56 protein-coding genes and 1 tRNA gene (1 of these 57 running past the window's edge) are annotated in these 54827 nt (G+C 72.2%); 30 read left to right on the top strand and 27 right to left on the bottom strand.

What is annotated here, in order from left to right; translation table 11 throughout:
• A protein-coding gene (locus tag ACTHMF_RS13595; RefSeq protein WP_440318295.1) for an ABC transporter ATP-binding protein crosses the window boundary here: on the bottom strand, positions 1-1547 show its 5' portion. It extends 184 nt beyond the left edge of the window; the window shows 1547 of its 1731 coding nt (coding positions 1-1547); its start codon is at positions 1545-1547; the stop codon falls past the left edge of the window.
• A 262-nt stretch (positions 1548-1809) separates the two neighbouring features.
• Positions 1810-2367: a dihydrofolate reductase family protein gene (locus tag ACTHMF_RS13590; protein WP_440318294.1), complete on the bottom strand. Its 558-nt coding sequence runs from the start codon at positions 2365-2367 to the stop codon at positions 1810-1812.
• Between the two features lie 272 nt (positions 2368-2639).
• Here ACTHMF_RS13590 and ACTHMF_RS13585 point away from each other — a divergent pair, with 272 nt between their 5' ends.
• Positions 2640-3353 (top strand): ribosomal RNA small subunit methyltransferase A, encoded by a 714-nt coding sequence (locus ACTHMF_RS13585; protein ID WP_440318292.1) that lies wholly within the window; start codon positions 2640-2642, stop codon positions 3351-3353.
• Between the two features lie 23 nt (positions 3354-3376).
• On the opposite strand, the gene ACTHMF_RS13580 is transcribed toward ACTHMF_RS13585, so the two are convergent.
• Together ACTHMF_RS13580 and ACTHMF_RS13575 are read right to left on the bottom strand one after the other, a co-directional pair.
• On the bottom strand, positions 3377-4948 hold the full coding sequence (locus ACTHMF_RS13580) for a transporter (RefSeq protein WP_440318290.1): 1572 nt from the start codon (positions 4946-4948) through the stop codon (positions 3377-3379).
• Positions 4930-5697: an ABC transporter ATP-binding protein gene (locus ACTHMF_RS13575; protein WP_440318288.1), complete on the bottom strand. Its 768-nt coding sequence runs from the start codon at positions 5695-5697 to the stop codon at positions 4930-4932. Before ACTHMF_RS13575 ends, ACTHMF_RS13580 begins: the two co-directional genes overlap by 19 nt.
• A gap of 124 nt (positions 5698-5821) precedes the next feature.
• On the opposite strand from ACTHMF_RS13575, the gene ACTHMF_RS13570 reads away from it, so the two are divergent.
• The gene (locus ACTHMF_RS13570; RefSeq protein WP_314149504.1) at positions 5822-6046 is read left to right on the top strand and encodes a hypothetical protein; all 225 of its coding nucleotides are present in this window, start codon (positions 5822-5824) and stop codon (positions 6044-6046) included.
• A 42-nt stretch (positions 6047-6088) separates the two neighbouring features.
• On the opposite strand, the gene ACTHMF_RS13565 is transcribed toward ACTHMF_RS13570, so the two are convergent.
• Positions 6089-6454 (bottom strand): hypothetical protein, encoded by a 366-nt coding sequence (locus tag ACTHMF_RS13565; RefSeq protein WP_440318286.1) that lies wholly within the window; start codon positions 6452-6454, stop codon positions 6089-6091.
• Positions 6455-6794: 340 nt separating this feature from the next.
• Here ACTHMF_RS13565 and ACTHMF_RS13560 point away from each other — a divergent pair, with 340 nt between their 5' ends.
• Positions 6795-7715 (top strand): NADP-dependent oxidoreductase, encoded by a 921-nt coding sequence (locus tag ACTHMF_RS13560; RefSeq protein WP_440318302.1) that lies wholly within the window; start codon positions 6795-6797, stop codon positions 7713-7715.
• Between the two features lie 64 nt (positions 7716-7779).
• Complete coding sequence (locus tag ACTHMF_RS13555) at positions 7780-8403, top strand: flavin reductase family protein (RefSeq protein WP_314149507.1); 624 nt, start codon at positions 7780-7782, stop codon at positions 8401-8403.
• Positions 8404-8455: 52 nt separating this feature from the next.
• Here the strand turns inward: ACTHMF_RS13555 and ACTHMF_RS13550 are convergent.
• Positions 8456-8528: transfer RNA gene (locus ACTHMF_RS13550), tRNA-Arg, on the bottom strand.
• Between the two features lie 92 nt (positions 8529-8620).
• Positions 8621-9400 (bottom strand): dienelactone hydrolase family protein, encoded by a 780-nt coding sequence (locus ACTHMF_RS13545; RefSeq protein ID WP_440318284.1) that lies wholly within the window; start codon positions 9398-9400, stop codon positions 8621-8623.
• Between the two features lie 173 nt (positions 9401-9573).
• Here ACTHMF_RS13545 and ACTHMF_RS13540 point away from each other — a divergent pair, with 173 nt between their 5' ends.
• Entirely contained in the window at positions 9574-9867 is a 294-nt protein-coding gene (locus ACTHMF_RS13540; RefSeq protein ID WP_440318283.1) for a GNAT family N-acetyltransferase, read from the top strand.
• A gap of 68 nt (positions 9868-9935) precedes the next feature.
• Positions 9936-10853, top strand: coding sequence for a zinc-binding dehydrogenase (locus ACTHMF_RS13535; RefSeq protein WP_440318281.1), 918 nt, complete (start codon positions 9936-9938; stop codon positions 10851-10853).
• A gap of 19 nt (positions 10854-10872) precedes the next feature.
• Here the strand turns inward: ACTHMF_RS13535 and ACTHMF_RS13530 are convergent, their stop codons facing one another.
• Together ACTHMF_RS13530 and ACTHMF_RS13525 are read right to left on the bottom strand one after the other, a co-directional pair.
• Positions 10873-11538, bottom strand: a complete 666-nt coding sequence (locus tag ACTHMF_RS13530) for an HAD-IA family hydrolase (RefSeq protein ID WP_440318279.1) — start codon at positions 11536-11538, stop codon at positions 10873-10875.
• A 22-nt stretch (positions 11539-11560) separates the two neighbouring features.
• A complete protein-coding gene (locus tag ACTHMF_RS13525; RefSeq protein ID WP_440318277.1) occupies positions 11561-11776 on the bottom strand; it encodes a hypothetical protein in 216 nt (71 codons plus the stop codon).
• An 86-nt stretch (positions 11777-11862) separates the two neighbouring features.
• On the opposite strand from ACTHMF_RS13525, the gene ACTHMF_RS13520 reads away from it, so the two are divergent.
• The 4 genes from ACTHMF_RS13520 to ACTHMF_RS13505 all read left to right on the top strand — a co-directional run bounded on the left by ACTHMF_RS13520 (position 11863) and on the right by ACTHMF_RS13505 (position 15387).
• Positions 11863-12813: a helix-turn-helix domain-containing protein gene (locus ACTHMF_RS13520; protein ID WP_440318276.1), complete on the top strand. Its 951-nt coding sequence runs from the start codon at positions 11863-11865 to the stop codon at positions 12811-12813.
• A gap of 41 nt (positions 12814-12854) precedes the next feature.
• Positions 12855-13799, top strand: a complete 945-nt coding sequence (locus tag ACTHMF_RS13515) for an NADP-dependent oxidoreductase (RefSeq protein ID WP_440318274.1) — start codon at positions 12855-12857, stop codon at positions 13797-13799.
• A gap of 80 nt (positions 13800-13879) precedes the next feature.
• The gene (locus ACTHMF_RS13510) at positions 13880-14539 is read left to right on the top strand and encodes a TetR/AcrR family transcriptional regulator (RefSeq protein ID WP_440318272.1); all 660 of its coding nucleotides are present in this window, start codon (positions 13880-13882) and stop codon (positions 14537-14539) included.
• Positions 14536-15387, top strand: a complete 852-nt coding sequence (locus ACTHMF_RS13505; protein WP_314149314.1) for a 3-hydroxyacyl-CoA dehydrogenase — start codon at positions 14536-14538, stop codon at positions 15385-15387. The genes ACTHMF_RS13510 and ACTHMF_RS13505 overlap by 4 nt, the downstream gene beginning before the upstream one ends.
• Here the strand turns inward: ACTHMF_RS13505 and ACTHMF_RS13500 are convergent.
• On the bottom strand, positions 15375-15644 hold the full coding sequence (locus tag ACTHMF_RS13500) for a hypothetical protein (protein WP_440318270.1): 270 nt from the start codon (positions 15642-15644) through the stop codon (positions 15375-15377). The two genes, ACTHMF_RS13505 and ACTHMF_RS13500, sit on opposite strands and share 13 nt — an antisense overlap.
• Positions 15645-15792: 148 nt before the next feature.
• The gene (locus ACTHMF_RS13495) at positions 15793-15966 is read right to left on the bottom strand and encodes a CsbD family protein (protein ID WP_314149312.1); all 174 of its coding nucleotides are present in this window, start codon (positions 15964-15966) and stop codon (positions 15793-15795) included.
• Between the two features lie 179 nt (positions 15967-16145).
• Here ACTHMF_RS13495 and ACTHMF_RS13490 point away from each other — a divergent pair, with 179 nt between their 5' ends.
• The gene (locus ACTHMF_RS13490; RefSeq protein WP_440318269.1) at positions 16146-16355 is read left to right on the top strand and encodes a hypothetical protein; all 210 of its coding nucleotides are present in this window, start codon (positions 16146-16148) and stop codon (positions 16353-16355) included.
• Between the two features lie 39 nt (positions 16356-16394).
• Here ACTHMF_RS13490 and ACTHMF_RS13485 read toward each other — a convergent pair whose 3' ends face one another.
• The 3 genes from ACTHMF_RS13485 to ACTHMF_RS13475 form a co-directional block, all read right to left on the bottom strand.
• Complete coding sequence (locus ACTHMF_RS13485) at positions 16395-16790, bottom strand: MarR family winged helix-turn-helix transcriptional regulator (RefSeq protein ID WP_314149310.1); 396 nt, start codon at positions 16788-16790, stop codon at positions 16395-16397.
• Between the two features lie 81 nt (positions 16791-16871).
• Positions 16872-17378, bottom strand: coding sequence for a MarR family winged helix-turn-helix transcriptional regulator (locus ACTHMF_RS13480; protein WP_314149309.1), 507 nt, complete (start codon positions 17376-17378; stop codon positions 16872-16874).
• 18 nt (positions 17379-17396) lie between these two features.
• On the bottom strand, positions 17397-17714 hold the full coding sequence (locus ACTHMF_RS13475; protein ID WP_440318267.1) for a DUF7882 family protein: 318 nt from the start codon (positions 17712-17714) through the stop codon (positions 17397-17399).
• A 133-nt stretch (positions 17715-17847) separates the two neighbouring features.
• On the opposite strand from ACTHMF_RS13475, the gene treY reads away from it, so the two are divergent.
• Positions 17848-20145, top strand: coding sequence for a malto-oligosyltrehalose synthase (gene treY / locus ACTHMF_RS13470; protein ID WP_440318265.1), 2298 nt, complete (start codon positions 17848-17850; stop codon positions 20143-20145).
• Positions 20139-21821 carry a malto-oligosyltrehalose trehalohydrolase gene (gene treZ / locus ACTHMF_RS13465; RefSeq protein WP_440318300.1) on the top strand — a complete coding sequence of 561 codons (1683 nt, stop codon included), beginning with the start codon at positions 20139-20141 and terminating at the stop codon, positions 21819-21821. The genes treY and treZ overlap by 7 nt, the downstream gene beginning before the upstream one ends.
• Before the next feature lie 114 nt (positions 21822-21935).
• Here treZ and ACTHMF_RS13460 read toward each other — a convergent pair whose 3' ends face one another.
• Positions 21936-22325, bottom strand: coding sequence for a DUF6578 domain-containing protein (locus ACTHMF_RS13460; RefSeq protein ID WP_440318263.1), 390 nt, complete (start codon positions 22323-22325; stop codon positions 21936-21938).
• A 173-nt stretch (positions 22326-22498) separates the two neighbouring features.
• On the opposite strand from ACTHMF_RS13460, the gene glgX reads away from it, so the two are divergent.
• Both glgX and ACTHMF_RS13450 read left to right on the top strand, forming a co-directional pair.
• Entirely contained in the window at positions 22499-24553 is a 2055-nt protein-coding gene (gene glgX / locus ACTHMF_RS13455; protein WP_440318262.1) for a glycogen debranching protein GlgX, read from the top strand.
• A complete protein-coding gene (locus tag ACTHMF_RS13450; RefSeq protein WP_440318260.1) occupies positions 24550-25404 on the top strand; it encodes a serine/threonine-protein kinase in 855 nt (284 codons plus the stop codon). Before glgX ends, ACTHMF_RS13450 begins: the two co-directional genes overlap by 4 nt.
• Positions 25405-25428: 24 nt before the next feature.
• Here ACTHMF_RS13450 and ACTHMF_RS13445 read toward each other — a convergent pair whose 3' ends face one another.
• Genes ACTHMF_RS13445 through ACTHMF_RS13435 form a run of 3 tightly spaced genes read right to left on the bottom strand, consistent with a single transcriptional unit; the run spans position 25429 to position 28519 of the window.
• Positions 25429-26208 carry a nitrilase-related carbon-nitrogen hydrolase gene (locus ACTHMF_RS13445; RefSeq protein ID WP_440318258.1) on the bottom strand — a complete coding sequence of 260 codons (780 nt, stop codon included), beginning with the start codon at positions 26206-26208 and terminating at the stop codon, positions 25429-25431.
• 2 nt (positions 26209-26210) lie between these two features.
• Positions 26211-27611: an APC family permease gene (locus ACTHMF_RS13440; RefSeq protein WP_440318256.1), complete on the bottom strand. Its 1401-nt coding sequence runs from the start codon at positions 27609-27611 to the stop codon at positions 26211-26213.
• A gap of 11 nt (positions 27612-27622) precedes the next feature.
• On the bottom strand, positions 27623-28519 hold the full coding sequence (locus ACTHMF_RS13435) for a carbon-nitrogen hydrolase family protein (RefSeq protein WP_440318254.1): 897 nt from the start codon (positions 28517-28519) through the stop codon (positions 27623-27625).
• Between the two features lie 102 nt (positions 28520-28621).
• On the opposite strand from ACTHMF_RS13435, the gene ACTHMF_RS13430 reads away from it, so the two are divergent.
• The gene (locus tag ACTHMF_RS13430) at positions 28622-29416 is read left to right on the top strand and encodes a FadR/GntR family transcriptional regulator (RefSeq protein ID WP_440318253.1); all 795 of its coding nucleotides are present in this window, start codon (positions 28622-28624) and stop codon (positions 29414-29416) included.
• Here the strand turns inward: ACTHMF_RS13430 and acs are convergent.
• A complete protein-coding gene (acs, locus tag ACTHMF_RS13425; RefSeq protein WP_440318251.1) occupies positions 29413-31380 on the bottom strand; it encodes an acetate--CoA ligase in 1968 nt (655 codons plus the stop codon). The two genes, ACTHMF_RS13430 and acs, sit on opposite strands and share 4 nt — an antisense overlap.
• A gap of 87 nt (positions 31381-31467) precedes the next feature.
• The gene (locus ACTHMF_RS13420; RefSeq protein WP_440318249.1) at positions 31468-36027 is read right to left on the bottom strand and encodes an FtsK/SpoIIIE domain-containing protein; all 4560 of its coding nucleotides are present in this window, start codon (positions 36025-36027) and stop codon (positions 31468-31470) included.
• Positions 36028-36161: 134 nt separating this feature from the next.
• Between ACTHMF_RS13420 and ACTHMF_RS13415 the strand changes: the two genes are divergently transcribed.
• The 6 genes from ACTHMF_RS13415 to ACTHMF_RS13390 all read left to right on the top strand — a co-directional run bounded on the left by ACTHMF_RS13415 (position 36162) and on the right by ACTHMF_RS13390 (position 41815).
• On the top strand, positions 36162-36455 hold the full coding sequence (locus tag ACTHMF_RS13415) for a WXG100 family type VII secretion target (RefSeq protein ID WP_440318247.1): 294 nt from the start codon (positions 36162-36164) through the stop codon (positions 36453-36455).
• 23 nt (positions 36456-36478) lie between these two features.
• Entirely contained in the window at positions 36479-36748 is a 270-nt protein-coding gene (locus ACTHMF_RS13410) for a hypothetical protein (RefSeq protein ID WP_440318245.1), read from the top strand.
• Between the two features lie 15 nt (positions 36749-36763).
• On the top strand, positions 36764-38650 hold the full coding sequence (locus tag ACTHMF_RS13405; protein ID WP_440318243.1) for a hypothetical protein: 1887 nt from the start codon (positions 36764-36766) through the stop codon (positions 38648-38650).
• A gap of 92 nt (positions 38651-38742) precedes the next feature.
• Positions 38743-39198, top strand: a complete 456-nt coding sequence (locus ACTHMF_RS13400; protein ID WP_440318241.1) for a hypothetical protein — start codon at positions 38743-38745, stop codon at positions 39196-39198.
• 53 nt (positions 39199-39251) lie between these two features.
• Positions 39252-40262, top strand: a complete 1011-nt coding sequence (locus ACTHMF_RS13395; RefSeq protein WP_314147860.1) for a PHP domain-containing protein — start codon at positions 39252-39254, stop codon at positions 40260-40262.
• 158 nt (positions 40263-40420) lie between these two features.
• Complete coding sequence (locus tag ACTHMF_RS13390; protein ID WP_440318238.1) at positions 40421-41815, top strand: APC family permease; 1395 nt, start codon at positions 40421-40423, stop codon at positions 41813-41815.
• Between the two features lie 28 nt (positions 41816-41843).
• Here the strand turns inward: ACTHMF_RS13390 and ACTHMF_RS13385 are convergent, their stop codons facing one another.
• Positions 41844-42482, bottom strand: a complete 639-nt coding sequence (locus ACTHMF_RS13385) for a hypothetical protein (RefSeq protein WP_440318236.1) — start codon at positions 42480-42482, stop codon at positions 41844-41846.
• A gap of 135 nt (positions 42483-42617) precedes the next feature.
• On the opposite strand from ACTHMF_RS13385, the gene ACTHMF_RS13380 reads away from it, so the two are divergent.
• Complete coding sequence (locus ACTHMF_RS13380; RefSeq protein WP_440318234.1) at positions 42618-43709, top strand: ABC transporter permease; 1092 nt, start codon at positions 42618-42620, stop codon at positions 43707-43709.
• On the opposite strand, the gene ACTHMF_RS13375 is transcribed toward ACTHMF_RS13380, so the two are convergent.
• Positions 43670-44482: a COG4705 family protein gene (locus ACTHMF_RS13375; RefSeq protein ID WP_440318232.1), complete on the bottom strand. Its 813-nt coding sequence runs from the start codon at positions 44480-44482 to the stop codon at positions 43670-43672. The genes ACTHMF_RS13380 and ACTHMF_RS13375 overlap by 40 nt on opposite strands.
• A 69-nt stretch (positions 44483-44551) precedes the next feature.
• On the opposite strand from ACTHMF_RS13375, the gene ACTHMF_RS13370 reads away from it, so the two are divergent.
• Genes ACTHMF_RS13370 through ACTHMF_RS13360 form a run of 3 tightly spaced genes read left to right on the top strand, consistent with a single transcriptional unit; the run spans position 44552 to position 46883 of the window.
• The gene (locus tag ACTHMF_RS13370; protein WP_440318230.1) at positions 44552-45232 is read left to right on the top strand and encodes a phosphatase PAP2 family protein; all 681 of its coding nucleotides are present in this window, start codon (positions 44552-44554) and stop codon (positions 45230-45232) included.
• A gap of 5 nt (positions 45233-45237) precedes the next feature.
• Positions 45238-45903 carry a response regulator transcription factor gene (locus ACTHMF_RS13365; protein WP_440318228.1) on the top strand — a complete coding sequence of 222 codons (666 nt, stop codon included), beginning with the start codon at positions 45238-45240 and terminating at the stop codon, positions 45901-45903.
• Between the two features lie 14 nt (positions 45904-45917).
• Entirely contained in the window at positions 45918-46883 is a 966-nt protein-coding gene (locus tag ACTHMF_RS13360; protein ID WP_440318226.1) for a sensor histidine kinase, read from the top strand.
• 75 nt (positions 46884-46958) lie between these two features.
• On the opposite strand, the gene ACTHMF_RS13355 is transcribed toward ACTHMF_RS13360, so the two are convergent.
• Together ACTHMF_RS13355 and ACTHMF_RS13350 are read right to left on the bottom strand one after the other, a co-directional pair.
• A complete protein-coding gene (locus ACTHMF_RS13355; RefSeq protein WP_314147868.1) occupies positions 46959-47444 on the bottom strand; it encodes a MarR family winged helix-turn-helix transcriptional regulator in 486 nt (161 codons plus the stop codon).
• A 23-nt stretch (positions 47445-47467) separates the two neighbouring features.
• Positions 47468-49189, bottom strand: coding sequence for an MDR family MFS transporter (locus ACTHMF_RS13350; RefSeq protein WP_314147869.1), 1722 nt, complete (start codon positions 49187-49189; stop codon positions 47468-47470).
• 97 nt (positions 49190-49286) lie between these two features.
• On the opposite strand from ACTHMF_RS13350, the gene ACTHMF_RS13345 reads away from it, so the two are divergent.
• Together ACTHMF_RS13345 and ACTHMF_RS13340 are read left to right on the top strand one after the other, a co-directional pair.
• Complete coding sequence (locus ACTHMF_RS13345; RefSeq protein WP_440318223.1) at positions 49287-49970, top strand: TetR/AcrR family transcriptional regulator; 684 nt, start codon at positions 49287-49289, stop codon at positions 49968-49970.
• 19 nt (positions 49971-49989) lie between these two features.
• Positions 49990-50877, top strand: coding sequence for a LysM peptidoglycan-binding domain-containing protein (locus tag ACTHMF_RS13340; RefSeq protein ID WP_314147871.1), 888 nt, complete (start codon positions 49990-49992; stop codon positions 50875-50877).
• 33 nt (positions 50878-50910) lie between these two features.
• On the opposite strand, the gene ACTHMF_RS13335 is transcribed toward ACTHMF_RS13340, so the two are convergent.
• The 3 genes from ACTHMF_RS13335 to bla all read right to left on the bottom strand — a co-directional run bounded on the left by ACTHMF_RS13335 (position 50911) and on the right by bla (position 52873).
• A complete protein-coding gene (locus tag ACTHMF_RS13335) occupies positions 50911-51531 on the bottom strand; it encodes a class I SAM-dependent methyltransferase (RefSeq protein WP_440318221.1) in 621 nt (206 codons plus the stop codon).
• Between the two features lie 28 nt (positions 51532-51559).
• Positions 51560-51805, bottom strand: a complete 246-nt coding sequence (locus ACTHMF_RS13330; protein WP_440318219.1) for a hypothetical protein — start codon at positions 51803-51805, stop codon at positions 51560-51562.
• Between the two features lie 114 nt (positions 51806-51919).
• Positions 51920-52873: a class A beta-lactamase gene (gene bla, locus ACTHMF_RS13325; RefSeq protein WP_440318218.1), complete on the bottom strand. Its 954-nt coding sequence runs from the start codon at positions 52871-52873 to the stop codon at positions 51920-51922.
• A gap of 88 nt (positions 52874-52961) precedes the next feature.
• On the opposite strand from bla, the gene ACTHMF_RS13320 reads away from it, so the two are divergent.
• Together ACTHMF_RS13320 and ACTHMF_RS13315 are read left to right on the top strand one after the other, a co-directional pair.
• Positions 52962-53855 carry a LysR family transcriptional regulator gene (locus tag ACTHMF_RS13320; RefSeq protein ID WP_440318217.1) on the top strand — a complete coding sequence of 298 codons (894 nt, stop codon included), beginning with the start codon at positions 52962-52964 and terminating at the stop codon, positions 53853-53855.
• A complete protein-coding gene (locus ACTHMF_RS13315) occupies positions 53852-54751 on the top strand; it encodes a serine hydrolase (protein WP_440318215.1) in 900 nt (299 codons plus the stop codon). Before ACTHMF_RS13320 ends, ACTHMF_RS13315 begins: the two co-directional genes overlap by 4 nt.
• The last annotated feature ends 76 nt before the right edge of the window (positions 54752-54827 follow it).

The raw sequence follows: 54827 nt of genomic DNA, 5'->3' as shown, positions 1-54827 counted from the left end.
GTGGCGAGCGCCCGTCTCAGCCGGGCGTCGGTCGCGACGTCCAGGGCGGAGAACGAGTCGTCGAAGAGGAACACCTTCGGCCGGGCGACGAGGGCGCGCGCGATGCACAGCCGCTGCCGCTGCCCGCCGGACACGTTCGTCCCGCCCTGAGCGATCCGCTCGTCGAGGCCGTGCTCCTTCGCGCGGACGAAGTCCTCCGCCTGAGCGACGCGCAGTGCGGCCCACAGCTCGTCGTCGGTCGCGTCCGGCCGGCCGAACCGCAGGTTGGTCGCGACCGTCCCGGAGAACAGGTACGGCTTCTGCGGCACCAGGCCGAGCACGCCGGCCAGCTGCGCGCGGCTCAGCCTGTCCACCTCGACGCCGCCGATGCGCACGTGCCCGGACTGCGGCGTGAACAGGTTCGCGATGACCGACACCAGCGTCGTCTTGCCCGACCCGGTGGAGCCGACGATCGCGGTCACCTTGCCCGGCTCGGCCGTGAAGCTCACGTCGCTGAGCACCGGCTTCTCCGCGCCGGGATAGCCGAAGGTGATACCGTCCACCTCGACCCGGCCGTCCGCCGGTGCGGACGCGCCGGACCCGGCCGCGTCGATCGACGGCGTCGCGCTCAGCACCTCGTCGATGCGCTCCGCGCAGACCATCGCGCGCGGGATCATCATGGCCATGAACACGCCCATCATGACCGCCACCAGGATCTGCAGCAGATACTGCAGGAACGCGGTGAGCGCGCCGATCTGGATGTCGCCCGCGTCCACCCGCTGACCGCCGAACCACAGCACGGCGGCGGTGGCGGCGTTCAGGATGAGCATGATCAGCGGGAACATCAGCACGAAGATGTTGCCGACCTTCACGGAGATGCGGGTGAGGGCCGCGTTCGCGTCGTCGTAGCGCGCGGTCTCGAACTTCTCGCGGACGAAGGCGCGGATCACGCGGATGCCGACGATCTGCTCGCGGATCACGCCGTTCACGCCGTCGATCCGCTCCTGCATCACGCGGAACATCGGCAGCAGCAGCCAGACCAGGATGCCGACGACGACGAACAGCACGGCGACGGAGACCCAGATCAGCCAGGACAGCCCGGCGTCCACCTGGACCGCGAGGATGATGCCGGCGATGCACATGATCGGCGTCGACACCATGAAGTTCAGCGTCATCAGCACGAGCATCTGCACCTGCTGCACGTCGTTGGTGTTGCGGGTGATCAGGGTGGGCATGCCCCACCTGGCGAGGTCGAGCGCGGGCAGCGCATCCACCTTGCGGTAGAAGGAGCGGCGGATGTCCCGCCCGACGGACATCGACGCACGCGCGCCGAAATAGGTGGCGGTGATCGCCGCGGCCACCTGCACGAAGCAGACGACCAGCATCGTCCCGCCTGTCGACCAGATGAAGCCGGTGTCGCCCTTCACGACGCCCTTGTCGATGATCTGGGCGTTGAGCGTCGGAAGGTAGAGCGCGGCCATGGTGGCGATCAGCTGCAGGATGACGACGGCCACGACCGCGCCCCAATAGGGACGCACGAAGCGCAGCGCCATTCGAAGAAGAGTCACGATGATTCCTGGGGTTCGCTTTTCACGGATGTGTGTGGGATGCACGGTGCAGTGCCCGGGCGCACACGGAGCAGGAGCAGGCGAGCTCGCGTCGACCGCACCGTCGAACATGTCCCCTTGTCGCCACGGCGCGGCTCTCAGTACCCCCGAGAGCACCAACCGTAGCGCTTTCGGCCGACATTCGGTGCGGTCCATGCGCCCGTATCGACGCTATCCACGCCTGCGGTCAGCTTCTGACCGCATTCGGATGAGGCTGGGGGCGTCAGGCGCGCGTGTAGACGAGGTGCAGCACGCCGTTCGCGTACGCGTCGTACTGGCGCAGCCGCAGCCGGGTCTCCGGCGAGCCCTCCGGGAAGAGCCGGGCGCCCCTCCCGCGCACGAGCGGGTAGACGAAGAGGTGGAGGGTGTCCACGAGCCCGTCGGCGAGTAGCGCGCGCACCAGCGACCCGCTGCCGCTCACGTACACGCCGCCGGAGACCTCGTCCGCGAACGCGCGGATGCGATCCGCGTCGTACGCGCCGAGCGAGCGCGAGTTCCGCCACGTCGCCTCGGCGGCCGCGTCGTCGAGCGTGGAGCTGACGACGGCCTTCGGCGAGTCGTTGAAGAACGGAGCGCCCGGATCGTCCTCGACGGTCCGCACCGACCAGGCCGGGGCGAACATCTCGAAGGTGCGCCTGCCGAGCAGCACGGCGTCGGACGCCCGGGTGATCCGCCCGATGTCCTCGCCCATCTCCTCGTCGAACCCGAACTCCATGGTCCAGCTCGGGTCCTCGAAGACGCCGTCGAGGGAGACGAACTCGTGCACTGCGATGCTGCCCATGCCTGTCAGCATAGGGCGCTGCGGCCGACCGGTCGACAGGCGTCGTCCGGCGCCCCTAGGCTGGTGCGCATGATAGAGCTGTGCGCCTTCGGCCAGCGGACCATCGCGCGGGAGCGCCGCGCCTGACGGCGCGACCCCGCTGACGTCCCGGTTCCCACACCGGTCCCGTTCCGCCGCGCCGTCCCTCCGGTCCCTCGCGTCCGGCCACGGCTCTTCCGCGCGTGTTGCGCGCGCTCCCGTCCCGGGCGCTCCACCGATCGCTGGAGTGCGCCATGCCCCGTCATCCCCTGCCCAGCCGTCCCGGCCGCCACGAGCTGGGCCAGAACTTCCTCGTCCACCGGCCGACCGTCGCCACCGTCCTCGCGCTCGCCCGCGAGACGTCCGGGCCCATCCTGGAGCTCGGGGCGGGCGACGGCGCCCTGACCGTGCCGCTGGCCTCGCTCGGCCGCGAGCTGCTCGCGATCGACGTCGACGGCGCGCGCGTCCGCCGCCTGGCACGCCGGCTGCCGGAGGTGGACGTGCGCGAGCTGGACGCGATGCGCGTCCGGCTGGACCGGCCCGTGGTGGTCGGCAACATCCCGTTCCACCTGACGACCCCGCTCCTGCGCCGGCTGCTCGCCGACGGCCGCTGGCGCGACGCCATCCTGGTGACGCAGTGGGAGGTCGCCCGCAAGCGCGCCGGCGTCGGCGGCGGGACGATGCTCACGGCACAGACGGCGCCCTGGTTCTCGTTCGAGCTGTGCGGCCGCGTCCCCGCCCACGGCTTCCGGCCGGCCCCGAGCGTCGACGGCGGCATCCTGCACGTCCGCCGCCGCGCGCGCCCGTTGCTGCCGCCCGGGCAGCGCGCCGGCTACGAGCACTTCGTGCGCTCGGTCTTCACCGGGCGCGGCGGGGACGCGCTGGCCAGCCGCGTCGGCGGCCGCGGGGCGCGGCCGCGCGACCTCAGCGCGGAGCAGTGGGTGCGGCTGTGGGCGGCGGGGCGGTGAGCCGCGCCACCTCCGCCCCCGGCTCAGGCGTCCTTGCGCAGCTGCAGCAGCAGCTCGGGGGCCCTGGCGTCGAGGATGTTGCCGCCCACGCGCGCGCCGATCGTGAGCAGGATGCCGCCGAGGACGGCGCCGACCGCGAGGCCGAGCCAGCCCCACAGCGCGTCGCCGGTGACGATCGCGACGATCAGCAGCACGATCTCCGGCAGGCAGAGGACCGCGATGACGCCCCAGGCCGCGAAGGTCGGGCCGAGCAGCGAGATGTTGGATCCCGGCCGGGAGCGGAACGGGTTGTCGCCGGGCTCCGGGACCGGGAACACGAAGCGCGCGGAGGTGACCGCGCACACCGCGGCGCCGGTGAGCAGCACGCCGAGGGAGAGCCCGAGCAGGCCGGGGAAGGTCGCCCAGTCCCCGGTGATCACGGCCGAGAGCACCGAGATGAGGACGACGGCGGGCACCCCGAACGTCAGCATCGCGGCCGCCCGGCCCCACCGGTCAGCGCGGCCGGGGACCGCCTTGGCGACGTGCAGCGCGAAGGCCGTCGAGTCGTACGAGACGTCGGCGATCATCCCGATGCCGAGCGAGAACGCGACGATCGGCGCGGCGAGGAAGAACAGCCCGCCGGAGTGGTTGAGGCTCGAGTAGAACCAGAACAGCACCGGCATCAGCGGGATGATCAGCAGCTGTCGCAGGTAGCGCGGGTCGCGGAACCAGTAGGTGAGGCAGCGGGCGGCGATCGCGCCGGCCTGCGTGCCGGGCAGGATGCCGAACAGGCCGAGCTTGCCCTGGGCCCGGGTGCGGGAGTTCGAGCGGACCGGCGTCACGAGCGATCGGGCGAGCCCCCAGCGCCACACCAGCCACAGCACCACGAAGGTCGCGACCGCGACCAGCAGCCGGGCGAGCGCGCCGAGCGGGTCGCCGAGCGCGAACGACGACGGCACGGCCCAGACCGCGCCGAGCGGCGACCAGGACAGGCCGTCGGCCACCGACGGCAGCGCGTCGGCCGAGCTGCGGATGCCGCGGGTCACGCCGATGATGATCGGCCCGGCGAGGATCAGCGGGATGAGCACGAGCAGACCGCTGGCCTCGCGGAACCGGCGGCCGCTGGCGAGACCGCTCGCGACCGACGTCACGGCCCGCGAGATCACGACGCAGGTGGCCGCGCCCAGTGCGCCGGTCAGCAGGGCGACCACCGCGACACCCGGCAGACGCAGCCAGGACACCGATGTCGCGAGCGCCGCGAGGGTCGTCGCCGCGCCGGCGACGCCGACGATGCCGCTCAGCAGCATCCCGATCATCATCGGCCGCAGCGCGATCGGGTAGACGGCGAGGCGTGCGGGATCCAGCGTCTGCTCGACGCCGGACAGCAGCAGCGGGAACACCGCCCAGCCGAGCACCGCGGCCGAGCCGGCGATGACGACGATGGTGCGGGTCAGCTCCACGGGCGCGAAGTTCAGGGCGACCAGACCCCCGAGCACGGCGACCAGGGCGACCAGGCCGTAGAGGCCGCCGAGGATCACGGCGACGAGCTGCGACGTGCTGCGGCGGAACGAGTTGCGCAGGACGAGCAGGCGCAGCCTTACGAGTGTCGCAACCATTCCGGCCCCTCCCCGACCCGGCGGCCGCCGACCAGCTCCACGAACCGGTCCTCCAGGGTCGAACCCGCGCGCACGTCGTCGACCGTTCCCGCCGCGACGACGCGGCCGGCGGTGATGACGGCGACGTGGTCGCACATCCGCTCCACCAGGTCCATCACGTGCGAGGACACGATGACCGTCCCTCCGCTCTGCACGTAGCCGTGCAGGATATCGCGGATGTTCGCGGCGGACACCGGATCGACGGACTCGAACGGCTCGTCGAGCACCAGCACCCGCGGCGCGTGCACCATCGCCGCCGCGAGCGCGACCTTCTTGGTCATGCCCGCGGAGTAGTCGACGACGAGCGTGCCGCCCGCCGACTCCAGGTCGAGCAGGCGGAGCAGGTCGTGCGTGCGCTCGATGGCGGTCGGCCGGTCCATCCCGCTGAGCAGGCCCGCGTACTCCACCAGCTGCTCGCCGGTGAGCCGGTCGAACAGCCGGACACCGTCGGAGAGCACCCCCACCAGTGCCTTCGCGGCGAGCGGGTCCTTCCACATGTCCACGCCGTGGATGAGCACCTGGCCTGCGTCGGGGCGCAGGAGCCCGGTCGCCATGCTGAGCGTCGTGGTCTTGCCTGCTCCGTTCGGGCCGACCAGCCCGTAGAAGCTGCCGGACGGGACGTCGAGGTCGATGCCGTCGACCGCCGCCTTCTCGCCGAAGTGCTTGTGCAGGCCGCGGATGCTGACCGCGAGCGTGTCGTCGTGCGCCATCGAACCCCCTGTGGTGCCTGTTCCGTGCGCCCAGCCTATCGGCAGGCGTTTTCCCGCATAACGTTTCCGACGCCACGCGGTCGGGGGCTGTTCGTCTCGCCGCGAATCGGGTAGGACGGGTGGCATGGAGACCGTCCTCGCCGTTCTCGAACGGGGCGACGTGGCTTTCGAGATCGAGTTCGAGCGAACCACAGAGCCGCCGTTCGAACTGCGCGTGCCCTCCGACATCGGCGGCGCGGCGGTCATCGATGTCTTCGACCTCGCCGACTCGAGCGAGTGGCCGTTCCTGCTGCGCTACACCTTCTCCGAGTGCGTGCCCGTGGTGATCGGCTCCCCCGACGACTTCTGATCCCACGCGCGCTTGCGCTCTATCGGCGCACAGTGGCGGCCGCTAGAACAGGAACATCTGGCCGAGCACGATGACGAGGATCAGGAAAACGACCACGATCCCGCCGATGATCACGAGCGTACGGGCCGACATCCTGGCGATGCCGAAGCCGACGATGAAGGGCAGCGCCAGGCAGCCGAGCGCGACGATCCACCAGAACGCCTGGAACCCGCCCTGCGACGCCGACTCCAGCCGCCCGCCGAACAGCCGCTGCGTCGCGGGGTGCGTCGCGAAGGCGATGCTCGCGGACAGCGGGTACGCGATCAGCACCGCGGTGATCAGCCCGGCGAACGCTCCCCACATCCCCCGGTGAGCGCCGAGGTGCAGCGTCTCCTCGCGGTGCGGTACCTGCTTGCTCTTCGTGCTCATGGCGCAGAGCATAGCCAGCGGCGGCGGCCCTGGGAGCCCCCGACTCGAACGGGGGACAAAACGGGTTGACGGAACGGTCTACTGCGCGCGTACCCTGGAAAGGTCACCGGCGCTGCCGCACGCAGCCAGGGGGCGTATCAGCTCGCGCCGGCGTTTACCCGATGCCCGTGTGGGAGTGGCTGGACCACTCCCATACGGTCGCGTCCGCAGATATCCTGGGACGCATCGGAGTAGATAACGTCCTCCCTCTCGGAGCACGCGCACACGCGGGTCGGATAATCCGCCACTTCTGTCGAACAAGGAGTGTGCGATGAGCGACCACCCGTCCGAGGGACGCCGCATGAGGGCGGCCCTGTTCCGCCGGTTCGGCGGCCCGGAGGTGCTGGAGATCGCCGCGCTGCCGGAGCCGCACGCCGGCCCCGGCGAGGTCCGCATCCGGGTGCGCGCGGCCGGTGTCAACGCCAGCGACTGGAAGAAGCGTCGGGGTCTGATGGACCAGGAGCTCCCGCAGACGCTCGGCCACGAGGCGGCGGGCATCGTCGACGAGGTGGGCGACGGTGTCGCGGGCGTCGCGGTCGGCGACGCGGTGTTCGGCGCCTCGCCGTACGGCGCCGCGCAGGCGGAACTGGCCGTGCTGTCGGACTGGGCCGCGCTCCCGGACGGCCTCGGTTTCGCCGAGGCCGCAGCCGTGCCCACCGCCGCGGAGACCGCGGCGCGCTCGCTGGACCTGCTCGGGGTCGGCACGGGCGACATCCTGCTGGTCAACGGCGCCTCCGGGAGCGTGGGCAGCGCCGCCGTGCAGCTCGCCGTGCACCGGGGTGCGCGCGTCATCGGCACCGGGAGTCCCGCGACGCACAACGCGTTGCGCGCCCTCGGCGCCGAACCGGTCGCCTACGGCGAAGGGATGGTCCACCGTGTGCGCGCCATCTCAGGGGCCGGCGTCGACCGGGCGCTTGACGTGGCAGGCAGCGGCGTGCTCCCCGAGCTCGTCGCCCTTGCCGGCGGCGCGGAGAACGTCGTCACCGTGGCCGACGTCGCGAGCGCCCGACGCCAAGGCGTCCGGTTCAGCAGCGGGGATGCGGGCCGCGCGACGTACGCGCTCGCGCAGGTCGCCGAGCTGGTGGCCTCCGGGGAGTTCTCGATCGCGGTGGGCCGCACGTTCCCTCTGGAGGAGGTCGCTGAGGCGCACCGCGTCGGCGAGAGCGGTGCGGTCCGCGGGAAGCTCGTGCTCGTGGTGGACCGACAGCGCGTCACGCGATGACCGCTCGTCACGCGATGACCGATAACCGCCAGTGTGGCCACCGCGGCTCGCTCAGCATGGAGTCATGCACTCGATCGTTCCCCTCAAAGTCCACTACTACGGCACGCCCGTCGTGCTCGTCTCGTCCACCAATCCGGACGGCTCGAGCAATCTCGCGCCCATGTCGTCCGCCTGGTGGCTCGGCGACAGCGCCATGCTCGGACTCGGCACGTCCTCCCGAACGACGCAGAACATCCTCCGCACCGGCTCCTGCGTCCTCAACCTCGCCCCGTCGAGCCTGGTGGATCACGTCGATCGGCTGGCGCTCCTGACCGGGGAGCCCGTCCTCACCCCGCACAAGCGCGAGACCGGATACCGGTACGAGCCGCGCAAATTCGAGGCGGCAGGGCTCTCACCGCAGCCCTCCGACCTCGTCAGCGCCGAGCGCGTCGCCGAGTGCCCTATCCAGCTCGAGTGCACGCTCGTCGCGAGCCACGACTTCGGGACGGCTCGAGCGCTCCACGTGCGGGTGCTGCGCTCGCACGTGGACGAGTCGCTGATCCTGCCGGGCACGTCGTACGTCGATCCGATCGCCTGGGACCCGCTGATCATGAAGTTCTGCGACTTCTTCGGCGACGGTCGACCGCTTGCGCCGTCCCGCCTCGCCGAGGGCTGGGCGATGCCGGGACGGCTCACGGCCGCCTCCTGACATGCGAGAAGCCCCCGCGTCTGCGGGGGCTTCTGCACTGTCTCAACCAGTGTGCGCCACGAGGGATTCGAACCCCCAACCTTCTGATCCGTAGTCAGATGCTCTATCCGTTGAGCTAGTGGCGCGAGACCCGCCGCGTTCCCGCGCGGGCCGGGTTAGAGCTTACATGACCGCATCGCAGACCGCCAATTGAGCCGGACCGGCGGCCCGGGGCGGCTCACGCGAAGATCTCGTCGAGGAAGCAGACCAGCGCGCGCCAGCTGCGGGCGTCGGCGAGCGGGCGGTAACGCTCGTCGCCGGGGATCGTGAACGCGTGCGGAGCGCCGGAGTAGGTGGTGATCTGCCAGTCGACGTGCGGGGCCGTCCGCAGCTCGTTCTCGAACGCGACGACCGCCTCGTCCGGCACCACCGGGTCGTCGCCGCCGGTGAGGATGAGCAGGGACGCCGCGATCGCCCCCGCGTCGGACGGGTCGTGCGCAATCAGCCCGCCGTGGAAGGAGACGGCGCCGCGCGCGGGAGCGCCGGTGCGCGCGAACTCGAGGGCGGCGGTGCCGCCGAAGCAGTAGCCGATCACCGCCAGGCGCGCCGGGTCGACGGCGGGATGCTGCTGCAGCCAGCTGAACCCGGCGGCGACTCTGCTGCGCAGCAGCGGCAGGTCCCGGTAGTACGTGGCCGCCTCGGCGGGTGCGGCGTCCCCGGTCGGCCGGACGCCGGCGCCGTAGAGGTCGGCGGCGAACGCCACGTAGCCGCGGCGGGCCAGCATCTGGGCGCGCATCCGCACGTTGTCGCCGACGCCGTGCCAGTCGTGCAGGATCAGCACGCCCGGCCGCCGCTCGTCCGCCTGAACGTCGCGGGCGAGGTAGCCCTCCAGCGGCAGCCCCTCGTGCTCGTAGCCGACGGTCTCGGCATCGATCACGGAGTGCTCGCCGATGGGCACCTGCTCCAGCAAGGCTCGGTGGGCGGCGGACAGGTCGAGCGACGGACTGACGATCGTCACGGATACGGCTCCAAGGCGTGCTCGGTACGTCACCGGGGCGGTCGCCGCCGGCGGCCTGGCCTGCTGTGGCTGGTCGCGGAATGCGCGCGGGAGCCCGGGAGTGCGGGTCGGGTTCCCACATCCGTCACGATACCTCGGGTTCCCGTACCGCGCGACGGACGTACCATGGGCGCATGGCCATCGAGTTCAGCAACGAGACCGACGCGAACCGTTACGCGATGCGGATCGACGGCGAGCTCGTCGGCATCCTCGACTACCGCATCCTGGGCGGCGCCATCTCGCTGACGCGCGCGTTCACCGTCCCGACGCACCGGGGCAGGGGGTACGCGGCCCAGCTCGTCGAGCACGCGGTGAACGACATCGAGGCGAGCGGCGACCTGCGGATCGTGCCGATGTGCTGGTACGTCGCCGACTGGTTCGAGGCGCACCCCGAGCGCTCCGGTCTGCTGCAGCGGCACGCCGGCTGATGGCGGCGACCGGAGGGTCGACGCGGCGCTCTGCGCGGGTCGTTCGGTTCGGCGACCCGAGCGGTGTCGTGCTCGCGACGGAGCCGGTGCGCGCGCCGCGCGGCAACGATGTCGTCGTCAGGGTGACCGACGCCTCCCTCGGCTCGACCGACGTGCTGGCCCGGCGCGGCGGCTACGTCCTCCAGCCGGTCCCCGGCTTCGTCACGGGGTACGACCTCGTCGGCGTTCTCGAGACGGAGTCCGCGGTGTCCGTGGCGCTCGGGCTGCGTGCCGGGATGCGCGTCGCCGGCGTCCTGCCCCGGATGGGCGCGCACACGACGCGGCTCGTCGTCCCGCCGACGCTGCTCGTCGCCGTCCCGGACGGCCTGGACTCGGCAAGCGCCGCCGCGCTGCCGCTGGACGCGGTGACCGCCGCCCTCGCGCTTCGGCTGGCCGGCCCCGCCTCGCGCATCCTCGTGCAGGGCGTCTCGGGGGCGGTCGGCTCGCTCGCCGCCCAGCTCGCCTCCCGCGCCGGAGCCTCCGTCGTCGGAACGGCGTCCGCACCCGTGGACGGCGTGCCGACGGTCGACTACCGCGACCCGGACTGGCCTGCGCTGGCCGTCGCGGAGGCCGGCGGAGCGTTCGACGCGGCCATCGACCACACGGGATCCCCGCGCGTCGCCGAGGCGCTCACGCCGACCGGCGTCCTCGTCCACACCGCGTTCGCGGGCAGGCGCGGGCACGAGCGCGCGGACACGGTGCGCGGCGGTGCGCGGGCGGCGCTCGCGCGGCATCCCCGCGAGCGGGTGTGCAGCGTCCCGTTGTTCGTGCTGCGGCACCGCCCCGACTACCGGCGGATGCTGTCCGGACTGCTCGCCGACGCGGCGGAGGGGCGGCTGCGGACGTTCCGGCCGCAGCCCTTCGCGCTCGACGAGGTGTGGGAGGCGCACCGCGCGGCCGAGGCCGCGGAGCCGGGACGCAAGGTCGTCGTCGAGCCGCGCGCCTGAGCGTCGCGACCGCCGCAGGTCAGCCGGCGGCGCCGAGCTCCACGCGCCAGCCGTCGGCGCCGGCCGGGACGACGCGCAGGCCCTCGTAGTCGCGCCTGCGGTCGAGCCCGTCCGTCGTCGCCGACGCGTGCGCGCCGATCACGACGACCGTCGCGCCGGACGCACGCGCCGCCGCGAGGCCGGCCTCGGCGTCCTCGAAGGCCGCGCAGCGCTCGACGGGCACGCCGAGCCGGGAGGCGGCGAGCAGGTAGCACTCCGGGTCCGGCTTGCCGCGCTCGACGTCCTCGGCGGCGACCAGCACCGCCGGCTCACGGACCCCGGCTGCGCGCAGCCGCGTCGCGGCCAGCTCGCGCGGCGCACTGGTGACGACGGCGACCGGGGCGCCCGCCTCGATCAGCGCATCCAGCAGGACGGCCGCGCCCGGCACCTCCACGATGCCGTCGGTGCGCGTCAGCTCCTCCGCGACGAGACCGCCGACCAGCGCGGAGCGCTCCTCGGGGGCGGCGGCCGGGAGGAAGTGCGTCACGGTGTCGATCGCCTGGCGGCCGTGCGCGTAGTCGAGGATCGCCGCCGGGTCGAGGCCGTGCCGGTCGCCGAACTCCGTCCAGACCGCCTCGACGACGTGCGTCGAGTCGACGAGCGTGCCGTCCATGTCGAACAGGAAGCCGGAGGCGGTGAGCTGCATCCTTCCAGCGTAGAGGCCCGGCTCAGCGGCCGGTCGACCGGGCGTCCTGCGCCGCGTGCAGGTCGGAGAGGGCGCGCTCGGTCTCCCGGGTGACACGCCCGCCCCGTGCCGCGATCGCGGAGGGCAGCCAGTCGCTCAGGACGAAGCGGCGCGCGGGGACCGGCTCGCCGCCGTTGCTGCGGGCCGGGCGGGCCACCCAGCCGTGTTCGATTCCCTGTGCCCACGTGTGATTTGCCATGACGCTCACGTTACGGACGAAAAGATTCGGCCACGAGATGGCCCGGGGTCTATCTTCGTAAAGATACGGCCAGTACACTGGGCGGCATGTTGAAGTCGGTCGCCGTCCCCGTCATCGACGACTTCGCCATGTTCGAGTTCGGCGTCGTGTGCGAGGTCTTCGGGCTCGACCGCAGCTATGCGGGGCTGGAGCCGTTCGACTTCCGGGTGTGCTCGCCGCGCCCCGGCGAGCCCATCGCCAACACCACGGGCGCGCAGCTGATCGCGCCGTTCGGGCTCGAGGCCATGGAGGACGCCGACCTGATCGCGGTGCCCGCCGCCACGATCCGCGACGGCTACCCGGAGGAGCTGCTGGAGGGGCTGCGGCGAGCGCACGCGCGCGGCGCCATCCTGCTCAGCGTCTGCTCTGGCGCCTTCGCGCTCGGCGCCGCCGGCCTGCTCGACGACCGCGAGTGCACGACGCACTGGCGATACACGGACGCCCTGCAGCGCCGCTTTCCGCTCGCCCGCGTGAACCCGGACGTGCTCTTCATCGACGACGGCACCATCATCACGAGCGCCGGCACCTCGGCCGGCATCGACGCGTGCCTGCACCTCGTGCGCCGCGAGCTCGGCAGCGCCGTCGCCAACACGATCGCGCGCAACATGGTGGTCCCCCCGCAGCGCGACGGCGGCCAGCGCCAGTACATCGAGAAGCCGGTATCGGACTGCGAGGACGACACCTTCAGCGAACTGCTCGACTACCTGGCGGACCGGCTGGACGAGAACCACACCGTCGGCGGGCTCGCGGCCAGGAGCCACATGTCCACCCGCAGCTTCTCACGGCGCTTCGTCGCCGAGACCGGGGTACCGCCGATGCAGTGGCTGACCACCCAGCGAGTACTGCACGCGCGGCTGCTGCTGGAGACCACCGACCTGCCGGTGGAGGAGGTCGCCCGGCGCTGCGGGTTCGCGAGCGCCACACTGCTCCGGCACCACTTCGACGCGGAGGTCGGCGTGCCGCCGACCCGCTACCGCGCCGCGTTCGCCCAGCGCTGACCCGCATCCACCCCGCCACCGCCGCGACCGGAAGGACGACCATGGCGACTCAGGTCCAGTACGCACGACTCGGAGGACCGGAGGTGCTGGAGGTCGTCGACGTGCCGGACCCGGTCGCGCCCGCCGGCGGCGTCGTCGTCGCGGTACGCGCCGCCGGCATCAACCCGATCGACGGCAAGCTGCGCAGCGGCGTGCGGCCGAGCCCGCCGATCACCGGGCCGCGGGTGCCGGGCAGCGACGCCGCCGGGGTCGTCGTGGCGACCGGCGACGGCGTCGACGGCTGGCACGCCGGGGACGAGGTCGTGGTGCGCAACGCCCGCGGCGCGTACACGACGCACCTGGTCGCGGACGCGTCGCAGCTCGTCCGCAAGCCAGGGCCGGTGTCGTGGGAGCAGGCCGCCGCGATCGGGGTCCCGGTCGGGACCGCCCACCAGGCGCTGATCTCGCTCGGGGTGGGCCCCGGGACGACGCTGCTGATCCACGGCGGCTCCGGCAGCGTCGGCAGGGCCGCCATCCAGCTGGCCCGGCGGCTCGGCGCGAGAGTCGTCGCGACCGCCTCGCCCGCCAACCACGAGCGGCTGCGGGAGCTGGGCGCGCATCCCGTCGCCTACGGACCGGGGCTGGTGGACCGGCTGCGCGCGGCGGCGCCGGGCGGCTACGACCGCATCCTGGACGCCGCGGGCACGGACGAGGCCCTGGAGGCATCGTTCGAGCTGGTGGACGACCGCCACCGGATCGGCACGATCGTCGCGGGTCCGCGCGCGGCAGAGCTCGGCATCCTGGCCTGGGGCGGCGGCAACCCCGTCCCGATGACCCCGGCGGAGCTGGCTCTCCGGGACGACGCCTACCCGCTCGCGCTCGACCTCATCGCGGCCGGCGAGTTCGAGGTGGACGTGGCGCGCACGTTCCCGCTGCGCGAGGCCGCGGAGGCGGCGCGGCTGGTCGAGGGCGGGCATCCGGGCGGCAAGGTGCTGCTGCTGCCGTAGCCGTTGCCCGCAGGTGTTGCGCATCCCCTATAAATGAGTACACTCATAAATGAGGGAACTCAGTAAAGGAGGCGATCCGGATGCCGTCCGGCCGGCGTGAGCGCAACAAGGAGGAGAAGCTGACGCGCATCGCCGACGCCGCATCCCGCCTGTTCGACGAGCTGGGCTTCGCCTCCGTCACCACGCAGCGCATCGCCGACGAGGCGGACGTGGCCGCGGGGACCGTGTTCCGGTACGCCTCGACGAAGGCCGAACTGCTGCTGATGGTCGACAACGAGCGCAGCAGGAGCCGGATCGCCGCCGGACTCGCAGCGGACGATCCCGCACTCCCGGCGGCGGAGCGCCTCCTCGCCATCGTGACCCCGCTCATCGCGGCCGGCAGGGACAACGACGAGAACACCCTCGCCTACCAGCGCGAGCTGCTCTTCGGCGAGCAGCACGAACGCTACCGCGCGGAGGGACTCGCGCTCTTCGCCGACCTGCGCGAGCGGATGGCGGACGTGCTCGCCGACGCGTGGCTGCGCCGCGGTGCGCCGGCACCGGCCCCCGATCCGGCCGCCGCCGCGCGTGCCCTCTCCGCCGCGCTGCACCTGGCGATCGCCGACGCCGCCACCCGGGGGACGCCGACGCGCGACCTCCTCGCAGACCTCGCCGCGGACTTCGAGGTGATCGTCCGCGGCTACGAGACCACCCAGACCACCTCGCACACCGACACCATCGAAGGACACGAAGAGACATGAGCGACATCACCACTGTCACGGTTCTCGGAACGGGCGTGCTGGGATCGCAGATCGCGTACCAGACCGCGTTCCACGGCTTCACTGTCACCGCCTACGACATCAACGACGACGTGCTCGCCGCGGCGAAGGAGCGCTTCGCCGGGCTGGCCGCCGTGTACGAGAAGGAGGTGCCGGCGGCGGCGGGAGGCGCGGCGCAGGAGGCGCTGAAGAACCTCCGCTACAGCTCCGACCTGGCTCAGGCCGTGAAGGACGCGGACCTGGTGATCGAGGCGGTCCCGGAGAACCTCGACCTGAAGCGCGACCTCTACACGAAGCTCGGCGAGCTCGCCCCGGCGAAGACGATCTTCGCGACCAACTCCTCCACGCTGCTGCCGAGCGACCTGGCCGGCTACACCGGGCGTCAGGACAAGTTCCTCGCGCTGCACTTCGCCAACCACGTCTGGGTGAACAACACCGCGGAGGTGATGGGGACGACCAAGACCGACCCCGAGGTCTACCGGACGGTGGTCGACTTCGCGAACGCGATCGGCATGGTCCCGATCGAGATCAAGAAGGAGAAGGCGGGCTACGTGCTCAACTCCCTCCTCGTCCCGCTGCTCGACGCGGCCGCCGAGCTCCTGGTGGACGGCATCGCCGACCCCGAGACCATCGACAAGACCTGGCGCATCGGCACCGGCGCGCCCAAGGGCCCGTTCGAGATCTTCGACATCGTCGGCCTGACGACCGCGTACAACATCTCCTCGGTGTCCGGCCCGAAGCAGCAGGAGTTCGCGGCCTACCTCAAGGAGAACTACATCGACAAGGGCAAGCTCGGCGTCGCGACCGGCGAGGGCTTCTACCGGTACTGAACAGGCCGCTGCCGGTGCGCCGGGGGGAGATCGTCCCCCCGGTAGTGCCGCAGCCGCCGCCAGTTCCGCGACGCCAGCCTGCCGGAGAGCAGCACGGCCACGACACCGCAGACGATGATCCCCCACGCCCGCGGGTTCTCGCCCTGGGTGGGGATCGCGACCGCGAGCGCGACCGTCGCGAGAACGGAGAGCAGCACGAGCACGGCTCCGGCGCTCACCCCGCGCCAGGCCCTGACCCGCTCTCCACGGTCTCCCATGCAGCGCAAGCTACTCCCGGGGGAGCGGTTAACACCAGATGAACGTGGGATGTCCGGGAAGCGCCGAGGGGATGCTCAGGCGCCCGGAGCCGGACACAGAAGAGCCCCTCGCCCACGTGGACACGGGCGAGGGGCCGTTCGGGTGCGGTCAGTGCTTGAAGGCGTCCTTCACCTTCTCGCCGGCGTTCTTCAGGTCGGACTTGACCTGGTCGCCCTTGCCTTCCGCTTCGAGGCGCTCGTCGCCGGTCGCCTTTCCGGTGGCCTCCTTGGCCTTGCCTCCCGCGTTCTCCGCGGCGTTCTCGATCTTGTCGTCGAGTCCCATGACGTCCCCTTCCGTTGTTCGGTGAGTCGTTCGGGTACGACGGTGCCACCGCGGTCGAGGCGCGTCCAGTGAGCACGGCCGGACTGAGAATTCAACCCCGACGGCGAAATTTGCTACGACTTCCTTGTTGTTAGACGATCTAACTACTTTGTCACTGAGCTACTTGGAAGGACCACGACATGTCTCTCGTCGCCGACACCATGGACGACCAGCTGCTGACCTGGTCCAGCCCGGCGGAGCAGCTCTGGGTGGCGTCGACGCCGACCGCCTACCTCGGCATGGTCGAGGCGACCGGCGACATGTTCATCGCCACCGGCCCGCACAGCGAGCCGCTCGGCAGCTTCGGCTCGCTGGGCGCCGCACGCCTCGCTGTCTACCGCGCCCAGTGACGGGCGCCGGAGCGCTCGAGCCGCTCCGATCGGCTCCGATCAGCTCTGGCCGCTCCGGTCGATCGTGTCCAGCGCTCCGGTGAGCCGGGCGAGGAAGCCCTCGATCAGCTCCGCGTCCGCGGGCCCCAGCCCTTCCGCCGCCGCCAGCAGCCTCCCGTGCATGGCGCCCAGGGTGTGCCGCACCTCCTCGTCCGCTCCCGGCGTCGCGATGATCGCGAGCTTGCGGCGGTCGCTCGGGTGCGGCTCGCGCCGGACATGGCCGGACGCGGTGAGCCGGTCGAGCATGACGGTCACCGACGAGGACTTCAGTCGCAGCAGCGTGGCGATGTCCGCCGGCGTCGCGACGCGGCCCTCGCTCTGCTCGCGGAGCAGGAAGCGCAGGGCGAGCAGGTCGTTCTCGCCCATCCGCATCGACTCGCGGGTCCGCCGGCGCATCGCCTGCTCCGCGGCGCGGTACTCGCGCAGCGCGGTCAGGACGGCGACGGTGGAGGCGGAGGTGTCTTCGATACGTCGACTCTACTTGGCGGGATCGACGTGGTCGACAGCGTCCCGCAGCCGCTCCAGGAAGGCGACGACCACCGCGGCCTGCTCGGGGTCGAGAGACTCCGCGACCTCGACGAGCTCCGGGCGGACGTCGCCGAGGATCGCCTTCTGCAGCTGGTCGACCGGCATGGTCGGAACGACGATGAGCGCGCGCCGATCGAACGGGCTCGCCTCCCGGCGCACATGGCCGCCGCGCTCCAGCCGGTCGAGCAGGGCGGTGACGGATGAGCTCTGGATGCCGAGATACTCCGCGAGCTCCTTCGGCCCGACGCTGCGACCGCTCTCCTGCGCCCGCAGCAGGTAGCGCAGCGCCGACACGTCGTTCTCGCTCATCCGCATGACACCCTCGGAGCGCCGGCGCAGGGCGGCCTCCGCGGCTCCGTAGGCGCGCATGGCCTCCAGGATGCGGATGGCGGGCTCGTGCTGCGCGCTCTCCTCCGCATACCAGTAGTGGCGCTGCGCCTCTTTCTCGGACGTCATCCCTTAACGATAGAACAACTACAAACTAGACCGCCTAGCTTTCTCGTCGACCGGTTCCGGTCCGACGAGAAGACCCGTGGGTCGATGGGTGCCCTCCATGAGCTGTTCGAGCCAGTCCCGGTTGATCGCGGGCACCGCGGGCTCGTCGTACCGGAACCGCAGCGGCAGGCCGTTGTCGACCCAGATCGTCTCGCGCGTCCCGCTCTCGATGGCGGGGATCCAGCTGAGGGCGAAGGACTCCCGCCGCCGCAGCTTGGTGGTGATGACGACCTGCAGGTGCTGGAGGAGCCGATCCTCGAAGAGGTACTCCGTGCCGCCGTAGCTCAGGCTGCCCATCTCGATTCGTCCTCCTCGTATCTCAGCGACCGCGTAGCTAGTCTAACCATATTGTTCGACTGTCTAGCAATATGCGATGCGGCGAAAGTACACCCCTTTCCGTGCCCCGCGCGGACGAAGAGAATGAGCGACTGTGAGCACCGAGGTCCCGAAGAGCACATACCGTCTGCAGATCACCCCCGAATTCACGCTCAGGGACGCCGTCCAGGTGCTCGACCACAGGCAGCGCCTCGGCGCTGACGCGGTGTACCTCTCCCCCATCCTGGAGGCCGCGGCAGGGTCGCAGCACGGCTACGACGTGGTCGACCCGACGCGGGTGGATGCGGCGCGCGGCGGCCCGGAGGCGCTCCGCGAGCTCGCGGACGCCGCGCACCCGCGCGGGCTGCGGGTGGTGGCCGACATCGTCCCGAACCACCTCGGCGTCGCCGTCCCGCACGAGAACCCGTGGTGGTGGGACGTGCTGCGGAACGGTCAGGGCTCCGAGCACGCGCGCGCGTTCGACATCGACTGGGCGTTCGGCGGCGGACGGCTGCGCATCCCGATCCTCGGCGACGGCGACGGCGAGCTCGACGCGCTGCGCGTGGAGGGCGGCGAGCTGCGCTACTACGAGCACCGGCTCCCGATCGCGCCGGGCACGGAGGGCGGCGCACCGCGGGACGTGCACGACCGTCAGCACTACGAGCTGATCTCCTGGCGCAGAGCCGACGCGGAGCTGAACTACCGGCGGTTCTTCGCCGTCAACACGCTCGCCGGGGTCCGGGTCGAGGACGAGGCGGTGTTCGAGGCGACGCACGGCGAGATCGGCCGCTGGCTGCGCGACGGCCTGGTGGATGCGCTCCGCGTCGACCACCCGGACGGCCTGCGCAACCCGGGCGACTACCTGGAGCGCCTGGCCGCGCTGGCCGGGGACGCGCCGATCTGGGTGGAGAAGATCCTGGAGGGCGACGAGCGGATGCCCGGGTGGCCGGTCGCGGGGACGACCGGCTATGACGCGCTCGGCGTCGTGGACAGGGTGTTCGTCGACCCGGCGGGCGAGGAGCCGCTGACGGCGCTCGCGGAGGAGCTCGACGACCGCGAGGAGAGCCGCGACTGGGCGGCGCTCGTGCACCGCCGCAAGCGCGCGGTCGCGGACGGCATCCTGCGCTCGGAGGTGGTGCGGGTGGTCCGCGAGCTGCGCGCGGACGGGATGACCGGCGGGACCGACGACGAGGTGGCCGATGCGGTCGCGGAGCTCGCCGCGTGGTTCCCGGTGTACCGCAGCTACCTGCCGTTCGGCGCCGGGTATCTGGCGGAGGCGCTGGATGCCGCCCTCCGCTCACGGCCCGACCTGGGCGCGCTGCTGCGCGAGACGGCCGAGCGCTGCTCCGGCGCGGTGGCCGCGCGGTTCCAGCAGACGACCGGCGCGATCATGGCGAAGGGCGTCGAGGACAACGCCTTCTACCGCTCCTCCCGGCTGGTGTCGCTGACCGAGGTCGGCGGCGACCCCGCCCTGTTCGCGATCGGCCCCGAGGACTTCCACCGCCTCCAGGAGGACCGGCTGGCGCGCCTCCCGCATTCGCTGACCACCCTCAGCACGCACGACACCAAGCGCGGCGAGGACACCCGCGCCCGCGTCGCGGTGCTCTCCGAGCTGCCGGAGCGCTGGGAGCGGTTCGTGCGGGCCGTGCGCGAGCGGGTGCCGCTCGGCGACGGCTCGCTGGAGAACCTGCTCTGGCAGTCCATCGTCGGTGCGTGGCCCGCCTCGCGCGAGCGGCTGCGCGACTACGCGCTGAAGGCGGCGCGGGAGGCCGGAGCGAGCACGTCCTGGACCGACCCGGACGAGGGCTTCGAGGCGCGGATGCTCGCGGCGGTCGACGCCGCCTTCGACGACGAGCGCGTGCGGGCGGAGGTGGCCGCGATGTCGGCGATCGTCGACGCGCCAGGGGCCGTGAACGGGCTGGGGGCCAAGCTGGTGCAGCTCACGATGCCGGGGGTGCCCGATGTGTACCAGGGCTCGGAGCGCTGGGAGCGGTCGCTGGTCGACCCGGACAACCGGCGGCCGGTCGAGTTCGACGCGGCGGCGGCCCTGCTCGCCCGCATCGACGACGGCTGGCAGCCCGAGATCGACTCGTCCGGCGCCGCGAAGCTGCTCGTCACCTCCCGCGCGCTGCGGCTGCGCAGGGACCGGCCGGAGCTGTTCACCGGCTACCAGCCGCTGCGTGCGGAGGGTGCGGCGGCCGGTCACGTGCTCGCGTTCGATCGCGGCGGCGCAATCACGGTGGCGACCAGGCTGCCGGTCGGGCTGGACGCGGCGGGCGGCTGGAGGGACACCACGATCGACCTCGGCGGGACACTGACCGACGTGCTGACCGGCCGGGAGCATTCGGGCGTCGTGCGGCTCGCCGACCTGCTCGCGGTCTACCCGGTGGCGCTGCCGGCGGTGGCATCGTGAACCGCCGGTTCCCGGTGTGGGCGCCCGGCGCGCAGCGCGTCGAGGTGACCGTGGACGGGCACGGCACGCTGCCGCTCACGCGCGACGATCAGGGCTGGTGGCGGCTCGCCGCAGCCCTCGACGACGACCGGCCCGCGCTCGACTACGGGTTCACCGTGGACGGCGACGGACCGCATCCCGACCCGCGCTCGCTGCGGCAGCCGGACGGAGTGCACGCGCTCAGCCGCGAATTCGACCCCGCCGCGTACGCCTGGACCGACGGCGACTGGCGCGGCCGCGACCTCACCGGCGCGGTCATCTACGAGCTGCACATCGGGACCTTCACGCCGGAGGGCACCTTCTCCGCCGCGGCGGAGCGGCTGGACCACTTGGCCGACCTCGGCGTCGACGCGGTGGAGCTGCTCCCGGTGAACGCGTTCAACGGCCCGTACGGCTGGGGCTACGACGGGGTGCTGTGGTTCGCCGTCCACGAGCCGTACGGCGGCCCCGAGGAGTACCAGCGGTTCGTGGACGCGTGCCACCGGCGCGGCATCGCGGTCGTCCAGGACGTGGTCTACAACCACCTCGGGCCGAGCGGGAACTACCTGCCGGTGTTCGGGCCGTACCTGAGCGAGGGCCGCAACACCTGGGGGTCGTCGATGAACCTGGACGGGCCGCAGTCGGACGAGGTGCGCGCGCTCATCCTCGACAACGTGGCGTACTGGCTGGGCGACATGCACGTGGACGGCCTGCGGCTGGATGCGGTGCACGCGCTCCGGGACACCAGGGCCGAGCACATCCTGGAGGCGATGGCCGCGCGCGCGGCGGCGGTCTCGGCGCGCACCGGACGGCCAGCGACGCTGATCGCCGAGAGCGACCTGAACGACCCGCGCCTCATCCGTTCGCGGGCGCGGTCCGGTTACGGGCTCGACGCGCAGTGGGACGACGACGTGCACCACAGCATCCACGTCGCCCTCACCGGCGAGACGAAGGGCTACTACGCGGACTTCGCCGACGAGGGCGCGCTGACGAAGGTGTTCACGCGCGGCTTCTTCCACGACGGCAGCTACTCGAGCTTCCGGGAGCGGCACCACGGCCGCCCGCTGGACGCGCACATCCCGCACACCAGGCTGGTGGCGTTCAGCCAGGACCACGACCAGATCGGCAACCGCGCGGCGGGAGACCGGCTGACCGCCACGCTCGACGACGGGCGGCTCGCGGCGGCGGCAGCGCTGACGCTGCTCGGGCCGTTCACCCCGATGCTGTTCATGGGCGAGGAGTGGGCGGCGAGCACGCCGTGGCCGTTCTTCGCGTCCCACCCGGAGCCCGAGCTCGCCGACGCGACCCGCAGCGGGCGCATCGCGGAGTTCGCGCAGATGGGCTGGGATCCGGAGGCGGTGGCCGACCCGATGGACGCGGCGACGTTCGCGAGCGCGAAGCTGGACTGGGCGGAGCCGGAGAGCGCGCGGGGCGCGGCGATGCTGGACTGGTACCGGCTGCTGATCGCGGTCCGCCGGACGATCCCCGCAGGCGCGCGGGCGACGGAGGTCACGCGCGACGGCTCCGTGTTCGGCTGGCGCCGCGGGGAGGTGCGCGTCACGGTCGGGCTGACCGGCACGGGCGCCGCGGCCGCCGCCGGCGACGGCCAGGCGCTCGCGCGCTTCGGGGACGCGGTGCTGGTCACGCAGGCCCCCTGACCCGCGCCGGCGCGGCGGGAGTGCGGTGCCGTGTCACGAGTGCGGCGCGGCGCCGCGGCGCACTCGTTACGCGGTGCAGCAGTCGCCGGAATCGGGGTCGGGGTGGCGCGCGCGTCAGTGGGGGTCGTGGGGTTCGATGGGGGCGTCGACCGTGACGATCCAGCCGACGACCGGCGGGCCGGGGATGCCGCCCTCTGCATCCCTCACCTCCCGGAACGACACCTGGAAGACCGCCTCCGGCTCCCCGCTCTCGGTGGCCTCCCCCGCGATCACCCGGTGGATGCCGGAGACGCGTCCGGAGACCCCGTACTGCGACAGCCCGTGATGCCCTTGCAGCCCGTCCAGGGTGTCCGCGAACGGACCGAGCGCGACGGCGAGCTCGCCGGACGGGCCACCCCAGCCGGCGGGCAGCGGGTACACGTCCCACTGGACGCGGCTGCCGAGCGCGAAGTCGTCACCGCAGCACTCCCACTCCCAGTCCCGCGTGATGAGGAGGGTCGTCATCCTCCGACGATAGCCGAGGCGGGCCGCAAGTGCGGCCCTCGTCTATCGGGCGGCGGCGGCCGTGTCAACCGGCTTATGGAGGGCCGGGCCGGGCACGTAGTCTGTCGGTCTACCGACAATGGAGGCACCGTGACCGAGCCCTGCCCCCGCCCCGCGCGCACCGGAGACGCCCGGTGAGCGGCACGCGCACACTCCCCTACCCACTCGGCGTCACGCTGGTCGACGGCGGAGCGAACGTGGCCGTCTACAGCGAGCGCGCCGACCGGGTGACGGTCTGCATGTTCGCCGACGACGGCGCGGAGACGCAGGTCGAGCTGACCGAGCGGACGGGGCACGTCTTCCACGGCATCGTGGCGGGGATGGCGCCCGGCGACCGCTACAGCCTGCGGGTGGACGGGCCGTGGGATCCCGAGAACGGGCTGCGGTTCTCCCCGGCGAAGGTGCTGCTGGAGCCGCACGCCCAGGCCATCACCGGGTCCTTCGACATGGGCCAGGCGGTCTTCGGGCACTCCCTCGACGCTCCGGAGGAGCGCGACGACACCGACGGCGCCGGCCACGTCGCGCTCGGCATCGTCACCGACAACCGCGCGTTCGACTGGGGCGACCACGAGCGGCCCAGCACTCCGCTGGCGGAGTCCGTCATCTACGAGGTGCACCTGAAGGGCTTCACCCGGCTGATGGAGAAGGTCCCCGAGCACCTCCGCGGCACCTACGCCGGCCTCGCGAACACCGCGGCGATCGACTACCTCACCGACCTGGGCGTGACCGCCGTCGAGCTGCTGCCGGTGCAGCAGTTCCAGCAGGACGCCCACCTGCTCGAGAAGGGCCTCCGCAACTACTGGGGCTACAACAGCATCGGCTTCTTCGCGCCGCACAACGAGTACGCGGCGACCGGGGACCGCGGGCAGGTCGACGAGTTCAAGGGCATGGTGAAGGCGCTGCACGCCGCCGGCATCGAGGTCATCCTGGACGTCGTCTACAACCACACCGCGGAGGGCAACGACCTCGGGCCGACGCTGAGCTTCAAGGGCATCGACAACCCCTCCTACTACCGCCTGGTGGAGGGCGACGAGGCGCACTACTTCGACACCACCGGCACCGGCAACAGCGTCAACGTCAGCCACCCGGCGGCGCTGCAGCTGATCATGGACTCGCTGCGCTACTGGGTGACCGAGATGCACGTCGACGGCTTCCGGTTCGACCTGGCGACGACGCTCACCAGGCAGGGCGGGGACGCGAGCCTGCACAGCGCGTTCCTGACGCTCATCCAGCAGGACCCGACGCTCGCCAGCGTGAAGCTGATCGCCGAGCCGTGGGACACCGCCGGCTACCAGCTGGGCGGGTTCCCCGCCGACTGGTCGGAGTGGAACGGCCGCTTCCGCGACGACGTCCGGGACTACTGGCGCGGCACCGAGGGGATGCTCGCGACGCTCTCGCAGCGCGTGCTCGGCAGCCCCGACATCTACGAGGATTCCCGGCGCGCACCGCTGTCCAGCGTCAACTTCGTGACGGCGCACGACGGCTTCACGCTCGCCGACCTCACCAGCTACGACGAGAGGCACAACGAGGCGAACGGCGAGGACAACAACGACGGGGAGTCGGACAACCGCTCCCGCAACTACGGCGCCGAGGGCCCGACCGACGACCCGGCCATCATCGCCGTGCGCACGCGGCAGCGGAAGAACATGCTGGCCACCGTGCTGCTGTCGGCGGGTGTGCCGATGATTCTCGGCGGCGACGAGATCGCCCGCACGCAGCAGGGCAACAACAACGCCTACTGCCAGGACAACGAGATCTCGTGGTTCGACTGGGAGAGCGCGGACTGGGAGCTGCACGACTTCACGAAGCAGCTCATCCGCCTCCGCCGGTCCGAGCCAGCGCTGCGCCCGGAGTGGTACCGGCACGCGCCCGAGGTCGGCGGCCCGGACACCGTGTGCATCCTCCGCGCCGACGGCGAGCCGTTCGCCGACGACGACTGGGACGACCCGGAGGCGCGGTCGATCGCGTTCCAGCTCTGCCACGAGGGCGCCGACGCGTTCCTGCTGATCCTGAACGCGGCGGCAAACGGCGTCGAGTTCGCCCTCCCGGAGCCCCCGGGGGCGCACTGGGAGCTGGAGGTCTCCAGCGACCCGGAGCTGGCGCTCAAGGACGGCGACAGCGTCATCGTCGGGGAGACGTCCTTCGCACTGCTGCGCTCGGCGGGCACCTCGGACGGGGACGCGCGATGAGCACGCCCGAGATCCCCGCGCTGCTCGGCCGCTACCGGCCGCAGACGCTCGTCGGCAAGGGCGGCGAGGCCAGCGTCTTCCGCGCCACCGACGAGATCCTGGACCGCGAGGTGGCGATCAAGCTGTACCGGTCGGGCGGCGAGGAGGAGATGGCGCAGTACCGCACGGAGCAGACCGCGCTCGCCCGGCTGAGCCACCACGGCATCGTCTCGCTCATCGACGCCGGGATCGACTACTCGGCTCCCGACGACCCGCGCCCGTTCCTGGTGATGGAGTTGGTGTCCGGCACCGACCTCGCGGCGACGCTCGGCCAGCGCGAGCTGCGCACTGACGAGATCGCCGAGATCGGCTACGACATCGCAGAGGCTCTGGAGTACGTGCACGCCAACGGCGTCGTCCACCGGGACATCAAGCCGTCCAACGTGATGCTCGTCAGCTACGGGACGACGACGTTCCGGGCGCGCGCCCGGCTCACCGACTTCGGCATCGCCGGCGGCGTCGTCGCCTCCGACCGCGACGAGGACGAGGGCAGGACGACGGGGACGGCCGCCTACCTGAGCCCCGAGCAGGCATCCCGGCAGCCGGCGACCGCGGCCAGCGACATCTACTCGCTTGGCCTGGTGCTGCTGGAGTGCTTCACGCGCACGGTCGCGTTCCCGGGAGGCGCGGTCGAGTCCGCGCTGGCGCGCCTGAGCGCGGACCCGGCCATCCCCGGCGACCTGCCGGACGGCTGGACGGCGCTGCTTGGCGCGATGACGGCGCGCGAGCCGGCGTCCCGGCCGACGGCGGCAGAGCTCACCCTGGTGCTGCGGGACGCGGTGCTGGCGGCGACGACCCGCGCAGTCGCGTAGGGCGGGCGTCGGAGCCGGCGCTCCTCAGAGCCGGCGCAGCCGCAGAGCCGGGTCCCTGTCGCGCGCGGCGGCGACCTCCGCCGCGTCGACATCGGCCACCAGCAGCTGTGGCGCCGCTCCCGCCTCGGCGACGGTCTCGCCCTGCGGTCCGGTGAGGATGCTGCGGCCGATCGAGATCGGCTCGGCCTGGGAGACCGCCGCCGTGAAGCAGCCGTTCTCGATGGCCCTGGCCTGCGCGAGCACCCGCCACTGCTCGGCCTTGTGCGCGCCGGGCACCCAGGACGAGCAGCACGCGATCAGCGCGGCGCCCGCGTCGGCCAGGGCGCGGCCGAGCTCGGGGAAGCGCAGGTCGTAGCAGGTCATCAGGCCGACCGTCATCCCCGCCACGTCGAAGACGACCGCCTCCGGGTCGGGCGCCGGCGCGATCCACTCGGACTCGCGGAACCCGTACGAGTCGAAGAGGTGGATCTTGCGGTAGCGCGCGAGCAGCGCGCCGTCGCTCCCGAACGCCGCGAGCGTGTTGAACGGCCGGCCGCCGTCCGCGGCGCGCTCGACGACCCCGGCGACGACGGCGACGCCGTGCTCGGCCGCGAGGCCGGCGATGGCGGAGCAGAACGGACCGTCGAGCGGCTCGGCGGCGTCGCCGAAGGTCGCGTCCACCATCTTCTTCTCGTACATCGCGTACTCGGGCAGCAGGAGCAGGTCGGCTCCCGCGTCCGCCGCGCGCGCGACGGCGTCGCCGGCCGCCCGCAGGTTGCCGGCGACGTCGTCCGTGGAGGCGAGCTGCCCGAGCGCGAGGCGCATCCCTATTCCCTGGCCGCTGCGGGCTCCGCGCCGACCGGCTCGGCGGAATCCGCCGCGTCGTAGGAGATCTCGGGCGGCAGCTGCCGGAAGCCGCGGGTGACGATCGCCAGCACGATCACGCCGAGCACCAGCCAGCTGAGGCCGAGCACGATCGCGTTGATGTCGAGCCGGGTGAGCAGGTAGCCGGTGACGATGGCGCCGATGGCCGGCACGACGACGTAGAGGACGACGTTCAGCCGGTTGCCCTCCCTCCGCTGCTGGAAGAAGTAGACGATCACCGAGACGTTGACCATCGTGAACGCGACGAACGCGCCGAAGTTGATGAACGAGGTGGAGGTGGCGACGTCGAGGAACATGGCGACGAGCCCGACCACGCCGATGATCACCAGGTTCACGACCGGCGAGCGGAACCGCCTGCTGATCTCGCCGAAGACCTTGCGCGGCAGCGCGCCGTCGCGTCCCATCGCGAACATCAGCCGGGCGGCGGACGCCTGTGCGGCGAGGCCCGACGCGAACTGCGCGACGACCAGGCCTGCGATGAAGATGGCGCCGAACACGTTGCCGCCGATGGTGATGGCGATGTCGAACGCGGCGGAGGATGCGTCGTGGAACTCGCCTCCCGGGTGCACGAGCTGCGTGGTGTACGACACGAGCACGAACACCAGGCCGCCGATCAGCGCGATGAGCAGGATGGCCCGCGGGACGGTCTTGCGCGGCTCGATGGTCTCCTCGGTGAACGTGGTGACGGCGTCGAAGCCGAGGAACGAGTACGCGGCGATCGCGGCGCCGGCGGTCACACCCTGGAAGGTGGCGGTCGGGTTCAGGAACGGACCGGCGGACACCAGGCCGCCCGCGCCCTGGTTCGCGACGACCGAGCCGATGGAGAGCCCGACGAAGACCAGGATGACGAGCACCTGGAACGCCATCAGGATGTAGTTGGCGCGGTCGGCCACCTTGATGCCGAGGATGTTCAGCAGGGTCGTCACGACGATGAAGCCCAGGATCCAGAGCCAGCCGGGCACGCCGGGGAACTGCGCCTCCAGGTAGGCGGCGCCGATCAGCCAGATCACCATCGGCAGGAACAGGTAGTCGAGCAGCACGGCCCAGCCGACCAGGAAGCCGACGCGCGGGTCGATGGTGCGGCGCACGTACGTGTACGCCGAGCCGGCCACCGGGTAGGCGGCGGCCATCCTGCCGTAGCTGGACGCGGTGAACAGCATCGCGACCAGTGCGACCAGGTAGGCGGACGCGCTGGCGCCGCCGGTGGTCTCGGCGACGACGCCGAAGATGCCGAGGACGATGAGCGGGGTCATGTAGGCCAGGCCGAAGAGCACGAGCGACGGCAGGCGGAGGGTGCGCGCGAGCGCGGGCTGCGCGGCGGAGGAGGTTCGAGCGGTGGACATGCCGGGATCCTTCACAGGAGAGGCTGACGGGGGGAGGTGGTGCTCGGTGCGGGCGGCGCCCAGGTGGCCGGATCGATGCGGCCGCCGTACAGCGGGAGCGGGATCTCCGCGTCGCCGGGGCGGAACTGCGACCACATCCGGTTGACACCGGCGGTGCCGTGCTCCCGGACGCGGGCGACGTGGTCGAGGTCGATGGCGGTGGTCAGGACGGTCTCCTCGTCGCCGGGCGACTCGGCGAGCACGGCGCCCTCCGGGTCGACGACGATCGAGCGGCCGCGGCCGACGGGTCCGGCGGTGTTGACGCTCACGGTGAAGACCTGGTTGGCGATGGAGTTGGCGCGTGCGAGCACCACCTCCTGCTCGCGGTCCGGTGTCGTGGTCTTGACCACGTTGACGATCGCCTCCGCGCCCATCCAGGCCAGGTGCCTGCTGACCTCGGGGAACCAGGCGTCGTAGCAGATGTCCAGCCCGACGGTGCTGCCGTCGAGGTCGAACACGACGAAGCGGTCGCCGGGGACGTACGGCTCGAACGGCCGCCACGGGAAGATCTTCCGGTAGCTCGCAGCGACGCTGCCGTCCGGGGCGATGGCGAGCGCGGTGTTGAACAGCTCGCCGGCGGGGCCGCGCTCGCAGATGCTGCCGGGGACCAGCCAGACCCCGGACTCCCTGGCGATCGCGCCGAGGTCGCGGACGAGGTCGCCGTCGAGCGGGACGGCGGAGGCGTGCAGGGCCGCAGTGCGCTCGGCCTCCGGGAGGTGGTCGGCGCCGAACAGGTGCAGCTCGGGGTGGACGACGAGGCGGGCGCCGGCGACGGCGTGCCGGGCGACGGCGTCCGCGTACGGTGCGAGGTCGGCGCCGATGGGCTGGGGGCCGGTCTGTACGGCGGCGACGGTGAGCGTGCCCGGCATGGTCTGGGGACCTCCATTGGTCGGCGGATGAAGACTGGGAAACAAAATAGGTCATTTTGATCGGATTTGTCCAGCCCTGCGGGCATCCCTAAGCTGGTGGCCATGACCGGCGACACCCCGGAGCCTCGGACGCACGCCGCCGTGCCGGCCCTCACCGGTCCCGCCGTGGCCGGGATCACGCGGCTGTCCGCGGTGGACACGGTACGCGCGCGCATCGCGCTGGCCGTGGAGCTGGGCCTGCTCGCGCCCGGCGAGCAGCTGCCATCGGATGCGGACGTCGCCGCCGCCCTCGACGTGAGCGAGATCACCGCCCGCCGCGCCGTGAAGTCCCTGGCCGAGGAGGGGCTGCTGCGCCGCGTGCGCGGCCGCTCGGGCGGGACCTTCGTCGCGGACGATGCGCCCGCCGCAGCCGGACGGGCAGGCGGGGCCGTGCAGGCCTACCGAGCGGACGCGGAGGCCGTGCACCGGCTCATCGACCAGCGGCTGCTCGCCGAGACCAGCCTCACGCACTTCGCGGCCGTCGCCGCGGGCGCGGAGGCGCGTGCCGGCGCGGTCACCGCCGCCCTCGACGACATCGACGCGGCCGTGGCCGACGCGTCAGCGGCGCAGAACTGGACCGACTACCACGCGGCCGACGAGCGCTTCCACCTCGCGGTCGCGCGCGCCGCCGGCCGGCCGGGGCTGCTCGGCGTGTACGAGGAGACGCTGCGCCGGCTGTACCAGTACTTCATCCCGTATCCCATCGCCTACCTGCACGAGGTCAACGAGGAGCACGCGGCGCTCGCGGCGGCGATCCGCGCCGGCGACGCCCGGACCGCGGTCGCCATCGCCGAGAAGCACGTGGCGGTGCTGCACGAGACGATGTTCGTCGGCCTGCAGCAGGACGCTGGCTCCTAGCCGCGCAGCAGGGCGGCGATGCGCGCGGGCACCGTCTCGTCCTGCAGCGAGGTGGTGTCGCCGAGCGGCCGGCCGTCGAACAGGTCGACCAGCAGGCGGCGCATGATCTTGCCGGAGCGCGTCTTCGGCAGGTCGTCCACCACGACGATGTGGCGCGGCTTGGCGATCGCGCCGATCGCGCTCGTCACCTGGTCGCGCAGCGCCGTCTCCCCCGGTGCTGTCCCCGCCGGGATCACGAACGCGGCGACGGCCTGCCCGGTCGTCGCGTCCGCGACGCCGACGACGGCCGCCTCGGCCACGGCGGGATGCGCCACCAGCGCCGACTCGATCTCGATGGTGGACAGCCGGTGCCCGGAGACGTTGATCACGTCGTCCAGTCGCCCGAGCAGCCAGAGGTAGCCGTCCTCGTCCACGGCCGCGCCGTCCCCGGCCAGGAAGTAGCCGCGGTCGGCGTACGCGCGCCAGTACGAGTCGCGGTAGCGCTCTGGATCGCCCCAGACGGTGCGCGACATCGCGGGCCAGGTCCCGTCGATGACGATCGAGCCGCCGGAGCCGCGCGGGACGTCCTCTCCGCGCTCGTCGACGACGCGCACCGTCACGCCGGGCACCGCCAGGGTCGCCGAGCCCGGCTTCAGCGGCGTGACGCCCGGCAGCGGCGCGACGATGGCGGCCCCGGACTCGGACTGCCACCAGGTGTCGACGACGGGCGCCGTCCCCGCCCCGAGCTGCTCGCGGAACCACACCCAGACTTCCGGGTTGATCGCCTCGCCGACGGTGCCGAGCAGCCGGATGCTGGAGAGGTCCCAACCGGACACCCCGTCCGGGAACCAGGACATGAACGTGCGGATCAGCGTCGGCGCCGTGTAGTAGGTCGTGACGCCATAGCGCTCGATGATCTCGAAGTGCCGGCCGGGATGCGGGGTGTTCGGCGTCCCCTCGTAGATCACCGAGGTCGCGCCGTTCGACAGCGGCCCGTAGAGCACGTAGGTGTGGGCGGTCACCCAGGCGAGGTCGGCTGTGCACCAGTAGACGTCGTCGTCCTTGGCGTCGAAGAGCGCCCAGTGGCTCCACGACGCCTGCGTGAGGTAGCCGCCCGTGGTGTGCACGACGCCCTTCGGGCGACCCGTCGTGCCGGAGGTGTAGATGATGAACAGCGGGGTCTCGGCGTCGAACGCCTCGGCCGCGTGCTCCTCGGCCGCCGTCTCGACGGTCTCGTGCCACCACACGTCCCGGCCGGGCGTCCACGGGATGTCCGGCGTCAGCTCGCCGGTGCGGCGCACCACCAGCACGTGCTCGATGGCGTTGTCGCCGGCCACGGCCGCGTCGGCGTTCGCCTTCACCGGCACCGCGGCGCCGCGGCGGAACTGACCGTCGGAGGTCACCAGCAGCTTCGCGCCGGTGTCCTCCACGCGGAAGCGCAGCGCCTCGGCGGAGAAACCGCCGAAGACGAGCGAGTGGATGGCGCCGATCCGCGCGATCGCGAGCGTGATGACGACCGTCTCCGGGATGACCGGCAGGTAGACGACGACCCGGTCGCCCGCCCCGACGCCGAGCGCGGTGAGCGCGTTCGCGGCCTGAGCGACGCGGCGCTGCAGCTCGCGGTAGCTGATGGTCTGGGTGTCGCCGGGCTCGCCGACGAAGTGCAGCGCGACGCGGTCGCCGTTCCCGGCCTCCACGTGCCGGTCGACGCAGTTGACGGCGGCGTTGAGGCGGCCGCCGGCGAACCACTCGGCGCGCGGGACGCTCAGCTCGCCGTCCTCGCCACGCAGCGCAGGCTCCCAGGTGTGCGCCGTGTGCCAGCGCTCGTCCCAGTGCAGCCGTTCGGCCTGCCGCTCCCAGAACGCCACCGGGTCGTCCGCGGCCTCGGCGAACACGTCCGCGCGCACGTTCGCGCGCGCGGCGAACGCCTCCGGCGGCGGGAAGAGGCGGGACTCGCGGCCGAGGGTGTCGATCGGGGTGCTCACCTCTCGACGGTATCCGCGCCCGTCAGGAGGGGGCCGGTCCCGTCGAAACGAACCGTAACGCGGTGTCAGAACGAGGCCGGTTGGGCGTCACGGCGGGTCAGGGAGCGCGACGTGGATGCCGGTGAGACGTCCGTTCTCGATGAGGAAGCCGCGTCCGGGCGGGTAGTCGGCGCGAGCGGCGTGAGCGAACGAGGTGGTGAAGAGGCTCGGCGCGTCGTTCGCGTCGGGTTGCAGCGCCAGCGCCCAGCGGGCTCCGCGCAGCGGGCCGGCGAGCTCCCAGACCGCACCGAGTGTGGCGTTCTCGCCCTCGACGATGCTCGTGTGTTCGCTGCGACGGAGGAGTTTGAGGAGGGCGGCGAGGGCGCGCTCGTCGCCGGAGCCGTCGAACCCGCCGATGTCCTCGACGACGACGATCCCCCACCTTCCGGCGGCGGGGAAGCCGGCGGCTCCGGGAGAGACCGGCACCTCGTCGCCGGTGCCGGAGGCCCCGCCGATGGGTCCCAGAGCGGACGTCGGGAGAGCCGTCGTCGGCACCGAGGTCGTTCCGCCCAGGGCACGGACGAGCCGGCCGATGGTGGCATGACGGGCGTTTCCGGTGTCGGCGACCTCGCTCCAGATCCTCAGGTCGCGCAACGTCGAGCGGCGAGGTGCGATCAGGACGGCATCGATCGGCCGGCCTCCCGGACGCTCCTGGAGCGCTTCGAGGAGGGAACGGATGGCGGTGGTGCGCCCGGAACCCGCCGGGCCGGTCACGAGCAGGAAACCGTGCTCCGGGGCCGTGACCGGCGCGAGATCGATGGTGTCGACCGCGAACGGCGCAGGAGCGCGGTCGGTCGGTGCGAGTGCCGATCGGGGCAGGACCGCGGGGACCGCGGGGACGTCGGCGGGAGCGGCGGTCCCGCGTGCTCGCTGCGCCGCGGCGAGCGCGACGAGCGCCGCGTCGGTGTCGGCGGGATCGGCGCCGGCGCCGGGGACCGCGATCTGGATCTCCTCGTCGCTGCCGATGCGCACCGCTCTTCCCGGGCCGGCGTCTTTGAGCGCGTCGCCCGCGACGCCGAGGTACTGGTAGTCGCTCTCGGCGGTCTGGCGGAGGGCGAGGCGCTCGGGAACGCTGGCTCCGAGGGCGGCGGAGAGGGCGCTCGTGCGTTCGGCGCTGAGGAGCACGTGGACGCCTGCGTTGCGCCCGCCGCCGGCGATCTCGACGAGGTCGCCGAATGGGTCGGCCCCACCGCCACGGAGTTCGTACGCGTCGCGGAAGGCCGCGAGTCCGTCCACCAGGAGGAGCACGGGCGGCCCTGCGTCCCGCGCTGCCGACCGTTCGGCGATGAGGCTCTTGATCAGGCGGAGGAGCCGGACGACGCGGTCGCGGTCCTCGCCCGGGACGATGTCGCCGGTGTTCGGCAGAACGCCGAGGGTGCCCAGGTGCCCGCCTGCGCCGTCGATGCCGTAGACCCGGGTCTGCGCGTTCGTGGCCACCGTCGCCGCCGTCATGGTGAGGAGAGCGGTGGTCTTGCCTGTGCCCGGTGCGCCGAAGACGGCGACGTTCCCGGCCTCGGAGAGCCGGATGACGTGCGGCGATCGCCGCTGCCTGTCCGGCTCGTCCACCAGACCGACGACGATCCCGGAAGACGGCGCCGCCAAGGCGGCGAGCAGCGGCGACGCGAGCGGGAGCACCGCAGGAAGCTGGTCCACCCACGGCCTCCTGGGCGTCCTCGTTCCCGCTTCGGCGGCGGCCCGCCGGATGTTCGCGGCGACGGCCTCGATGTCTCGCGGACCCGTCAGACGCCCACGACCCCGGTCGGACTCCGGACGCACCGGCCAGGGAGGCTGCTCGCCGAACCCGAGGTCGCTGACGTCGACCGATTCCCGGTGCTCGGAATCGGCCCGCCCGCCGACATACCCTGCCTGCACCTGGGTCAGCCGCCCGGCACCGATCTTGATCGCGGCACGTCCAGGGGCCTCCGGAGGGAAGTGGGCGGCATCCGGCGCGCCGATCACATCGCTGCTGTCCGCTTCGTCGGCCATCCGCAACGCGACCCGCAGATTCGTGTTCGCCCGCAGATTGTCGGTGATCACACCGGCCGGGCGCTGCGTGGCCATGATGAGATGGAGCCCGAGCGACCGGCCGCGCTGGCCGACATCGATCACTCCGTCCACGAACTCCGGGATGTCACCGACCAGCGCAGCGAACTCGTCGATCACGATCACCAGCGACGGCGGAGCGTCCGGGTCGCCGCGTCGCTCCAGCGTGACGATGTCCTTGGCGCCCTTCTCCGCCAGCAGCTCTTCCCGATAGCGGAGCTCGGCGCGGAGGGAGGTCAGCGCGCGGCGCACCAGATGGGCGTTGAGATCCGTGACCAGACCCACGGTGTGCGGCAGGCCGACACAGTCCGCGAAGGCTGCGCCGCCCTTGTAGTCCACCAGCAGAAAGGTGAGCCGATCGGGCGAGATGCCCGCCGCAAGGGAGAGAATCCAGGTCTGCAGGAACTCCGACTTGCCGGATCCCGTCGTGCCACCCACGAGGGCATGCGGTCCGTGGCTGCCCAGATCGATCGACACCGGTCCGTCGCCGCCCTGACCGACGACGGCCGTCAGGCGCACCGGCTCGCGCTCGATTCCGGCCGCCCACTCGGAGACGAGACTGCCGCTGCGCCGCCACGCCGACACGATGGTCTCGCTGGAGCCCACGATGTCGTCGGGGACGAGGCGCGCGAGTGCGACGCTTCTCGGCAGATCGCTCTCGTCGAGGATGCGCGCCCCGGCATCGACGATGGCAGCGAGTCGGCGCGCGAACGTCATCGTCGCGGGCAGGCCGACGGTGTCCGCGGACGAGAGCGCGGTGAGCCGACCGTTCCGGACGAGGTGGACGCGCCCTCCGTCCGGGCGCGCCTCGATCACCGTCCGGCACGCGGCGGGAATCCCGCCGAGTTCCGGCGCGACCCAGATCACGTGCACTCCCGCATCGGCACCGTCCTCCGCCACGCCGACCAGCCGCGTGAGATCGGCGATGGTGTCGGTCAGAACGAGGACGACGACCACCGGGACGTGCGGGCGGGCCTCGGCCGGTGCGAGACGTTCCGCGGCCGCCGCGGCATCCCCTGCGATCCGCGACCGCACCCCGCTCGACCCGGACACGGTCGCGCGCTGCGCGATGAGACCTTCCAGAGCCGTCAACAGGATGCTCGCGCTGCGGTCGTCGGCGGCGAGGTGCGGAACGGCGATCGGGCTGTACGCCGAGTCGACATGCGGCAGCCACTTCACCCAGGACCACTCGTCGTCCGCCTGCTCGGGCAGCGCGAACGCGGTGAAGACGAGATCCGCGGGCGAGTGCAGCGCCAGCAGCTGAATCAGCACGGCGCGCGCGGCGGCGTCGGACCAGAATCGCTCGCCCGCGACTCCGAGGGAGCCGCAGCGCTCCAGCCGCTCCAGCAGGGGAACGCCAGGGACCACGCGGAACCGCTCGTGCAGGCGCGTGAGCTGGTGCCACTGATCGGCCGGGATGTTCCCGCGCGCCGGCAGCTGCACGACCTTCCGGCTCTCGAGCGTCGCGGCGCCGAGGCGCACCTCGAGGAACGCGCGGTGCTCGGGTCGGCGCGACCAGAGCCGCGGATCCCTCGAGGCCGGAAGGTCTGTCAGCGCGTCGGCCGACGGCGTCTCCGCGTCCCGCGCCGCCTGCTCCTCCGTGAGATTCGCCTTCAGCTCGTCCTCGGCGGCGGCGAGCCCGTCCTCGAACTCCTGCAGCCGTGCGCGCGTCGCCTTGCGCTTGGTCAGCCGGTTGTCGAGCCACGAGCCGACCATGATCAGCGGGGAGAGCCCGACGAAGAGCAGGCTCAGCAGCGACTTCGTCGTGACGTACAGGACCGCCCCCATCAGCAACGGCGCCGCCATCGCGATCAGCGGGAATCGCGCAGGCTCCTGCGCGTCGGGCGGCGCGGGCAGCTCCAACGGCTCGGGGACGAAGACGGGATCGACGCGAGGGGACTGCAGATACCGTGCGGCGCTCGGCGCCCGCGGTTCGCGCCCCGGCGGGGGGCCGACGTCGATGCGCACCCGGACCGGGCCGAACGCGACCACCGCTCCCCCGGTCACCCGGATCAGCTGCTGCTGATGCTCGCTCCCGTCCGCTCGGACGATCGCCGTCCCGTTCGCCGACCCCAGGTCCTCCACCAGCAGCGCGTCGCCGACGCGCCGCAGCACGGCGTGGCGGCGCGACACCTCCGGATCGAGCAGCTCGATCCGGTTCCCGCGATCGCGTCCCACCCCCGTCTCCGCACCCACGAGCAGGAATTGCACGCCCTCCTGCGCACCGGTGAGCACCGTGACCGTTCCGACTGCCCGCTTGACGCGCTCTCCCGGGCCGGGGGACGCCTCCGCCACCGGCTCGACCTCCACGCCGGCGATCAGTCCTGACTCTGCGGCCGCATCGCCGGCGTCGAGGATCAACGCCCTGCCGTCCGGGTAGCGCACCCGCAGCGTCAGCGGCGCGAACCGCTCGACGGCCAACGGCAGCAGCCGCGGGTCCCCGGCGCCGCCGCGGACGAGCACCCGCGCGACATCCCCGACCGTGGCGGTCGCATCGAAAGTGAGCGTCGCATCGCGCGCTCGGGCGGCGCCCGCGTACCCGATCACCGACACCCGCACCTTCATCCGGTCCTCCTCTCGGCGCGCTTCCGGACCACGGAAGCAGCAGAAGTATCCACAGTCGAACAATGCGAGTTGTCGATATGTGAGTTTCATATTATGTTCGTCGGACACGAAATCCGGAAGAAGGGTGTCAATCGATGTCGAACATCACAGTCAGCTACGCGGAGATCGAGACCGCCGCCTCCCAGCTCGGGGCGGGGCGGGAGGAGATCACGACCAGGCTGCAGAGCATGCAGACCCAGATCAGCAACCTCGTCACGTCGGGGTTCGTAACGGATCAGGCGTCCGGGAAGTTCAACGAGGCCTACACCACGTACACCTCCAGCGCGAACACCCTGATCACCCAGCTGAACGACATTCAGCAGTTCCTCACGGGCACAGCGAACGCGATGCGCGACCTCGACGCGCAGATCGCTGCGCGGATCAACTGACCTCGCGCACGGTACGGCCGGGCATGAAGGTCGACTATGCCGGTTTGCGGGGCGCCGGGTCCGGCCTGCTGTCAGCGGCGTCCGCCGTGAGCGGGGACCAGGGCGTTCCCTCGGTGCTGCTCTCGGGTGCATCGGCTCCGAACGAGGCGCACGCCGACGGCAGCGCGGACCGCGCGCAAGTGCTGACACGGCTGGTGACGGTGCTGCGCGCCGAGGGTCGTGCGTGCACAGAGGTGGTCGCGCTGTTCGAGGCGCTGGACGCGCAGGCGGCAGCGCGGATGCCGTTCGGGTGAGGGGTGGTGGGTGCGATGGCGGGTGAGCGGGCGTTGTCCGGGAGTGCGGACACGGTGCGTGATGTGGGCGTGGCGTTGTCTTCGCGGACGGTGGGCGCGGATGTGTACGTTCATCTGACTCGGGCGGTGGCGGGGTTGGAGTCCGGCTCGGGTGGTGCGGTGTGTGTTGATCGGTTGGTGACGAGGATTCAGGCGTCGGCGGCGCCGGTGAACGCGGTGCAGCAGGCGGATGCGGCGTGGGGGAAGGCGTTGTCGAAGTTCGGCGGTCAGATCGAGGATCTGAAGCGTCGTGCACGGCAGGCGGGCACGGAACTGGCCAGTGTGGAGGAGGATCTGGCGAAGGCGCAGTCGAAATTGGATGGTTTCGACGGGCTGGATGCGCCGGGTGAGCCGTACGCGCGGCGAGCGCTGGTTCAGGCTGTCGCGGGGGTTCAGGAGCGTCGGGCCGGTGTCCTGCGGCGGTTGAGGGCGCTGGATGAGGAGCGGGAGGGTGCGGATTCCGCGGCGGCGGCGGCCATCGCGTCCTCGCGGGACCGCTATCTGGCGGCTCGGTCGGCGCTGCCGGAGCCGCCGTCGGTGTCGACGGGCGTCACGGTCACGGTTCCGGGCGCGGGCGGGTCGGCGCTGGAGGTGTCGGCGCTGTCGTTGGCAGAGCTGAAGGATCCCGAGAAGATCCGGGCGGTGTGGGATCGGTTGACGGCGGCGCAGCGGCAGGCGCTGATAGCGGACTTCCCGCTGCTGATCGGGAACCTGGAGGGCATCCCGCTCCGGGATCGGAACACCGCCAACGTGATCACGGCCCGTCAGTACCGGGCGGAGGTGGAGAGCCAGATCCTCGCCTTCGGGCTCTATCGGGACACCCCGGGCGCGGGCGGGTTCTTCGACGAGAAGATCGCGGAGCTCCGGAAGGAGATCACGAGCATCGACGCCATCCTCGGCGACCGCAACGACAGGCACCCCGGCATCGCAGGCTTCGGCGAATACGTGGTCTACGACGAGAAGGGTGACCCGGTCACGCGGAAGGGGACGACGCTCGTGGCGTTCAACCCGCTGGGGGACAGCATGGTCACCTTCCAGGGCATGCTGGACGAGGAGACGGGCGATATCCCGGCCTGGATGACGAACGTGGCGATCTCGGTGCCGGGCACCGGCTCCAGACTCGCCACCCTCACCGACGACCTCGGCCGCACCAAGGACCTGTTCGCCGGGTCCGGGCAAACCTCGGGGTACTTCACCTGGCACGGTGCCCCACTGCCGGACACGGGTGGGGAGCACCTGCTGGAGGCGGCGACGCGGGGCTTCGCCGAGGTGGCGGCGCCGCGGCTGACCGTCTTCGCCAACAGTCTGCGCTTGCCGCAGGGCACCGATCTGGTGGTCATCGCCCACAGTTACGGCGCGGCGGTCCTCGGCGGCGCGGAGCGGCTCGGGCTGCGCGCCGACCGGGTGGTCTACGTCGCCCCCGCCGGGTTCGGGCACACCGCCACCGGGCTGGAGGACTTCCCGAACACGAAGGACAAACCGCACTTCGCCATCCAGGCCCGCAACGACTTCATCGGCGCCACCCAGGGCCTGTCCGGGTTCGGCCTCGGCCACGGGACCACCGACGTACTGACCGCACCCGGCGTGGTGCGGCTGGAGACCGGCTACCTGCGCGACGGCGACCCCGGATCGGGCACGATCGAGAGCACCGGCTGGATCGAAGCCCACAGCGCCGTCTTCACCCGCAACAGCACCGCCTTCCTGAACATCGTCGGGGTGGTCACCGGGGCGCCGGTGTCCCTCTACCATCCGGACAGCACGTGGGTCGACAGCTACGGCAATTACATCGACGATCCCGGCACGGGCGTGAAGAAGCCCGTCGAGCGGATCTCCCCGCTCGATCTCTCGGAAGTGCCCGAATGATCCGGCGGCGACTGGTCGTCGGCCTGGCCCTAACGGGCGCGGTCTGCGCGCTCACCGGGTGCGGGCTCATCGCGGAACAGGAGGCAAGACAGGTGGCCACCCAGCAAGCCCAACTCACGACTCTCATCAGCCGCGCCGACGGGTGGGGTGCCGAGATCATCGCCCAGATCCCCGAGCCAGAGATCAAGACACTCACGGACAACATCGGCGGGATGCGAGCGGCCAGCGACTACTACAAGGAATGGCCCAAGTACTACTACTGGGAGCAGCTCGCCGTTCTCCACCCCGACGGCCCGCGCACCCCCACCCAACTCGCCGACGACCTGGAACCCTGGCTGCAGGACCACGGCTGGAAACGGTACAAGGCCCACGAACGCCCGCCCGCCGACGACCGCTTCACGCGCTACTACGTACAAGACGGCTACCTCCTCGGAGTCGAGGCCTACACCGTAGCGCCGCCCCGCGCCCAAACCGTCGGCTTCACGATCCTCACCCCCGAAACCGACCCCCACGAACCGGCACCGCCCACCCCCACCCCCGACCTCTGAGCGGCGGTCTATGCGTGCTGTCGGCGTCGGCGGTGCGGTGGGAGCATGAACGCATGGACCCCGTCGCCGCCCTGACCGAGATCGCCTTCTGGCTGGAGCGCGAGCTCGCCCCCTCCTTCAAGGTGCAGGCCTTCCGCAAGGCCGCAGCCATCATCGCCCCGCTCGGCGCGGACGAGGTCGCCGCCCGCGCCGCGGACGGCCGGCTGAAGCGCACCAAGGGGATCGGCGACCGCACGTTCCAGGTCATCTCGCAGGCGGTCGACGGCCGCGTCCCCGACTACCTCGCCGACCTGCGCCAACGCAACGCCGAGCCGCTGGACGCGGGAGGCGCCGAGCTGCGCGCACAGTTGCGCGGCGACCTGCACAGCCACACCGAGTGGTCGGACGGCACCACGCCGATCGAGGCGATGGCCGCGGCGGCGGCGACGCTGGGTCGGGAGTACCAGGCGATCACCGACCACTCCCCCAACCTGACCGTCGCGAGCGGCCTCTCCGCCGACCGGCTCGCGGAGCAGCTGGACGTGATCGCCGGGCTCGACACCGGGCCGGTGACCCTGCTCACCGGCATCGAGGTCGACATCCTCGAGGACGGAACGCTCGACCAGACGCCCGAGCTGCTCGACCGGCTGGACGTTGTGGTCGCGAGCATCCACTCCAAGCTGCGCTCGGACAGCCGCACGATGACGGCGCGGATGCTCGGCGGCATCCGCGACCCGCACACGAACGTGCTCGGGCACTGCACGGGCCGCCTGGTCACCGGCTCGCGCGGCACCCGGCCGCCGAGCGAATTCGACGCGCGGGCGGTGTTCGCGGCGTGCGCTGAGAACGACGTCGCGGTCGAGATCAACTCGCGGCCGGAGCGCCAGGATCCGCCGGACGACCTCATCCGGGTGGCGCTCGACGCCGGCTGCCTGTTCTCGATCGACACGGACGCGCACGCCCCCGGCCAGCTGGACTTCCTCGCCTACGGCGCCGCGCGGGCCGCCGCGAACGGGGTGCCGGCCGAGCGGATCGTGACCACCTGGCCGCTGCCGCGGCTGCGGGAGTGGCTCGCGAGAAGCTGACATCCGTCGACTGCCGGAAACGGAGGTCGAAACGCCGATTCGGCACTCATTCCGGCGTCAAATGTTCGAATCTGCTATGTAATCCGTTGCGATCGATTCGGATTTCGCACTTCGAGGGGCTTAGTATGACTCGTCCCGACTAGAGCGAAGGAGCTCGCGTGTCCTCCACCCCCGCACCAACGTCACTGCGACGGTCCCTCGGCCTGTGGGCGATCGTGGGCCTCGGCCTCGGCTACATGACGCCGATGACCGTGTTCGACACGTTCGGCATCGTCACGGGCGAGACGAACGGCGTCGTCCCCTCCGCCTACCTGGTCGCCCTGGTCGCGATGGTGTTCACCGCGGTGAGCTACGGCCGGATGACCAGGGTGTTCCCGTCCGCCGGCTCGGCGTACACGTACGCGTCGGAGACCATCCACCCGAACGTCGGCTTCCTCGTCGGCTGGTCGTCGCTGCTCGACTACCTGCTGCTGCCGCTCGTGAACGCGCTGATCGTCCGGCTCTACCTGGAGTCGTTCTTCCCGCAGGTGCCCGGCTGGATCTGGGTGGTGGGCTACGTGGTCGTGATCACGGCGATGAACCTGTTCAGCATGTCGTCGACCTCGCGCGTGAACGGCATCCTGGTCGCGTTCCAGATCGTGCTGATCGCCGTGTTCGTCGTGCTCACCTGGACGGCGCTGAACGCCGGGGCGGGCAACGGGACGGCGTTCAGTCTGGAGCCGCTCTACCACTCCGGCGTGCACCTCGGCGCGGTGATCGGCGGGGCGACCGTGGTCTGCTTCTCGTTCATCGGCTTCGACGCGATCACGATGTACACGGAGGAGGCGAAGGATGCCCGCACGGTCCCCCGCGCCATCGTGCTCGCGCTGATGATCGGCGGGGCGATCTTCTTCGTCGCCGCGTGGTTCGCGCAGTCGCGGTTCCCGACGATGGCGGGCTTCAGCTTCACCGACGACACGCTGCCCGAGATCGCGCTGAAGACGGGCGGGCTGCTGTTCCAGATCCTCTTCATCTCCGCCGCCGTCGCCGCGGCCGTCGCGTCCAGCCTCGCCTCGCACGCGAGCGTCTCGCGCATGATCTACGTGATGGCGCGCAACGGCAACGGCCGCGTCTCGCGGTTCCTCTCGTTCGTGCACCCGCGGTTCCGCACGCCGGCGACCGCCGTCCTGCTGGTCGGAGCGGTCTCGCTGCTCGCGGCCGCGTTCACACTGGAGTTCGTGTCGTCGATGATCAACTTCGGCGCGCTGATCGCGTTCACGGTGGTCAACGCGACGGTCATCATCCACTTCGCGCTGCGCCGTCGCGAGGTCCGCGGCGGGAAGCAGATCCTCCGGAACATCGTGCTCCCGGCGATCGGGATGCTGCTGACCGGCGTGCTTTGGGCGAACCTGCACCTGGACGCGCTCACCTACGGTCTGGTCTGGCTGACCATCGGCATCATCACGCTGCTGGTGCTGACCCGCGCCTTCCGCCGCCCGCTGCGCGCCCGCCTCGACGAGGACGGCGACGCCGCGATCATCACGCGCGAGGGCGCTCCCTCCGAGGCGCGCTAGCCCGCGCGATCCTTCCCGAGGGGTGCGGTCAGTTGCCCCAGGCGGAGGCGGGGGCCTGGACGACCTCGACGGGGCGGGTGCTCCAGTGGGCACCGTTCGCGTAGTGGCTGGATGCCCACGGCGAGGCCCAGATCGCGGCGGCGGTCGCGTTCGCATCGGTGCCGGCCTGCAGGCCCGCCACGATGCCCGGGTAGCCGCGCTGCAGGTTCTCGGCGCAGTACTTGGCGGCGGTCACCAGGTCCGGGTAGCTGCCGAGCCCGGCGCCGCCTCCGGAGCCGTAGCCGTTGTTGAGAGGATTGTTACGGTTCCACCAGTCCGGAGGGCCGTTCTCCTGGCGCATCCAGCGCATCATCACGGCGATGTTCTCCTCGGTCTGCGGCCAGCCGCCGAAGATCAGGACGAGCTTCGCCCAGGACTCGTTCGTGCCCACCCTGGCCAGGCTCGTGATGCTGTCGGTCGCGCCAAGCGTCTCCCGGTTCACGACCGGAGCGGCCAGCGTCGCGTCCGTGAACAGGTGCTGGTCGGCGGGCGCCTCCCCCGGCGCGAGCGTGGTGTCCGGCGCGGTCACCAGGGTCGCGGCGAGCGCCGAGTCGGTCGGCACGATCGAGAAGCCGCAGACCAGCCCGATCACGGCGAGCGCGACGCCCATCCGCTGGTGGAGCGGCATCCTCAGCACCGGGGCGGGTGCGCTCGCGCGACGGCCCGCCGAGCGGCGGCCGTGGACGCGGGGGGTAGGGGATGCCGACTGCATACCCGACAGAGGGTACCAAAGCCGTGCTCAAATGGAACCGGGAGGGACGCCATGACCGAAGCCACGCCCGCAGCGAGCCGACCCCGCCGCTTCCGCGACGGCCCGCACCTGCCGGCCCTCGTCGTCACCCTGATCGTATCGGTGATCGCGGCCCTGTTCGCCGGGGCGTACGCCTGGGCGATGGGCGACCCGCAGCCGCACGACGTGCCGATCGGCCTCGTCTCCGACTCCCGGCCGGCGGCGGGGTTCGCGGCCGACCTGGAGTCCAGGACGGGGACGACGTTCGTCGTGCACCGGTACCAGACGGAGTCGGACGCGGAGGCGGCCATCCGGGACCAGGAGGTCTACGGCGCTCTGGTGGAGCAGCCGGACGGCACCGCGCGGCTCTACGTCTCGAGCGCATCCGGTGCGTCGGTGGCGCGCCTGCTGGAGTCCGACGCCCCGCGGCTCGCGGAGTCGATCGGGCGGCCGGTGACCGTGATCGACGCGCACCCGCTCGCGCCCAAGGACCCGAACGGGCTGGTGCTGTTCTACATGTCGCTCGCCGCGGTGATCATCGGGTTCGTCGGCGCCATCCAGACCCGGGTGAACGCGGCCAAGCTGACGCTCGCCGGCGAGCTGTTCTGGGATGTCGCGCGCTCGGTCCTCGGCGGCTTCGTCATCGCGTTCACCGTCGGGCCGCTGCTGGACATCCTGCCGCTGCCGTTCCTGCCGGTGTGGGGCGTCCTGTCCCTGACGATGCTGATCGCCGGGGCCACCTACAGCTTCTGGCGGGTGCTGATCGGGGCGCGCTGGGCGATGCTGCCGACCTGGATCGTGTTCGTGCTGATCAGCAACCCGTCCTCCGGCGGCGCCGTCGCCCCCGAGCTGCTGCCGCCGTTCTACCAGTTCATGGGCCGCTGGCTGCCCACCGGGGCGACCGTGCGTGCGGTGCGCGACCTGACGTACTTCCCCGATGACCTGCACGCCGAGCCGTACATCGTGCTCGCGGTCTGGCTGGTCGCCTCTCTCGGGCTGTTCGTCGCGGTCCGGCTGTTCCGGTACGGGCCGGGCGCGCCGGGCGAGATCCTGCACACCTGGCGGAGCATCGCGCGCAAGGACGGTCAGGACGCCGCCGTCGCCTCCGGGGCCACCGCCTCCTGACCGCGGGAGCGCCGTGCGCTCATCAGCACGACGCACACCACGATCCCCGCGAACAGGACCAGGCTGACCGGGCCGGTGCCGAGGTCCAGGCCGCCGCGCGCGTGCGAGACCGCGAGCCAGTCCGAAATCGAGGCGCCGAACGGCCGGGTGAGGACGTACGAGGTCCAGAACGCCGCGGTGGCGCCGAGGCCCCACCACCGGTACGCGATGCCCGGCACCGCGAAGAGGATGCCGAACAGGATCCCGGAGGCCAGGTAGCCGAGGCCGAACGTCGTCGCGGTGAGGTCGCCGACCGCGGTGCCGAGCGCGAAAGTCGCGAGCACGGCGCACCAGTAGAAGAACTCGCGCGGACGCGTGTCGATGCGGTGCACGGACAGCGTGCGCTGCGTCGCGTACCAGAGCGAGAACACGGCGGCGAGGACGACCGCGAACGCGACGGTCGACACCAGGTAGGGGACACCGAGCTCGACGTGCAGCACGTCGGCGACCATCGTGCCGAACACGGCGACCATCAGCACGGCCAGCCAGTAGACCCACGGGATGTACCTGCGCACCGCGAACTGCAGGATGAGCGCCGCCGCGAACACCACGAACGCGCCGATCACGGCGAGCACCGGGTCGACGTTCCGCACCAGCCAGTCGGAGGTGGTCTCCCCCATCGCGGTGGTGAGCAGCTTGGCGACCCAGAACAGCGCCGTGACGGCGGGGACCTTGTTGCGCAGCATCCGCCCAGGATGCTCCGCCCGCTCCCAGAAACCTCTGAGACGCCGCACGCCGCGGGATCCTTAGCGGCGTCTTGGAGCGGCCGGTTCAGAGTGGACGGTCGAGGGAAGGAGACCCGCGTGACCACCGCCATCGCCACCGGCAGACGCGCCGCCGTGCCCGCACGCGCCGTCGTCGTGCCGCTCTGCGTCATCCTGGCCGTCGTGCTCGCCGGGCTGATGATCCGTGCGACGCCCGCCGTCACCGCGGGCGACATCGCCCTGATCCGGGCCATCGAGGGCGCCCGCGCCCCGTTCCTCGACGCCGTCGCCCTGACCGACGGCGTGCTGTTCTCCCCGGTCGCCGCCCTGACGATCGTGGGCGCGATCGGCGCCGGGCTGTGGCTGCGCCGCGGCATCGGCGCCGCCGTCTCCTTCGCGGCGCTCGCGCTCCTCCCCTGGCTCGGCTCGAGCGTCGTGAAGGACATCGTTCGGCGGCCGCGGCCGCTCCCGGCCGAGCTGCCCCACCACGTTCTCACCGACACCGGGTACAGCTTCCCGAGCGGGCACACCAGCCTCGCGGTCGCGCTCGGGCTCGCGCTGCTGCTCACCTTCGGCGCCGGCCGGCTGCGCACGCCGCTGCTCGTCCTCGCCGTCGCCGCCCCGCTCGTCACCGCGTTCTCGCGCGTGTACCTCGGCGTCCACCATCCCACCGACGTGCTGGCGAGCCTCGTCTACGCGACCGCCGCCGTGCTGCTGGTGGACGCGCTGCTCCGGCTGGTGCGGAACTGGTGGTCGGCGCGGGCGGTCGCGGTAGGTTGAGCAGCATGGCGGCGGATCGACTGCGGGTGCTCCTGGTCGAGGACGACCCGCGCCTCGGTCCGCTGATCGAGCAGGTGCTCGCCGAGGTCTACGAGGTCACCCGCGTCGCCGACGGCGACAGCGGCCTCGCCGCCGGCCTGGACGGCGGCTTCGACGCGCTGGTCGTCGACCGGCGGCTGCCCGGGATGGACGGCGCGACCCTGGTGTCGACGCTGCGCGAGAAGCGGGTGGTCACGCCCATCCTGATGCTCACCGCCCTCGGCTCGCTGCGCGACCGGGTGGAGGGCCTGGACGCCGGGGCGGACGACTACCTGGTCAAGCCGTTCGAGTTCGACGAGCTGCTCGCCCGGCTGCGCGCGATGACCCGCACGTTCACCGGGGAGGGCAAGGAGCTGCCGGTCGGCGAGTGGCGCTTCTACCCGGAGAGCCGGTGCATCTACTCGCCGTACGAGGGACGCATCCAGCTGACCGTCCGCGAGGCCGCGCTGCTGCGGCTGCTGGCGGAGAGCCCGCTGCGCACGTTCTCGCGCCGGCAGATCCTGGACGCGGTGTTCGAGGCCGACGAGCAGCCGGGCACCGTCGACACCTACGTGCACTACCTGCGCCGCAAGACCGACCCGGACCTGGTGACCACGGTCCGCGGCGAGGGCTACCGGCTGGGGCAGCCGTGACCAGGCGGCCGCGCGTGGACGACGCCGACTCGCGGGAGGTGCGGCGCGCGTCCCGGACCGTCGGAATGCAGGTGACCATCGCGTCCGGCGCGCTGGTGGTGGTCGCGCTGGCCGTCGCCGTGCTCTACGTGCTCGATCAGCTGCGGCCCGCCGAGCTCAGCGAGCCGCCGAAGCCGGGCGAGCACAAGATCTACGTGGACGTCACCGCCGCGCTGATCGCGCTGGCGGTGGTCGGGGTGCTCGCCGTCGCAGTGGCCGGGGTGCTCAGCGTCGTGATCACGCGCAGGGCGGTGCGGCCGCTCGGGCGGGCGCTGCGCCTCCAGCGCGACTTCGTCGCCGACGCCGGGCACGAGCTGAGGACGCCGCTCGCGGTGCTGGACGCGCGCCTGCAGGTGCTGCAGCGCGGGCTGCCGCCGGACGACCCGTCCGCGCCGACCGTCGCCGAACTGCGCGCCGACACCCGCACGCTGATCGAGGTGGTCGACGACCTGCTGCTCGCGGCGGACCCGGAGCGCGAGCCGGACCCGGGGCCGACGCCGCTCGCCGCGCCGGTCGCCCGTGCGGTCGAGGCGATGCGGCTGCTGGCCGGGGACGCCGGGGTCACCGTCTCGCTCGACGCGGACGACGTGACGGCCACGGTCCCGGCCGCCGGCATCCAGCGCTGCGCGACGGCGCTGCTCGACAACGCGATCGCGCACGCGCCGGACGGGTCGACCGTCGCGGTCACGGTGCGGCGAGAAGGCAGGGACGCCGTGCTGCGGGTGGCCGATCGGGGCGCCGGCATCCAGGGCATCGACCCGGCGCGCATCTTCGACCGGTTCGCGCGGGCGTCCGAGCCGCCGGGCGCCCGCACCAGGGCGAGCTTCGGGATCGGCCTCTCGCTCGTCCGCGAGGTCGCCGTGCGGCACGGCGGGGACGTCCGGGTCGCCGCCACCGGCCCCACCGGCACCGTCCTGGAGATGCGCCTCCCCGCCGCTTGATGACGACTGTCCCCGTCCGGTACGTTCCCGGCCCGCTCGAGCAGGGCCGGTCGTACCGGACGGGGACAGGTGCGTTCAGACGAGGTCGTTGAGGCGGGCGAGGAGCTCGCCGAGGCGCTCGACGTCGGGGGCGCCCCACTGGCGCAGGTTGCGGTAGAGCTGGGCCTGGTCGGCGGCCCTCGCCTCGTTGACCTTCTCGATGGCCGCGGGCGTCGCGACCAGGAAGCTGGCGCGGCGGTCTGAGGGATCGGTCTGCCGCTCGACGAAGCCGAGCTCCTCCAGGATGCGCACCTGGCGGCTGACGACGCTCTTGTCCGTCGAGAGCATCCCGGCCAGCGCGCCGGCATGGACCGGCCCGGTGCGCACCAGCGTGCTGAGCAGCTTGAAGCCGACCGGCTGCAGGTCGGGATGCACGCGCGCGGCGCGGTCGCGCATCCCGGCGCTCACCCGGTTGAAGAGGATCGTGAACTGCTCCTCGACGCCGGCGATCGCCTCGTCGGTCCTCGGGTCGACGGGACGGGTGGCGAGGTCGCCCTGCACCGCCCGTCCCGTCTCACTCATGGGCGCGATCATAGCCGGTCCGCTCAGCGGCCTTCCTGGGAGCGCCGGCGCTCTGCGCCGTCCTCCGGCCGGACCGCGGGAAGGGAGCCGGTGGAGGCGCCGATCAGAGCCTCCGCGACCTCCACCACGGTCTCCTCCGCCTGCTCGGCCTGCACCGCGGGGGTCTCGTCCCGCATCCGCTCGATGGCCGTCTTGTTGCCGAGCGTGATGTTCGGCAGGAACAGGATCGCGATGATCGTGATGATCGCCAGCGGAACCGCCACCAGGAAGATGTCGGCGACCGCCTGCCCGTACACGGACTCGATGATCACGCGAACGCCCTCGGGCAGCTTGCTCGGCTGCGGGATGGAACCGCTCTGCAGCGACTTCGCGACCTCCGCGCCCTGGGCGCCGAGCTTCACGATGGCCGCCTGCAGGTCCGCCTGCTTGTCGGCGAGCATGTCGGCCACCTTGGTGCCGAGGAGACTGCCCATCACCGAGACGCCCACCGTGCCGCCGAGGCTGCGGAAGAAGGCGACGTTCGAGCTGGCTGCTCCGAGCTGCTCGGGGCGCACCGTGTTCTGCACGATGAGCACGAGGTTCTGCATGACCATGCCGACGCCGGCGCCGAGCACGAACATGTAGACGGAGACCACGACGTAGTTGGTGTCGTACTCGATGGTGCTCATCAGGTAGAGGCCGACCGTCAGCAGGATCGACCCGACGACCATGTAGGCCTTCCACTTGCCGAACCGGCTGATCAGGTTACCGACGATCATGGACGACAGCAGCAGGCCGAAGATCATCGGGAGCGTCAGCAGACCGGACTCGGTCGGCGTCGCGCCGCGGGCGAGCTGCATGTACTGGCCGAGGAACACCGAGGTGCCGAACATCGCGACACCGACGGAGATCGACGCGATCACCGCGAGGGTGAAGGTGCGGTTCTTGAACAGGCCGAGCGGGATGATCGGCTCCTTCACGACCAGCTCGGTGATGACACCGGCCACGAGCAGGGCGACCGAGCCGCCGACCATCCAGATGGTCTGCGCGCTCCACCAGTCGAAGTCCTTGCCGGCGAGCGAGACCCAGATGAGCAGCAGCGAGACGCCGGCGGCGATGAAGATCGCGCCGAGGTAGTCGATGCGCACCTTCTTCCTGCGCTTCGGCAGCTTCAGGGTGATCTGGAGCAGGATGATCGCCAGGATGGCGATCGGGACGCCGACGTAGAAGTTCCAGCGCCAGCCGACGGAGTCGGTGAGCAGACCGCCGATCAGGGGGCCGCCGACGGTGCCGACGGCCATGACGCCGCCGAAGAGACCCATGTAGCGGCCGCGCTCACGCGGACTGATGATGTCGGCCATGATGATCTGGCTGAGCGCGGTCAGACCGCCGGCGCCGAGGCCCTGGACGACGCGGAAGCCGATGAGCATGTTGGTGTCCTGCGAGAAGCCCGCGAGTGCGGAGCCGAGCACGAACAGCACGAGCGCCAGCTGGATGAGCAGCTTGCGGTTGAGCAGGTCGGCGAGCTTGCCCCAGATGGGCGTGGACACGGTGGTGGCGAGCAGCGTGCTCGTGACGATCCAGGTGTAGGCGGTCTGGTCGCCGCCGAGGTCGTGGACGATGACCGGCATCGAGGTCGCGACGACCGTGCCCGCGAGGATCGAGACGAACATCCCGAGCAGCAGGCCGGAGAGCGACTCGAGCACCTGGCGACGCGACATCGCGGGCGCTGCGTTCGCCTCCTCGGCCGCATGAGTTTCTGACATGTGTTTCCTTCGCACGTTTTGGTTGACGATGAGCAACCATATATAGTTAGGTGACCAAAATCAACTAACAATCTGCATTCACGCAAAATTTCCGACTATGCAAAATCTTCCGAACACCCCCGCAGCGCCGCTGGGGCTCCGCGAGCGCAAGAAGGCGCAGACCCGTTCCGACCTCGAGCACGCGGCCGTCGAGCTCGCCCTCGACAACGAGCTCGACGACGTGACCATCGACGACATCTGCGCGCGCGTCCCGGTGTCGCACCGCACCTTCTTCAACTACTTCGACAGCAAAGAGGACGCGCTGTTCGGCTTCCGGCGCGCGTGGGCCGACCGCGAACTGGTCGCCGCGCACCTCGCCGAGAAGCACCGCGGCGACATCGTCGCCACGCTCATCGACGCGCTGTTCCTCGGGCTGCCCGCCGACCAGGCGGACCCGGACCTGCACGAGGCGCGGATGCTGATCGCCTCCCGCAACCCCGGCCTGATCCGCCGGCGGATGCGGCGGCTCGACGACATGCGCACCGGGCTCGTCTCGGCGGTCGCGGAGCTGCTGGCCGCGGAGGCGGGCGCGGGAGCCGGGGCGTCCGACGCCGACGCCGACGCCGTCTCGTTCGAGGCGAAGGCCGAGCTGCTCGCGGTCACCTGCATCGGCGCCGTCCGCATCGCCGTGCGCGAGTGGGCGGAGTCGGGCGCCGTCGGCGGCACCGCCGATGTCGCCGCCCGCGCGGCGGTCGTCGCGCGCTCCCTGAGCGGCTACCTGGCGCCGGTGCCCGCCGTGTAGGGTTCCCCGAGGGGGAACGATGACTGTTCGATTGACCGCACGCGCTTCGGGCGCCGCGGCGCTGGTGCTTGCGCTGACGCTCGCGCTGACCGGGTGCGCACTGTTCGGCGGGGGCGACGCGCACGGCGCGAAGCCGACCCGCACCGCGACGCCGAAGCCGACCGCCACCACGGCGCCGGCGGCCGACGGGCGCAGCACCGGGACGGCGACACCGTCCGCGAGCCCGACCCCGCCGCCACCGCCGCCGACACTGACGCCGGTGCCGCAGGGGACGGTGGTTGCGGAGGGCGACGTCGCGTCGCCCAAGGGCAGCATCCACTACCACTACCGGGTAGTTGCGAACGGCGACAACACCTACACCGCGGAGTACACGCGGTTCACCTCGACGGTGCCGGTGCCCGTCTCGGCGACCTTCCTCCAGATCCCGCCGGAGGTCGGGGACGGCCTGACCTATCACGGCGTCGGCGACCACCGGCTCGGCGGCCCCACCACGAGCGCCGCGTCCTCGTCGGGGACGCTCGGCAGCGAGAGCCAGCCGTCGTACCTCGCGGCGCTGGTGACGTACTCCTCCGCGCCCTCGGCGACGGGCGTCCCGGTCGAGCTCGGTCCGGACAAGGTGCTTGCGGTGAACACCGTCCGCTGGTCGGTGCCGGTGCGGCAGTCCAACGTCCACCCGGTCGACCACGGCGCGATCGCGAACGCGGGCGGCACCGTCACGGCGACGACCGCCGCCGGCGCGCCGAAGCGCTACAAGGTCGCCGCGGGCGACACCACGGACGCCGTCGCGCAGCGGTTCGGCATCACGGTGCAGGACCTGGTCTGGCTGAACGCCGGGAACGGCACCCTCGGCAGCGGCCAGACCCTCTACGCCACGACCACCCTCAACCTGGACCCCGACGCCCTCTGAGGCCGCCCGCCGGGACGCGCGGGGGTCAGGGCGTCAGCGGGTGAGCTCGGCGAGGAGGATGCGGTCGGCGCCCGAGGTCCACCAGGCGTGCCGCGCGAGGAAGAGGCCGGCGGGCGCGACGGCGGCGGCGAGCAGTTCGGGCGTCTCGAAGAGCTCGTGATGCGTCGGGTACGACGGCGGCTGGGGCGCGCCGTGCCGGCCGCCGTGCTCGGCCGGGTCCATCCGGCCGAAGGTCGCGGTCACGGCCCTGCCCTCGGGGCGCAGCACGCGCGCCCACTCGGCGATCGCGGCGGCGGGGTCGGGGAACAGGTGCAGGCCCGTGACGCAGATCACCACGTCGACGCTCGCGTCCGGCAGCGGGAGCGACGTCGCGTCCGCCTCCACGAAGGTCGCCTCGGGGAGGCGCTCCCTGGCGACGGCGAGCATCCCCGGCGAGAGGTCGACGCCGGTCAGCCGCGCCCCGGCCCGAGCGTCGCGCAGCGAGCGCAGCACGAGCCCGGTCCCCGTCGCGACGTCGAGGACGTCGGAGCCCGGGCGGACCTCGGCGAACGCGGCGACCTCGGCCGCGAGCGCCCTGTGCATGCTGCTGTCGTCGTACTCGGCCGCCCGGTCGTCGAAACGCGCCCGGACGGCGCGCAGGTGCTCGTCGCTCATGCTGGCAGCGTAGTGCGGCGGCGCGGGATCAGCGGATGAACGAGGCGTCCGGGCCGGACTCCCCCGTGTTCTCGCGGGGCTGGTCCCGCAGCTCGCTGAGCTCGGCGACCGCGCTCTCGATGGCGTCCAGCGCGAGCCGCACCGGCTCCGCCCAGCCGCCGGGCGTCTGCGCGGCGGTCGTCAGCGCCGCCCGCGCCTGCCGGATCGCCGTCTCGGCCGTCTCCAGGTTGTCCATCTGCGCGCATCCCTCCCGGCGGCCCGCTGCGGCCGCCACCCCGCCATCGTCCCACCGCCGACCGCGGCGCGGGAGCACCCGCGACTGTCCCCGTTCGGTACGTTCCCGCCCTGCTCGCGCAGGGACGGGCATGCCGGGCGGGGACACTCGCGTTCAGCCGCGGAGGGCGGCCACCGCGGTTGTCGTCGCGGCGGCGAGCAGAGCGTTGTCGGGCGTCGCGTCGGGGCGGTCCTTCCTCGACATCGTGACGACGACGATCGGCGCGCGGCCGGACGGGTAGATCACCGCGATGTCGTCGCGCACGCCGTACTCGCCGGTCCCGGTCTTGTCGGCCACCGGCCAGGCCGGGTCCACCCCCGCACGGATCGTGGTGTCCCCCGTGGTGCAGTCCAGCATGGTGTTGCGCAGCAGCGTCCGGTCGCTCACGCCGAGGGCGGAGCCGAGCAGCACCCTGCGCAGATCGGCGGCGAACTGGGCGGGTGTCGTCGTGTCCCGCACGTCGCCCGGTGTCGCCTCGTTGAGCTCCGGCTCCACCCTGTCCACGCTGGTAGTGCGGTCGCCGATCCCGCGCAGCCAGCGCTCGACGGCATCCGGGCCACCCAGGCGGGCGACCAGGAGGTTCGCCGCGGTGTTGTCGCTGAAGCGGAGCATCGCGTCGATCAGCTCGCGCACCGTCATGCCGGTGTCGACGAAGCGGCTCGTGATCGGCGCGTACTCCAGCAGGTCGGCCGACGAGTAGTGGACGACGGTGTCGAGGTCGGCGTCGGTCGCCGCCTGGAGCGTGGCGGCGGCGATGAAGGTCTTGTTGGTGGAGGCGAACGGGAACCGCTCGCCCCCGCGATACGAGACGACGCGGCGGGTGCCGGTGTCGATGGCGGTGACGCCGAGTGTCGCCGCGTGGCTGCGCTCCAGTCCGGCGAAGGCGCGTTGCAGGGCGGCGCCCCCGCCGGCCGGGGACGGATCGGGCGCGGAGGCGGCGCGGGCGACGGCTGCGACGGCGGCCGGCTGCGCGGTCGCGGCCGGGGAGGCGGCGCAGCCGGCGATCGCGACGGTTGCGGCGACCGCCGCGCCGCCGATGAGGGAGAGGAGTCTCTTTCGCGTGTCCATGACGGCAGCCTCGCCCGGCCGGGCGATCCTGTCGAAGACCGGAATGCGCCGAATCATGCCGATCGAGCATCGTTCTAGAGTGAGGGATGTGGATCTGATCGCCGCCTGCCGTGTGCTCGTCGAGGTGGGCGAGCGCGGCAGCGTGACCGGCGCGGCCGCCGCTCTGCACGTGGCGCAATCGGTCGCGAGCCGCCGCATCCTGGCGCTGGAGCAGCATCTCGGCGGCCCGCTGCTGGAGCGCACCGCCCGCAGCGCGAGCCTCACGCCGTTCGCGCGCGACCTGCTGCCGTCCGCGCGGCGCCTGGTCCGGCTGGCCGACGAGCTGGAGCTGGATGCCGAGCGCGCGCGGCTCCGGCCGGTGACGATCGCGGTCCCATCCGGCTGCGCGACGCGCGAGCTCGCCGTGGTGGACGCGGCGGGTCGCGCGGCGGGACTCCGCATCGAGTTCGTGCCCGCCGCACCGGGCCGGCGTGCGGAACTGGCCGCGGCGAACGGGGTGCGGCTGGCCGTCGCGAGCGTCCCCGCCGCCGACGGGACCTGGGCGGCCGAGCTCGGCGCGGCCGGGCGTCGCGCGGCGGGCCCCGCCCTGCGCATCGAGGCGCTGCGCGCGAGCCGCACCGGCCGCGTCCGGGACGGCGACGCCGGTGCCCGGCTGCGCATCGGCCCGGAGGACGACGTCCCGCACGTGCGAGACGTGCTGCAGCGGGCGGGCTTCGCGTCCGGTCTGCTGCCCGGGCAGCTGCCGGTCGACGATGCGACGACCGCCGCCGTCGCGGCCGTGCTGAGCGACGGCGACCTGCTGCTCTGCACCGAGGCGGAGGCCGCGGAGCTCGGGCTGCACTGGCGACCCTTCGCCGGGCTGGCGCTCGCCCGCGGCTACGTGCTGACCGGCCAGAGCGACCACGACGTCGCGGCGGTGCGGTCCGCCGTCGGCGACGAGCTGGCCGCCGCACTCGGGGCCCCGCCCGGGGGCACGCGATGAGCGACGCGCGCTTCCTCGACGGCGTGCGCGCCGACCTGGCCGGCGCCGGCCTGCGGGCGTCGATCCTGGTGCGCGACCTGGACACCGGGCGCGAGCTGGGGCTGGACCCGGACACTCCGACGCCCGCCGCGTCGCTCGCCAAGATCCCGATCGCGCTGGCCGTGCTCACCCGGATCGCCGACGGCCGGCTGGACGGCGCGGAGCCGATCGCGGTGCCGGCGGGGGATCCGGCCGAGGCGCTGCCGGGAACGACGCGCTTCCGGCACCCGTCGACGATCGCGGTGGACGACCTGGTCTCGCTGGCCATCTCCATCAGCGACAACGGGGCCGCGGACGCGCTGCTGCGCATCGTGCCGCCCGCGGAGGTGATGGCCGACCTCGAGGCCATCGGGGTGCACGGCATCGCCGTGCGGCATCCCTTCGCCGACCTCTCCGACACCCCGTTGGAGCGGCTGGCGCCGGAGGACGCACACCTCGCGCACACGCTCGCGATCCGCGGCAGCACCCCGGCGAGCGGTCACCCGGTCCGGCAGCTGGACGTCGCGCGGACGAACGCCGGCACCGCCCGCGCCTTCGCCGACCTGCTGGCCGCCGTCTGGCACGACCGCGGCATCCCTCCGGTCGCCGCTGCCCGGCTGCGGGAGGACCTGCGCGCCAGCCTCATCCGGCACCGGCTGGCACCGGACCTGGGAGCGGACGACGCGGTGTGGGCGTCCAAGACCGGGACGCTGCTGAACCTGCGACACGAGGCGGGCGTGGTCGAGCACGCGGACGGCACCCGGCTCGCCGTGGTGGTGATGAGCACGTCGTCCGTGCCGGCGTCGACGCAGCCGGCGGCGGAGGCGGCCCTCGGCGCCGCCGCCCGCGCCCTCCCCCACCGCCTCCGCGCCGCCTGACCGCGCGGCCGCGACTGTCCCCGTCCGGTACGTTCGCCCCTGCTCGAGCACCCACAGAACGTACCGGACGGGGACG

Source organism: Leifsonia sp. (assembly GCF_051955155.1).
In the GTDB taxonomy this organism is placed as follows: domain Bacteria; phylum Actinomycetota; class Actinomycetes; order Actinomycetales; family Microbacteriaceae; genus Leifsonia.
Note: the sequence above shows the minus strand (reverse complement) of the source record. Positions and strands in the feature narration are given on the sequence as shown.

Bases quoted from the DNA above. Each gene is read 5' to 3' on its own strand.
- ACTHMF_RS13590 (WP_440318294.1), bottom strand. From the start codon at position 2,367: ATGGGCAGCATCGCAGTGCACGAGTTCGTCTCCCTCGACGGCGTCTTC.
- ACTHMF_RS13585 (WP_440318292.1), top strand. From the start codon at position 2,640: ATGCCCCGTCATCCCCTGCCCAGCCGTCCCGGCCGCCACGAGCTGGGC.
- ACTHMF_RS13580 (WP_440318290.1), bottom strand. From the start codon at position 4,948: ATGGTTGCGACACTCGTAAGGCTGCGCCTGCTCGTCCTGCGCAACTCG.
- ACTHMF_RS13575 (WP_440318288.1), bottom strand. From the start codon at position 5,697: ATGGCGCACGACGACACGCTCGCGGTCAGCATCCGCGGCCTGCACAAG.
- ACTHMF_RS13570 (WP_314149504.1), top strand. From the start codon at position 5,822: ATGGAGACCGTCCTCGCCGTTCTCGAACGGGGCGACGTGGCTTTCGAG.
- ACTHMF_RS13565 (WP_440318286.1), bottom strand. From the start codon at position 6,454: ATGAGCACGAAGAGCAAGCAGGTACCGCACCGCGAGGAGACGCTGCAC.
- ACTHMF_RS13560 (WP_440318302.1), top strand. From the start codon at position 6,795: ATGAGGGCGGCCCTGTTCCGCCGGTTCGGCGGCCCGGAGGTGCTGGAG.
- ACTHMF_RS13555 (WP_314149507.1), top strand. From the start codon at position 7,780: ATGCACTCGATCGTTCCCCTCAAAGTCCACTACTACGGCACGCCCGTC.
- ACTHMF_RS13540 (WP_440318283.1), top strand. From the start codon at position 9,574: ATGGCCATCGAGTTCAGCAACGAGACCGACGCGAACCGTTACGCGATG.
- ACTHMF_RS13530 (WP_440318279.1), bottom strand. From the start codon at position 11,538: ATGCAGCTCACCGCCTCCGGCTTCCTGTTCGACATGGACGGCACGCTC.
- ACTHMF_RS13525 (WP_440318277.1), bottom strand. From the start codon at position 11,776: ATGGCAAATCACACGTGGGCACAGGGAATCGAACACGGCTGGGTGGCC.
- ACTHMF_RS13520 (WP_440318276.1), top strand. From the start codon at position 11,863: ATGTTGAAGTCGGTCGCCGTCCCCGTCATCGACGACTTCGCCATGTTC.
- ACTHMF_RS13515 (WP_440318274.1), top strand. From the start codon at position 12,855: ATGGCGACTCAGGTCCAGTACGCACGACTCGGAGGACCGGAGGTGCTG.
- ACTHMF_RS13510 (WP_440318272.1), top strand. From the start codon at position 13,880: ATGCCGTCCGGCCGGCGTGAGCGCAACAAGGAGGAGAAGCTGACGCGC.
- ACTHMF_RS13505 (WP_314149314.1), top strand. From the start codon at position 14,536: ATGAGCGACATCACCACTGTCACGGTTCTCGGAACGGGCGTGCTGGGA.
- ACTHMF_RS13500 (WP_440318270.1), bottom strand. From the start codon at position 15,644: ATGGGAGACCGTGGAGAGCGGGTCAGGGCCTGGCGCGGGGTGAGCGCC.
- ACTHMF_RS13495 (WP_314149312.1), bottom strand. From the start codon at position 15,966: ATGGGACTCGACGACAAGATCGAGAACGCCGCGGAGAACGCGGGAGGC.
- ACTHMF_RS13490 (WP_440318269.1), top strand. From the start codon at position 16,146: ATGTCTCTCGTCGCCGACACCATGGACGACCAGCTGCTGACCTGGTCC.
- ACTHMF_RS13485 (WP_314149310.1), bottom strand. From the start codon at position 16,790: ATGCGCCGGCGGACCCGCGAGTCGATGCGGATGGGCGAGAACGACCTG.
- ACTHMF_RS13480 (WP_314149309.1), bottom strand. From the start codon at position 17,378: ATGACGTCCGAGAAAGAGGCGCAGCGCCACTACTGGTATGCGGAGGAG.
- ACTHMF_RS13475 (WP_440318267.1), bottom strand. From the start codon at position 17,714: ATGGGCAGCCTGAGCTACGGCGGCACGGAGTACCTCTTCGAGGATCGG.
- ACTHMF_RS13460 (WP_440318263.1), bottom strand. From the start codon at position 22,325: ATGACGACCCTCCTCATCACGCGGGACTGGGAGTGGGAGTGCTGCGGT.
- ACTHMF_RS13450 (WP_440318260.1), top strand. From the start codon at position 24,550: ATGAGCACGCCCGAGATCCCCGCGCTGCTCGGCCGCTACCGGCCGCAG.
- ACTHMF_RS13445 (WP_440318258.1), bottom strand. From the start codon at position 26,208: ATGCGCCTCGCGCTCGGGCAGCTCGCCTCCACGGACGACGTCGCCGGC.
- ACTHMF_RS13440 (WP_440318256.1), bottom strand. From the start codon at position 27,611: ATGTCCACCGCTCGAACCTCCTCCGCCGCGCAGCCCGCGCTCGCGCGC.
- ACTHMF_RS13435 (WP_440318254.1), bottom strand. From the start codon at position 28,519: ATGCCGGGCACGCTCACCGTCGCCGCCGTACAGACCGGCCCCCAGCCC.
- ACTHMF_RS13430 (WP_440318253.1), top strand. From the start codon at position 28,622: ATGACCGGCGACACCCCGGAGCCTCGGACGCACGCCGCCGTGCCGGCC.
- ACTHMF_RS13420 (WP_440318249.1), bottom strand. From the start codon at position 36,027: ATGAAGGTGCGGGTGTCGGTGATCGGGTACGCGGGCGCCGCCCGAGCG.
- ACTHMF_RS13415 (WP_440318247.1), top strand. From the start codon at position 36,162: ATGTCGAACATCACAGTCAGCTACGCGGAGATCGAGACCGCCGCCTCC.
- ACTHMF_RS13410 (WP_440318245.1), top strand. From the start codon at position 36,479: ATGAAGGTCGACTATGCCGGTTTGCGGGGCGCCGGGTCCGGCCTGCTG.
- ACTHMF_RS13405 (WP_440318243.1), top strand. From the start codon at position 36,764: ATGGCGGGTGAGCGGGCGTTGTCCGGGAGTGCGGACACGGTGCGTGAT.
- ACTHMF_RS13395 (WP_314147860.1), top strand. From the start codon at position 39,252: ATGGACCCCGTCGCCGCCCTGACCGAGATCGCCTTCTGGCTGGAGCGC.
- ACTHMF_RS13385 (WP_440318236.1), bottom strand. From the start codon at position 42,482: ATGCCGCTCCACCAGCGGATGGGCGTCGCGCTCGCCGTGATCGGGCTG.
- ACTHMF_RS13380 (WP_440318234.1), top strand. From the start codon at position 42,618: ATGACCGAAGCCACGCCCGCAGCGAGCCGACCCCGCCGCTTCCGCGAC.
- ACTHMF_RS13365 (WP_440318228.1), top strand. From the start codon at position 45,238: ATGGCGGCGGATCGACTGCGGGTGCTCCTGGTCGAGGACGACCCGCGC.
- ACTHMF_RS13355 (WP_314147868.1), bottom strand. From the start codon at position 47,444: ATGAGTGAGACGGGACGGGCGGTGCAGGGCGACCTCGCCACCCGTCCC.
- ACTHMF_RS13350 (WP_314147869.1), bottom strand. From the start codon at position 49,189: ATGTCAGAAACTCATGCGGCCGAGGAGGCGAACGCAGCGCCCGCGATG.
- ACTHMF_RS13345 (WP_440318223.1), top strand. From the start codon at position 49,287: ATGCAAAATCTTCCGAACACCCCCGCAGCGCCGCTGGGGCTCCGCGAG.
- ACTHMF_RS13340 (WP_314147871.1), top strand. From the start codon at position 49,990: ATGACTGTTCGATTGACCGCACGCGCTTCGGGCGCCGCGGCGCTGGTG.
- ACTHMF_RS13335 (WP_440318221.1), bottom strand. From the start codon at position 51,531: ATGAGCGACGAGCACCTGCGCGCCGTCCGGGCGCGTTTCGACGACCGG.
- bla (WP_440318218.1), bottom strand. From the start codon at position 52,873: ATGGACACGCGAAAGAGACTCCTCTCCCTCATCGGCGGCGCGGCGGTC.
- ACTHMF_RS13315 (WP_440318215.1), top strand. From the start codon at position 53,852: ATGAGCGACGCGCGCTTCCTCGACGGCGTGCGCGCCGACCTGGCCGGC.